At 72.8% G+C, this 57,671-nt stretch carries 45 protein-coding genes and 2 pseudogenes (2 of these 47 running past the window's edge); 18 read left to right on the top strand and 29 right to left on the bottom strand.

Going from position 1 to position 57,671, the window contains the following annotated elements; all coding sequences use genetic code 11:
- Positions 1-1,109: the 5' portion of a M48 family metalloprotease gene (locus tag KBX26_RS20445; protein ID WP_210866177.1), read on the bottom strand. The gene continues 1,099 nt to the left of window position 1, outside the view; 1,109 of the gene's 2,208 nt are visible here — the first part of the coding sequence; its start codon is at positions 1,107-1,109; its stop codon lies beyond the left edge, outside the window.
- A gap of 175 nt (positions 1,110-1,284) precedes the next feature.
- On the bottom strand, positions 1,285-2,064 hold the full coding sequence (locus tag KBX26_RS20440) for a triacylglycerol lipase (RefSeq protein ID WP_210866176.1): 780 nt from the start codon (positions 2,062-2,064) through the stop codon (positions 1,285-1,287).
- 205 nt (positions 2,065-2,269) lie between these two features.
- Between KBX26_RS20440 and KBX26_RS33035 the strand changes: the two genes are divergently transcribed.
- Entirely contained in the window at positions 2,270-3,631 is a 1,362-nt protein-coding gene (locus KBX26_RS33035; RefSeq protein ID WP_210866175.1) for a pentapeptide repeat-containing protein, read from the top strand.
- A 48-nt stretch (positions 3,632-3,679) separates the two neighbouring features.
- Here KBX26_RS33035 and KBX26_RS20430 read toward each other — a convergent pair whose 3' ends face one another.
- Positions 3,680-4,261 (bottom strand): TetR/AcrR family transcriptional regulator, encoded by a 582-nt coding sequence (locus KBX26_RS20430; RefSeq protein WP_156057719.1) that lies wholly within the window; start codon positions 4,259-4,261, stop codon positions 3,680-3,682.
- 220 nt (positions 4,262-4,481) lie between these two features.
- On the opposite strand from KBX26_RS20430, the gene KBX26_RS20425 reads away from it, so the two are divergent.
- From KBX26_RS20425 to KBX26_RS20410, 4 genes are all read left to right on the top strand, one after another.
- Positions 4,482-5,948 (top strand): MFS transporter, encoded by a 1,467-nt coding sequence (locus KBX26_RS20425; RefSeq protein ID WP_030334385.1) that lies wholly within the window; start codon positions 4,482-4,484, stop codon positions 5,946-5,948.
- A 105-nt stretch (positions 5,949-6,053) separates the two neighbouring features.
- The gene (locus KBX26_RS20420; protein WP_210866174.1) at positions 6,054-7,040 is read left to right on the top strand and encodes an SEC-C domain-containing protein; all 987 of its coding nucleotides are present in this window, start codon (positions 6,054-6,056) and stop codon (positions 7,038-7,040) included.
- Between the two features lie 66 nt (positions 7,041-7,106).
- Complete coding sequence (locus KBX26_RS20415) at positions 7,107-7,553, top strand: nitroreductase family deazaflavin-dependent oxidoreductase (protein ID WP_030334388.1); 447 nt, start codon at positions 7,107-7,109, stop codon at positions 7,551-7,553.
- A 68-nt stretch (positions 7,554-7,621) separates the two neighbouring features.
- Positions 7,622-8,032 (top strand): hypothetical protein, encoded by a 411-nt coding sequence (locus tag KBX26_RS20410; protein ID WP_210866173.1) that lies wholly within the window; start codon positions 7,622-7,624, stop codon positions 8,030-8,032.
- 27 nt (positions 8,033-8,059) lie between these two features.
- Here KBX26_RS20410 and KBX26_RS33030 read toward each other — a convergent pair whose 3' ends face one another.
- Together KBX26_RS33030 and KBX26_RS20400 are read right to left on the bottom strand one after the other, a co-directional pair.
- Entirely contained in the window at positions 8,060-8,323 is a 264-nt protein-coding gene (locus KBX26_RS33030; RefSeq protein WP_030334392.1) for a DUF6244 family protein, read from the bottom strand.
- Positions 8,324-8,523: 200 nt separating this feature from the next.
- Positions 8,524-9,051 (bottom strand): hypothetical protein, encoded by a 528-nt coding sequence (locus KBX26_RS20400; protein WP_210866172.1) that lies wholly within the window; start codon positions 9,049-9,051, stop codon positions 8,524-8,526.
- A gap of 408 nt (positions 9,052-9,459) precedes the next feature.
- On the opposite strand from KBX26_RS20400, the gene KBX26_RS20395 reads away from it, so the two are divergent.
- Positions 9,460-11,997, top strand: coding sequence for an NACHT domain-containing NTPase (locus KBX26_RS20395; RefSeq protein WP_030334396.1), 2,538 nt, complete (start codon positions 9,460-9,462; stop codon positions 11,995-11,997).
- Here KBX26_RS20395 and KBX26_RS20390 read toward each other — a convergent pair.
- The 6 genes from KBX26_RS20390 to KBX26_RS20365 form a co-directional block, all read right to left on the bottom strand.
- The gene (locus KBX26_RS20390; RefSeq protein WP_210866171.1) at positions 11,987-13,582 is read right to left on the bottom strand and encodes a hypothetical protein; all 1,596 of its coding nucleotides are present in this window, start codon (positions 13,580-13,582) and stop codon (positions 11,987-11,989) included. The genes KBX26_RS20395 and KBX26_RS20390 overlap by 11 nt on opposite strands.
- A gap of 217 nt (positions 13,583-13,799) precedes the next feature.
- On the bottom strand, positions 13,800-14,261 hold the full coding sequence (locus KBX26_RS20385) for a hypothetical protein (protein WP_307857867.1): 462 nt from the start codon (positions 14,259-14,261) through the stop codon (positions 13,800-13,802).
- Between the two features lie 93 nt (positions 14,262-14,354).
- Positions 14,355-14,720 carry a hypothetical protein gene (locus tag KBX26_RS20380; RefSeq protein ID WP_210866170.1) on the bottom strand — a complete coding sequence of 122 codons (366 nt, stop codon included), beginning with the start codon at positions 14,718-14,720 and terminating at the stop codon, positions 14,355-14,357.
- A 2-nt stretch (positions 14,721-14,722) separates the two neighbouring features.
- Entirely contained in the window at positions 14,723-17,269 is a 2,547-nt protein-coding gene (locus KBX26_RS20375) for an FtsK/SpoIIIE domain-containing protein (RefSeq protein ID WP_210866169.1), read from the bottom strand.
- Between the two features lie 87 nt (positions 17,270-17,356).
- Entirely contained in the window at positions 17,357-19,573 is a 2,217-nt protein-coding gene (locus KBX26_RS20370) for a hypothetical protein (RefSeq protein ID WP_247680870.1), read from the bottom strand.
- 622 nt (positions 19,574-20,195) lie between these two features.
- Positions 20,196-20,993: an SGNH/GDSL hydrolase family protein gene (locus KBX26_RS20365; RefSeq protein WP_030334407.1), complete on the bottom strand. Its 798-nt coding sequence runs from the start codon at positions 20,991-20,993 to the stop codon at positions 20,196-20,198.
- Positions 20,994-21,177: 184 nt separating this feature from the next.
- Between KBX26_RS20365 and KBX26_RS20360 the strand changes: the two genes are divergently transcribed.
- Entirely contained in the window at positions 21,178-22,728 is a 1,551-nt protein-coding gene (locus KBX26_RS20360) for a M1 family metallopeptidase (RefSeq protein ID WP_247680869.1), read from the top strand.
- Between the two features lie 91 nt (positions 22,729-22,819).
- Here the strand turns inward: KBX26_RS20360 and KBX26_RS20355 are convergent, their stop codons facing one another.
- From KBX26_RS20355 to gltB, 3 genes are all read right to left on the bottom strand, one after another.
- Positions 22,820-24,220 carry an MFS transporter gene (locus KBX26_RS20355; protein ID WP_210866167.1) on the bottom strand — a complete coding sequence of 467 codons (1,401 nt, stop codon included), beginning with the start codon at positions 24,218-24,220 and terminating at the stop codon, positions 22,820-22,822.
- 174 nt (positions 24,221-24,394) lie between these two features.
- Positions 24,395-25,930 carry a glutamate synthase subunit beta gene (locus KBX26_RS20350; RefSeq protein WP_030334412.1) on the bottom strand — a complete coding sequence of 512 codons (1,536 nt, stop codon included), beginning with the start codon at positions 25,928-25,930 and terminating at the stop codon, positions 24,395-24,397.
- Positions 25,923-30,635: a glutamate synthase large subunit gene (gltB, locus tag KBX26_RS20345; protein WP_210866166.1), complete on the bottom strand. Its 4,713-nt coding sequence runs from the start codon at positions 30,633-30,635 to the stop codon at positions 25,923-25,925. Before gltB ends, KBX26_RS20350 begins: the two co-directional genes overlap by 8 nt.
- 144 nt (positions 30,636-30,779) lie before the next feature.
- Here gltB and KBX26_RS20340 point away from each other — a divergent pair, with 144 nt between their 5' ends.
- Entirely contained in the window at positions 30,780-31,625 is an 846-nt protein-coding gene (locus tag KBX26_RS20340) for a GNAT family N-acetyltransferase (RefSeq protein ID WP_210857748.1), read from the top strand.
- 36 nt (positions 31,626-31,661) lie between these two features.
- Here the strand turns inward: KBX26_RS20340 and KBX26_RS20335 are convergent, their stop codons facing one another.
- Together KBX26_RS20335 and lgt are read right to left on the bottom strand one after the other, a co-directional pair.
- Positions 31,662-32,849 carry an NAD(P)/FAD-dependent oxidoreductase gene (locus tag KBX26_RS20335; protein ID WP_030334418.1) on the bottom strand — a complete coding sequence of 396 codons (1,188 nt, stop codon included), beginning with the start codon at positions 32,847-32,849 and terminating at the stop codon, positions 31,662-31,664.
- Between the two features lie 15 nt (positions 32,850-32,864).
- Positions 32,865-34,043 carry a prolipoprotein diacylglyceryl transferase gene (lgt, locus tag KBX26_RS20330; protein ID WP_210857750.1) on the bottom strand — a complete coding sequence of 393 codons (1,179 nt, stop codon included), beginning with the start codon at positions 34,041-34,043 and terminating at the stop codon, positions 32,865-32,867.
- Positions 34,044-34,145: 102 nt separating this feature from the next.
- On the opposite strand from lgt, the gene KBX26_RS20325 reads away from it, so the two are divergent.
- Positions 34,146-34,847 (top strand): NUDIX hydrolase, encoded by a 702-nt coding sequence (locus KBX26_RS20325; protein ID WP_210866165.1) that lies wholly within the window; start codon positions 34,146-34,148, stop codon positions 34,845-34,847.
- 138 nt (positions 34,848-34,985) lie between these two features.
- Here KBX26_RS20325 and trpA read toward each other — a convergent pair whose 3' ends face one another.
- From trpA to trpC, 3 genes are read right to left on the bottom strand one after another with little or no spacing between them, the layout of a single operon-like run.
- Positions 34,986-35,789 (bottom strand): tryptophan synthase subunit alpha, encoded by an 804-nt coding sequence (trpA, locus tag KBX26_RS20320; RefSeq protein ID WP_210866164.1) that lies wholly within the window; start codon positions 35,787-35,789, stop codon positions 34,986-34,988.
- Position 35,790: 1 nt separating this feature from the next.
- Positions 35,791-37,029, bottom strand: coding sequence for a tryptophan synthase subunit beta (gene trpB / locus KBX26_RS20315; protein ID WP_030334426.1), 1,239 nt, complete (start codon positions 37,027-37,029; stop codon positions 35,791-35,793).
- 38 nt (positions 37,030-37,067) lie between these two features.
- Positions 37,068-37,871: an indole-3-glycerol phosphate synthase TrpC gene (gene trpC, locus KBX26_RS20310; RefSeq protein ID WP_030334428.1), complete on the bottom strand. Its 804-nt coding sequence runs from the start codon at positions 37,869-37,871 to the stop codon at positions 37,068-37,070.
- Between the two features lie 485 nt (positions 37,872-38,356).
- Here trpC and KBX26_RS20305 point away from each other — a divergent pair, with 485 nt between their 5' ends.
- Entirely contained in the window at positions 38,357-38,626 is a 270-nt protein-coding gene (locus tag KBX26_RS20305; protein WP_030334430.1) for a hypothetical protein, read from the top strand.
- A gap of 27 nt (positions 38,627-38,653) precedes the next feature.
- On the opposite strand, the gene KBX26_RS20300 is transcribed toward KBX26_RS20305, so the two are convergent.
- The 4 genes and pseudogenes from KBX26_RS20300 to KBX26_RS32455 all read right to left on the bottom strand — a co-directional run.
- Positions 38,654-39,241, bottom strand: coding sequence for a Trp biosynthesis-associated membrane protein (locus KBX26_RS20300; protein WP_210866163.1), 588 nt, complete (start codon positions 39,239-39,241; stop codon positions 38,654-38,656).
- Between the two features lie 55 nt (positions 39,242-39,296).
- The gene (locus tag KBX26_RS20295) at positions 39,297-40,850 is read right to left on the bottom strand and encodes an anthranilate synthase component I (protein ID WP_030334434.1); all 1,554 of its coding nucleotides are present in this window, start codon (positions 40,848-40,850) and stop codon (positions 39,297-39,299) included.
- The gene (gene hisI, locus KBX26_RS32460; protein WP_030334436.1) at positions 40,847-41,281 is read right to left on the bottom strand and encodes a phosphoribosyl-AMP cyclohydrolase; all 435 of its coding nucleotides are present in this window, start codon (positions 41,279-41,281) and stop codon (positions 40,847-40,849) included. The genes KBX26_RS20295 and hisI overlap by 4 nt, the downstream gene beginning before the upstream one ends.
- A 225-nt stretch (positions 41,282-41,506) precedes the next feature.
- Positions 41,507-41,791: pseudogene (locus tag KBX26_RS32455) on the bottom strand (phosphoribosyl-AMP cyclohydrolase); the annotation flags it as partial.
- A 596-nt stretch (positions 41,792-42,387) separates the two neighbouring features.
- Here KBX26_RS32455 and KBX26_RS20285 point away from each other — a divergent pair.
- The 3 genes from KBX26_RS20285 to KBX26_RS20275 all read left to right on the top strand — a co-directional run bounded on the left by KBX26_RS20285 (position 42,388) and on the right by KBX26_RS20275 (position 44,588).
- A complete protein-coding gene (locus KBX26_RS20285; protein ID WP_030334438.1) occupies positions 42,388-43,143 on the top strand; it encodes an ABC transporter ATP-binding protein in 756 nt (251 codons plus the stop codon).
- Positions 43,140-43,895, top strand: coding sequence for an ABC transporter permease (locus tag KBX26_RS20280; protein WP_030334440.1), 756 nt, complete (start codon positions 43,140-43,142; stop codon positions 43,893-43,895). Before KBX26_RS20285 ends, KBX26_RS20280 begins: the two co-directional genes overlap by 4 nt.
- A 96-nt stretch (positions 43,896-43,991) precedes the next feature.
- The gene (locus tag KBX26_RS20275; protein WP_030334442.1) at positions 43,992-44,588 is read left to right on the top strand and encodes a TetR family transcriptional regulator; all 597 of its coding nucleotides are present in this window, start codon (positions 43,992-43,994) and stop codon (positions 44,586-44,588) included.
- A 180-nt stretch (positions 44,589-44,768) separates the two neighbouring features.
- On the opposite strand, the pseudogene KBX26_RS32450 reads toward KBX26_RS20275, so the two are convergent.
- The 3 genes and pseudogenes from KBX26_RS32450 to KBX26_RS20265 form a co-directional block, all read right to left on the bottom strand.
- Positions 44,769-45,476: pseudogene (locus tag KBX26_RS32450) on the bottom strand (DUF2470 domain-containing protein); the annotation flags it as partial.
- Positions 45,477-45,560: 84 nt separating this feature from the next.
- Positions 45,561-47,336 (bottom strand): ABC transporter ATP-binding protein, encoded by a 1,776-nt coding sequence (locus tag KBX26_RS20270; RefSeq protein ID WP_030334446.1) that lies wholly within the window; start codon positions 47,334-47,336, stop codon positions 45,561-45,563.
- A gap of 115 nt (positions 47,337-47,451) precedes the next feature.
- On the bottom strand, positions 47,452-49,335 hold the full coding sequence (locus tag KBX26_RS20265) for an ABC transporter ATP-binding protein (RefSeq protein ID WP_030334448.1): 1,884 nt from the start codon (positions 49,333-49,335) through the stop codon (positions 47,452-47,454).
- 171 nt (positions 49,336-49,506) lie between these two features.
- Between KBX26_RS20265 and KBX26_RS20260 the strand changes: the two genes are divergently transcribed.
- The 3 genes from KBX26_RS20260 to KBX26_RS20250 all read left to right on the top strand — a co-directional run bounded on the left by KBX26_RS20260 (position 49,507) and on the right by KBX26_RS20250 (position 53,175).
- Entirely contained in the window at positions 49,507-50,136 is a 630-nt protein-coding gene (locus KBX26_RS20260) for a TIGR03085 family metal-binding protein (RefSeq protein WP_030334450.1), read from the top strand.
- A 199-nt stretch (positions 50,137-50,335) separates the two neighbouring features.
- On the top strand, positions 50,336-51,211 hold the full coding sequence (locus KBX26_RS20255) for a terpene synthase (protein WP_307857866.1): 876 nt from the start codon (positions 50,336-50,338) through the stop codon (positions 51,209-51,211).
- Between the two features lie 137 nt (positions 51,212-51,348).
- Positions 51,349-53,175, top strand: coding sequence for a long-chain fatty acid--CoA ligase (locus tag KBX26_RS20250; protein WP_210866160.1), 1,827 nt, complete (start codon positions 51,349-51,351; stop codon positions 53,173-53,175).
- Between the two features lie 45 nt (positions 53,176-53,220).
- Here KBX26_RS20250 and KBX26_RS20245 read toward each other — a convergent pair whose 3' ends face one another.
- Complete coding sequence (locus tag KBX26_RS20245; protein ID WP_374224317.1) at positions 53,221-54,657, bottom strand: low temperature requirement protein A; 1,437 nt, start codon at positions 54,655-54,657, stop codon at positions 53,221-53,223.
- Complete coding sequence (locus tag KBX26_RS20240) at positions 54,614-56,068, bottom strand: PLP-dependent aminotransferase family protein (RefSeq protein WP_030334455.1); 1,455 nt, start codon at positions 56,066-56,068, stop codon at positions 54,614-54,616. Before KBX26_RS20240 ends, KBX26_RS20245 begins: the two co-directional genes overlap by 44 nt.
- A 59-nt stretch (positions 56,069-56,127) precedes the next feature.
- Here KBX26_RS20240 and KBX26_RS20235 point away from each other — a divergent pair, with 59 nt between their 5' ends.
- Positions 56,128-56,829 carry a YitT family protein gene (locus KBX26_RS20235; protein WP_030334456.1) on the top strand — a complete coding sequence of 234 codons (702 nt, stop codon included), beginning with the start codon at positions 56,128-56,130 and terminating at the stop codon, positions 56,827-56,829.
- A 101-nt stretch (positions 56,830-56,930) separates the two neighbouring features.
- Positions 56,931-57,392, top strand: a complete 462-nt coding sequence (locus KBX26_RS20230) for a hypothetical protein (protein WP_030334457.1) — start codon at positions 56,931-56,933, stop codon at positions 57,390-57,392.
- Positions 57,393-57,397: 5 nt separating this feature from the next.
- Here the strand turns inward: KBX26_RS20230 and hisF are convergent, their stop codons facing one another.
- Positions 57,398-57,671, bottom strand: the 3' portion of a protein-coding gene (gene hisF, locus KBX26_RS20225; protein WP_030334459.1) for an imidazole glycerol phosphate synthase subunit HisF. The gene runs 494 nt beyond the window's last position; only the last 274 of its 768 coding nucleotides appear in the window; its start codon lies off the right edge, out of view — the gene reads right to left on this strand; it ends in the stop codon at positions 57,398-57,400.

Raw genomic sequence — 57,671 nt, 5'->3', positions numbered from 1 at the left:
TCCCAACCGCTGCGGCCGGACTCGAAGGACAGCCGGCGCTCCAGGATGCGCCGCATCCCGTCGACGTGCCCGGTGAGCACGGCGCCGAGGTCGGCCCGGTACTCCGCGGCCCGGACGTCGCGGGCGTGCAGCGGCAGCACCACGTACCGCATGATGAGCAGCACCGGCCAGAAGAACAGGAAGACCACGAAGTTGGTGGCCGGGTGCGGGAACGTCCGCATCAGCCAGGTCGGCAGGGCGTGCGCGAGGGTGAGCGGCAGACCGACACCACGGACGAAGGCGCTGGTGATCTCGTCCCCGGTACGCCAGTGCACCAACTCGTGACTGAACAGCGCGGCGATCTCGTCGTCCGGTTCGGTCAGCACGGCGGTGGTGACCACCACGTGCCGGGCGTAGGTGCGGGCGTTGCTCAGGACCGGGTCGTCCTCCATCAGCAACCGTGGCACGCTGGGCAGGCCGAGTCGTCGGGCACAGTCGTCCAGCACGGGCCGCAGCCGCGCCGCCTCGCGGCGGCTGGGCTGGCGGGCACCGGAGACGACCAGTAGTCGCGGTTCCAGCAGCACGCGGTAGAGCGTGTAGAGGACCCCGATCAGCGCCGCCGCGGCGACGGTGCCGAGCAGGCCGGCGATCACGGGGAGCGGTCCTTCGGCACCGACCCAGGGCAGCACCAGCACGGAGATGAAGCCGCCCACGAAACCGACGGCGAAGCCGACGACGCCGCCGAGCACTCCGGCGGAGCGGCTCATGAACGTTTCCAGCAGGGAGCCGATCAGCGGCGCGTCGCGCAGCACCTGCGGCACCTGGTCGTCAGCCCCGATGCCGCCGGCGAAGAGGCCGACGACGCCGAGGCTGAGGCCGCCCCAGAACGCCAGCAGCAGCCCGATCGGCAGGTAGAACCAGGTGGCGGCGAAGGCGCCCAGCACACCGCGCCAGTCCCGCAGGATCCCGGCCCGCAACCAGACCAGCGCGCTGGGATAACCCGGTGGCCGGTCGGCGAACCCGCCGACCGACGACGGCGGGTCGGCCGCTGGCGGCTCGGCGGCCCGGACGTCGAGCTGCGGCACTGTCGGCGGGGTGTTCTCCGGCGGCACGGTGTGCGGCTCGGTCATGCGCGCTGCTCCTTCGGGAGGGTCACCCGTCCTCCGTCGCCAGTGGACAGTCGCAGCAGGTTATCGGGAACATCTGATGTCTGCCACACCCTTTTCCGGGAACGTCGGGCAACCGACACTTACCGATCCGCGTCCGTGTGCGGGTGGTCCCGGCGGGACCACCCGCACGGGCGGGTCAGAGCGCCAGGCAGTTGGGGCGCACCGGGCCGTCGACCAGGGCGCCACGCACGATGGTGTACGCCGTGCCGTCGAGCACCAGGCCGAGGTGCCCCACCACCCGCAGCGGGCAGTACGCCTGGATCAGCACGTTCGTCGCACCGTCGTTGACGGCGGCGTTGCCGGTCGGCCGGACCAGCTCGTCCTGCAGGGTGCGGATGGTGGTGTAGCGCACCGCGCCCGGGGTGTCGTCGCCGGCGTTGAGGTCGGCGAGGAACGCCGAGCCGATGGTCATCTGCTGACAGGCCACCACTCCGGCGCAGGTGCCCAGCCCCAGGAACGCCACGATGTTGGCGACGTACGTGCCGTACTGGGGTGTGCCCAGGCTGACGTACCGGCCGACGGCGGCGGTGCCACCGAGCCGCTTGAGGTAGTACCGGCTGACCAGGCCCCCTTCGGAGTGGGCGACGAGGTCGACGGTCGCCGCGCCGGTGCTGGCGCGTACCTGGTTGACGTAGGTGGCGAACGCGCGGGCCGAGGTGGGGATGTCACCGAGGCCCAGTCCGGGAAGTTGGTAGATGAAGGTGCGGTAGCCGTCGGCGCGCAGCCGGGCGGCGATCGGCTCGTACGCGACGGCGACGCCGCTGAGCCCGCCGACCACGATGACGGGGTTGGCCGCCACGGCGGCGGCGAAGGGGGTGGGGGCCGGGTCGGCGGGCGCCGCGGTCGCCGTGGCGGTGGACGCGAGCAGCGCGGCGGTGGCGAGGGCCAGCACGAGGGCGGTCTTTCGGAGCAGCATCGCTGCACCTCCGGGGGGAGGCGCCCGGCGAACCGGGCAGGTGGGTGGGGGTGTCCGGTCGACCGTGCGACGATGATGCCCGCAACAATTTGGAAACGTCAATGACTTGTTACGCGCCGGTAACCCGTTGTTCCGCCGGGGGTGTAAACGGTCATACCGCCACGCTCCATATCGGACCCCGGACGCTCACTGGCATGCTGTGGCCGTGGCTGTCGACGAACCCACCGAGCGCGAGCTGCGGGTGATGCCGTGGTGGCTGGTCCTGGTCGGCCTGCTGGCCGCCGTCGTCCTGGGCTGGCTGGTGCTGGACCTGCTGCTCACCGAGGCCGACCGGGCCAGCCAACCCGACACCCGTGCCACGCTGCGCATCGACGCGATCCGGACCGGCCTGACCGTCGTCGCCGGCACCGGCGGAGGGCTCGCGCTGCTGCTCGCCGCCCGCCGCCAGTGGATCACCGAACGCGCGCAGCGGCACCAGGAGAGCGTCGCCGCCCGCGACCAGGTGCACCGGGACCGGGTGCAGGCGCACGCCGAGGCGGTGGCCGAGGCCGCGCAGCGCCACCAGGATCGGCAGTCCGGGGCGGCCGAGCACGACGCGGCGGAACGTCGGCTGACCGAGCTCTACACCCGGGCGGTGGAGCTGCTCGGCAACGACAGCGCGGCGGTACGCCTCGGTGGCCTGCACGCGCTGGAGCGCCTCGGTCAGGACAATCCGGGGCAGCGCCCGACGATCGCGGCGGTGCTCTGCGCGTACCTGCGGATGCCGGCGCCAAACGGCGAGCCGCGCGAGACGGAGGTCCGGCGCAGCGCGCAGCGCGTGCTCACCCGGCACCTGCGCGCCGCCGACGACGACGCCTTCTGGCCGGAGTTGACGCTCGACCTGGCCGGCGCCGAGCTTGTCGACTTCGACGCCGCCGGCTGCACGCTCGTCGACGCGAACTTCACCGAGGCGGTGTTCACCGGCACGACCACCTTCGCCGCCGCGACGACGCGGGGCCGGCTGCTGCTCGGGGCGGCGACCTTCGACGACGTGCACTTCGACAACCTCGCGGCCGACGGCGAGGTGATGCTGGACGGCGTTCGCGTCAGCGGTCTGGCCACCTTCGACGGGGCCGCGTTCACCGACGGTCTGTCCTGCCGACGGTCCCGCTTCGCCGGCCCGACCTCATGTCGTCGGGTGACCTTCGGCCAACCGACCAGCTTCGACGCGACCCGCTTCGAGGACGCCACCTCGTTCCGGGAGGCCGTCTTCGACGGCGCGGTGTCGATGGAGCACACCGAGTTCGGCGGGGCGGCCGGCTTCCACTCGGTCCGCTTCACGAACATGGCGCTGTTCCGCTGGACGGTGTTCGGCGCGGAGGCGCTGTTCGACCGGGCGCACTTCCTCGACGCCGCGAACTTCGGCCGGGCCCGGTTCCACCGGATGGCCAGCTTCCGCGACACACGGTTCAGCCGGCCGCCGCAGGTCGAGCAGGCCCGGGCGGTGGCCGACCTCGGTCACCGCTGGCCGGCCGACACCACAGTGGAACGCCTCGACGACGAGTGGCTGCTGCTGGTCGACCGCTGACCGCCGGAGGCGTCGACGCGACCCGGCCGACCGGGGCGCGGCTGGCTCTCAGCGCGGGGCGGCCGGCGGGCGCAGGCCGTCCAGGGCCACGCCGAGCACCCGGTCGCGCTGCTCGGGCGACGGGAACTGGGCCATGGTGAGGCCACTGATCAGCCGCACCACGTCGTCGAAGCCGATGTCGTCACGAACCACGCCGGCGGCCTGCGCGCGACGCATCAGCGGCTCACCGGCGGAGAAGATCTCGGTGCGGCAGCTGGCGAAGATCTCCGAGTCGTGCAGCAACTGCTCGGCGAGCGCCCGCTTGGTGGCGACGTACGCGACGAAGCGGTGCAGCCAGGCGACGAGCGCGTCCCAGGGCGGCAGCTCGGCCAGGCCCTCGGCGGAGTGGCACAGCTCCCGGACCTCCTCGACGTAGACGGCCTCGAACAGGTGCCGGCGGGTCGGGAAGTTGCGGTAGAGCGTGCCGATGCCCACCCCGGCCCGGCGGGCCACGTCCTCCAGCGAGGCGGCGGCCCCGTTCTCGGCGAACGCCTCGCGCGCCGCCGTGATCAGGGCGTCGTAGTTGCGCCGCGCGTCGGCCCGCTTGGGCCGCTGGGCGAAGACCTCGGGCACCTGCCCCGCGCTGGTCATGACGTGCGTCACCTCACCCTGGTTGCATCCGGAGGCAACCCTCCACTAACTTAGTGGAGGCACCCCTCCGGAATCCCGGAGGCCTGCCTCCGGTTAGCTTACCTCGGGACCCGCCCGATCGCCGCCTGGCCACCCCGATCGCCCGGACCCCGACAAACGACCCGTCACAGACGACGGGCCACACGCCTCCATCCCGTACGTAATCAGGGAGTTATCTCTCGTGGCAGTGACCTCCCGACGCGGCTCGCGTCGGCTCACCTTCACCGTGCTCGCGGCCGGCGCCGGGTTCTTCGCGATGCTCCAATCGCTGATCACCCCCGTGCTGCCGACCATCCAGCAGGACCTGCACACCTCCCAGAACACAGTGACCTGGGTCCTGACCGCCTACCTGCTCAGCGCGTCGATCTTCACGCCGATCCTCGGACGCGTCGGCGACATGGTCGGCAAGGAGCGGATGCTGGTCGTCTCGCTCGCCGCCCTCGCCCTCGGCTGCCTACTGGCCGCCATCGCGCCGAACATCGGCGTGCTCATCATCGCCCGGGTCGTCCAGGGCATCGGCGGAGCTGTCTTCCCGCTGTCGTTCGGCATCATCCGCGACGAGTTCCCGGCCGCCCGGGTCTCCACCGCCGTGGCCGCCATCTCGGCGATCGTCGCCGTCGGCGGTGGCCTGGGCATCGTGCTCGCCGGCCCGATCGTCAGCACGCTGGACTACCGCTGGCTGTTCTGGATCCCGATGGTCGTGGTCGGGCTGACCGCCGTGGCCGCGCACCTGTTCGTGCCCGAGTCGCCGGTCCGCACCCCCGGACGCATCGACTGGCGCGCCACAGTGCTGCTCTCCGGCTGGCTGGTCGCGCTGCTGCTGCCGATCAGCCAGGGCGCGGCCTGGGGCTGGACCTCCGCCCGGGTGCTCGGCCTGCTGGCCCTCGCCGTGGTGTTGCTGGCCGGGTGGCTGGTCGCCGAGGTGCGCTCGGCCAACCCGCTCATCGACATGCGGATGATGCGCCTGCCCGGCGTCTGGACCACCAACCTGGTCGCTCTGCTCTACGGCGCGTCGATGTTCTCCGTGTACGCGTTCCTGCCCCAGTTCGTGCAGACCCCGACCGCCGCCGGCTACGGCTTCGGCGCCAGCATCAGCCAGGCCGGCCTGCTCATGCTGCCGATGCTCGTCGCGATGTTCGTCGCCGGCCTCGTCGCCGGCCGGCTCCAGGCCGTGTTCAGCGCCAAGGCGCAGCTCGCCACCGGCGCCGCGTTCAACGTGGTCGCCGCCGCGATGCTCGCCGCCGCACACGACACCCGCTGGGAGGTCGCCATCGCCGGTGGCCTGGTCGGCCTCGGCATCGGCCTGGCCTTCGCGTCGATGGCCAACCTGATCGTCGCCAGCGTGCCGGCCAGCCAGACCGGCGTGGCCACCGGCATGAACGCCAACATCCGCACCATCGGCGGGGCGATCGGCGCCGCCGTGGTCAGCGGCGTGATCACCGCCCACCCGCAGGCCAACGGCCTTCCCCGGGAGGCCGGCTTCACGATGGGGTTTCTGGTCCTCACCGCGATCGCCCTGGCCGCCGCGCTCGCGGCCCTCGCCGTCCCGTCCGCCCGGCGGGCGTCGGCCGGTCGCCGGCCGTCCGCCACGACGATCGTCGAGTCGGAGCTAGCCGGCGAGTTCGCCACCATGCCGGCGACCCGCTGACGGACCGTGGCGCAGCCCGGGCGGTTCGCCGCCCGGGCTGCGCCATGTCCCGGAGTACGCTGGCCGCTCCCCCGCCCACCGACCGTCGTCTTTCAGGATGCGCCCATGTCCGAGTTGCTGACCGCCGACCGCATCGAAGAGATCGCCGCCCTGGGCTCCGAGAGCCCGGACCCGGCCGCGCTCGTCGCCGAACTGGTGGGCGCCGTCGACGAGGGTCGGGTGGCGGACCCCGACGAGACCGGGTACGCCCTGCTGGTCGCCGCTGACATCCTGGAGCAGGCCGGTGACCTGGCCGACGCGCTCGCCCTGGCCACCCGTGCGGTCGCCGAACAGCCGGACGACAACGCGTACGCCCGAGCGGTGCGCGGCGGCCTGCTGCTGCGCCTCGGCCGCTCGGACGAGGGCCTGACCGAGCTGACCGCCCTGCGCCCGCTGCTGGAGACGGACCCCAAGTCCATGTACCTGATCGACGAGCTGGCCGAGTCCGGCCACGGCGAACTGGCACTGGAGTGGCTCACCGGGGCGCTGGACGCCATCCTGGAGCGGACCCGCACCCAGCAGCACGCGTCCGAGGACGCCCAGGACGAGGCCGCCGCCATGATCTACGGCCTGGCCCAGCAACGGCACGACCTGCGCGAAGAGGCGGGCCTACCGCACGACGAGTACGACAACCTCGCCGACCGGCTGCGCGCCGCGAGCACCCATGCGCTCGACGCCCTCGACGACGGACCAGCGACACTGCTGTTCTGGCCGCAGGCGGAGTTCACCGCGCTGCTGCTGCGCTGGCCCACCCTCGTCGACAGCTACCCCGCCACCTGGGACGAGCACCGCGCCCAGATCGAACGCGCCCTCGTGGACGCCTCCGGCATGGGCGGCGCCGACCTGGGCGTGGTCGTCGGCACCGTCGACGGACTGGCGGCGTTCGCCCAGACCGCCGGCAGCGACCCCACCAGCGAGGAAACCCTCGACGAGTACGCCGACAGCCTCGACGAGGCCGGCGTGACAGCCTGGCCGCCCGGCCGCAACGACACCTGCTGGTGCGGGTCCGGCAGCAAGTACAAGAAGTGCTGCCTGCCGCGCTCACGCGGCTGACCCTCCCCCGCCGCGTATGATCGACACCCCGCTCGACCGTCCGGGCTCGACGATGGAGGCGATGCCGTGACCACCCACGAGCAGCACGAAACGGTCGAGGACAGCCCGGTCGGCTGGGTCGCCAGCCACATCCGGCGCTACGTGCAGACCGACGGCGCGGACGGGGGCACCTTCCACGGCGTACCCTCGCTGCTGCTCACCACCCGCGGACGCCGATCGGGCACACTGCGCCGCACCGCCCTGATGTACGGGCGCGACGGTGACAACTACGTGCTGGTGGCGTCCAACGGCGGCGCGGCCAGACACCCCGCCTGGTACCTGAACCTGACCGCCGACCCGACAGTGGAGATCCAGGTCGGGGCGGAGCGGATCGCCGGGCGGGCCCGGACCGCGACCGGCGAGGAGCGCGTCCGGCTGTGGCCGGTGATGACGAAGGTCTTCCCGACGTACGCCCGCTACGCGAAGGAGACCGACCGCGAGATCCCGGTCATCGTCATCGACCGCATCGATTGATATCCGTAACTGCCGGGGCAGGCTAGGGTGACCGCAGGTAGGCACCCACTCCGGCAAGGAGGACCATCGTGCGCCGCATCATCACCGCCATCGCACTACTCGGGCTGACCCTCTCCCTCGCGCTCGCGCCAACCCCGGCGAGCGCGGCCAGCAGCGTCGAAGTCACCTCCGCGGCCCTTGTCGCACGCGGCGTCGCCGTGGACATCACCCTCACGGTGACCTGCCCAGCCGGCCTGTCCGGCGCCACCGAGCTGATCGTCCGGCAGCGGTCGGGCGACAGAGTCGCCTACGCGGGTGGCTGGGCACCCCTCAACAGCTGCACGGGCGAGCCGCAAGCAGTGACCGGGAGGGCGTGGGCGCAGCCCGACGGGCTGGTCCTGCACAAGGGCGTCGCGCTGATCAGCGGTGGTTTCGAACTCTGCAACCAGGACGTCTGCGACTACCCGACCTTCGAGCAGACGTTCCGCATCACCCGCTGAGCACGGTTGCGCTGCCCTCGCAGGTGGTCAGTTGCCGAGCGCCCGGACCTTGGCGATCGTCTCCTGGACGTGCTGCTTGGCCGGGTCGCCACCCTGGGCGGCCTGTGCCAGCGCCTGACGGTACGAGTCGATCATGCCAACCAGCGGACCAGCGGCAACGCCCTCAAGGGCACCGGCGACCAGCGCCCGCGCCTCGGCCGCGTCCTGTGCCGCCGCTGCGGTCTTGGCCTTCGCCTCGTCCAGCTTCTGCGCCGCCGCCGCCAGCCTCGCGATGATCTGTGCCGCGCTCACGCGCACCTCCCGTGCTCGACCACCAGCTCCACCGCGGAGACCACCTGGGAGCCTACGAGATCCGGGCACCCCACGCGATCGGGCGCTCGTTCCCGCCTCTCCAGGTTCGGACACGAGATCTTGGACAGTTTCCGTCACGTCCTGACGGAAACTGTCCAAGATCTCCAGCAACACCAGCCGGCAGGCCAGGCCGAGGCGGGCTACGGCGACGGCGGGCCGTTCTGGGCCCGGGTGATCAGATCGTGCAGCGGCTTGGTGCCGCTGCCGACCATCACACCGGTCACCACGGCATCGACCCAGACCGCCACCCCGTTCCAGTCGGCACCGGCGACCGCGTGCAGCACGTAGAACCCGCCGGCGCTGGACGCCACGGTGGCCAACCCGCTCGCGAGACCCCACGCGACGATGGTGCGGTTCGCCTTCGCCCGGGCGACCTTGGCCGTGGCCACGGCGATCGCCGCACGGTCGGCCTCGGTGGGGCCGTCGATCCGGCTGTTCGCGTCGGTCATCGTCTGGGACAACGCGGCCTCGGCGGCGCGTCCCGGCAGCCACCGCGAGAACGGTTCGAGGATCCGTTCGACAGCCGCGGCGAAGACCAACAGGGTGAGGAACACACCGGTGGTGTCCTCGGGCTGGATCTTCGCCGCGGAGGCGCCGCTACGCCAGATCAGCCAGCCGGCGACAGCGCCGACGCCGATCAACCCGAAGCCCGCAACCACCGCGCCCACGCCGGCCTGCTGCGACGCGGCGACGACCGACAGCGCCCGCTCCTGGTCTGAGCCGGGCGTCGTCCTCGGTGCGGCAGCATCGGCTTCAGGTGGCGAAACGGTCGTGCTCTCCCGCACCGACACCGGATCCCCGTGAGTGGACACCAGACCCTGCAATTGCCCGACCAACCTTTCGACAGCCGCTCATGAGATGCCGAGGCTGGACATTCCAGCCCCGGTCTCCCCAGCGGAACCGACAGCGCTCGGGGCGCGAGACTACGGCACCGGTGTAGGCACAGTGGAGGCGACGGCCGGGAGGCGTGGCCGGGCACGCGGGCACCGTCGACCGGACCACGCGGGTCGTTCGGCGAGTCGAGCCTCGGCCGCGACGCCAGGTAGCAGCGGTGGCGCACGATCGACGGTGTGGACATGGCGCTGGAGTGGTTGCGGATGTGGGACTGGCTGGACCGGGGTGAACTGCTGCTGAGCACCCTGCTGGCCATCGTGGTGGTCTCAAGCTGGGCGAAGCTCCGGATGCGCCAACTGCGGCGCGGGGCGCCCGAGGAGCGGTACCGCCGATGGTTCATCACCGAGCACCGGGTGTACAACCCGTACCTGGCTGCGCCGGAGACGCTACGACTCGAACGGACCCTGGTGCCGCTGTTCGTCACCGAGGATGGGCAGCCGGACCGGGCAGCCGACGCCGGCGAACGGATCGCCGACCGGGACAGCCACGTCGTCCTTCTGGGTGACGCCGGGTCCGGCAAGACGACCACACTGAAAGCGTTCGGGATCGCGGCCCTCGGCGGCGTCGACGGTCACAGTGGGGACGGGCGGAACCGTGAGGTGCCGTTCCTGGTGCCGGTACGGCTGCTCCGCGGCGTCGGACAACCGGTCACCCTGACCGACTACATCCTTGCGATGTTGCGGTCGCAGAAGGGGTTGGCGCTGACCAGGGAGGAGGCCCACCAGCTCTTCGCCCAGGTGTTGCAGCAGCGGCGCTGCGTGGTGCTGCTCGACGGGTTGGACGAGGTGACGCCGACCGTCTACGCGGCCGTCCGGGACGAGGTGTACCGCTTCCTCACCGACCACACCCCGGAGCTGCCGACCGCCAACGCCCGCATCGTGATCACCTGCCGGCGACTCACGTTCCTGCGGATCGCCGACGACTGGCAGCCCCAGCCGTTCGGTGCGCACCGCAGCTATGTGCTGGCACCACTGCGGGACACCGAGATACTCGCCTACCTGCGGGCCTTCCCGGACCGGTTCCCGGAGGTGGACGGACCGCAGCGCTTCATGCGGCAGCTACACGCATCGGGCACGCTGGGCATGCACCGCAACCCGCTGGTCCTCTCGATGTCGGTCGGCCTCTACGCGGGGCGGAAGTTCCCCGCCATCGCGCACTCGACGGCGCGGCTGTACGACGAGATGATCGACGAGATGCTCGGCCGGCACAGTTTCCGGGCCGATGACCTCACCAGCGGTGCGAACGAGTTCGATCAGGCCGACAAGCTGCGAGTTCTGCGGGAGTTCGCGCTGCGGGCGGCGCTCGGCCCGCCCGGGTTCGGACCGTTCGACCGGTTGACGCTCGTCGACTTCGTGTCGGCGACGGGAGATCGACTACGGCAGAACCTCAACGGCCGCGCCGAGGAGTTCGTCGGCGAGATCATCCATCGGTCTGGGCTGCTCAGCCGTGTCGCCGACGAGCAGTACGAGTTCGTGCACCGTTCGTTGCAGGAGCACCTGGTCGCCGCCGAACTGCTACGCCAACGCGACGACGGCCTACGACTGCTACGTGAGCGGGCGACGGAGCGCGAGTGGCGTCGAGTGGTGCTCTTCTACACCGCCACGGCGGACCAGGCCGTCGTCACCGGCTTCATCGAGGACCTGGCCGACCTTGACCCGGCCCTCGCCTGCGCTTGCCTGGCCGGGGCGGACTGCCTCAACCCGGTCGGATTCGCCGTCCTGGAGCGGATGGCCAAACCGCTGCGCGACCCGAGGCCCGCGGTGATGCTCCCGGCGCTGGCAGCGGTGCTGAGCGCCACGGCCTCGCCCCGCGCGGCGATCCGCGACACCGCGCGCGACCTGGCCTTCACCTGGCTGACGAACGTCGCCGGCGAGGCGGACGCGGCGGACGCGCTCGGCGGCACCCACGAGACGCTGCTCGAGGTGGTGACGATGCTGGTGGAACGGTTGGGGGAGAGTTCCATCAGCCGCTTGATGGTCGCCCGGTTGGTGGGCGTCGTGCCTGATGATCCACGATTCGTCGAGCCGTTGTGGCGGTGCCTACGCACCGCCGAGGGCGCGGGCACCGACGACCCCTCCCTCGTACCGCTGGTCGACCGACTGCTCCGGCTCGCCACCGACCCGGCCTGCTTCCACACGTTGCAGCGTCAACCGGCCGCGCAGCCGAGGTTCGCGACCGCGCTGCTGCGTCAGCAGGTGTATCCGTTCCGGCGCGGACTGGACCGACAATCGAACCTGGTGACCCTGCTGTGCTGGGCCAGGGAGGTCACCGCGGAGGCACCGGACGTCAACCGTTTCCTGGAAGCCAAGGCCACCGACCCGGGCCGCTGGGCCAGCCTTGAGGCGGACTGGCGGCACCGGACCGCCTCGGTCGTCGTTCCGGTCTTCCGGGCGCACCGGGTCGACCGCCACCGGGCCGAGCGGGCGACGGGCGCGACGCTGACCCTGCTCTCGGTGGCGGCGCTCGTCGCGGTCGGCTGGGATCTGGCCCGACCCAGCGGCTTGCTGGGCCCGGTCGGCGGCACCGCGGCGGTCCTGTTGGCGACGGTGGAGCTGGGGCTGGCGCTGACCATGCTGGGGCTGCAGCCCTGGATCCGGATGCGTGCCGTACGGATGTGGCGACCCAACGAGTGGATCGACACCTACGAGGATCCCCGCAGCCGACACTGGTTGGTGCCGGACGGCGGCGACGGCCGGCCGGTGGGCGGCGTCACGGCGTGAGGTACGGCGGGACGTTGGCCGGCAGTCGGGGGCCGGTCTTGCCGAGTTGCCGGTACATCACGACCTTGCCGGTGGCCCGCCCGTCGCCGTTCGCCCGGCCACCGAACGACAGGGTGCCGGACGCCCCGGCGACCTTGTGGGCCAGCGTGAGGTTGCTGAACTGGGTTTGCACGTCGGCGGCTCCGGGCAGGTTGTCTCTCCCGGTGGCCATCCGGATCGCTTTCACAGCGCTCGCGACGGCGTCGTGGTACATCACCGCGTAGCCGTCGTTCAGATTGTCGGACGGGAACTTCTCGTCGACGTGGTATGCCTTGAGGAAGTCCGCGAAGCCCGCCGGCGTACCGGGTCGCCTGCCGATCCAGGCCGGCGCGTCCGCCGAGGAGGCCCAGATCACCGAGACGTTGGCCTCGTCGAGGAGATTCACCTGCTGCGGTGAGAGCTGAAATCCGGTGGCACCGACCATGATGGTCAGTGGGTGACTGCGGCAGGTCCGCTCCCGCAGTGCGGCGGCCAGGCTCGGAAAGTCGGCGACCCGGCCGGCGTAGAACACCATTTGCAGTTTGATGGCGTCGTCGGCCACCGCGTTGCACAGGTTCGTCACCACCGGGCTGAAGACGTTCGGCATAGCTGGATTGCCGACCGTGCCGCCGGCGAAGGCCTGCGGCGGCGCTTTGAGGTAGCCCTTCAGCACACTGGTGAAGGCCTCGGTCAGCGTCAACGGATAGGGGTCCTTGTTCTGGTCGTAGACGACGATTCCGTTGCGGGGCAACGTGTCCGGGTTTTTGTCCAGCAGGTCCTTCAGCGACATCGCGTAGTCGTCGTTGCTCGGCGACACACTGTGGAACGTCGAGTATCGCTCTGCGTTCAGGCTGGTCGCGGAGGTGACCGCCCCGACCATGGGGATGCCCCGCTGGGACAACGCCGACGCGACCCCTTCGGTACCCGTGAAGCTGGAGCCGAGGCCCACGACGGCCACCACCGGATGCTCAGCGTCGCCCAGCGCCACAATCGCCGGAACGAGCGCGTCGAGGGCCGGTTGCCTGCTGCCCTGGTTGACCAGGAGCAACTGCACGGCGGGTGCGTTCTGGTCGCCGAAGGCCGACGAGGTGTTTGCCCGGCGCAAGGCCACGTAGGCGCCCTGCAAACTGAATGTGATCGGTTCGAGGGACATGGCCGAGGCTGCGGGTTTCGGGGCGATGCTCAACGGCGTCAGCAGCACCACCCGGACGTACCGTCGGGCCTGGGCACCAACCTCTCGATTGCTGACGAGGATCTTCTCGGCGACGTCCCGGATCGCGGGGTCGAGCGTGGCACTGTCGGTGACCGGGCCGAGGCATTCCTGGGTGCTGTCGTCCAGCACGCCGGCGCAACCGGCCGCGGAGGGCGTCGGGTCGCTCGTCCGCTTCTGGTCGGGCTCGCTGTCGCAGAAGGCCAGCACACCGACGAGCGCGAGCAGCGCAAGAGCGATGACCCCGGCCATCCCAATCCGTAACGCATTCGTACCCGTCGAACCCAACACCGAACTACCTCCATTTGACCAGAGCCCTGGGACGCAATTTCTGCCGGCGCGCCAGATCCGAGACATTTGCACTTCATTTCTCGGCTCGGGGGCGGCTACCGGCAGACGCGGACACCGTCTCCACCATCGGTCATGCCCAACGAATGGATGCGCTTCAGTCATCTAGCTGACTCGGCACCGCGACCAACCCCTCGGCCTACCGCTCACGACCCCCCGAGGTGGAACGACCCAGATCCTCGGCAAGCGGAATGCACACCGATAGCGCTCGGGGCGCGCACACCGATCAGCGCAGGCCGCGCACCAGCAGCAGATAGGCGCAGTAGGCCACCGGCACCAGCAGGAAACAGATCAGGAACCCCAGCGGCAGATAGCGCGGCGGGGTGCCGGCGACCATCGCGGGTCGTCCCCACCGGCCCAGCACCAGGTACCCGCCGAAGAACGCCACCGCCGGCAGCCCCGCGCAGATCCACGCGCCGAGGGTGAACCCGTCGACCAGACCGACCCCGGAGGCGAGCACCAGCATCAGCATGAGCACCCCGGCCGCCGCGCCGCAGCCGGCGTAGACGGCGACCGCCCGAGCCAGCGGCGACCACGTCGGCAGCAGCACCGGCCGCTGGGCCAGCAGCTCCGCCTGGTGCCCGTGCCGGTCGGCCTCGTCGGCCATCCGCCGGGCCAGCTCCAACTCCACCGCCGGGTCGGCAGCGGCCGCGCGTTGCGCCGGCACCCCACCGCCCGCCGGGGTCACCGCCGTCGGCAGCGCCAGCCGCGCCTCCCCCGCCGGCAGCTCGGGGTACGCCCCGACCCCCGCCCGCCCCGGGGCGCCGGCTGCCCCCGCGGATTACCCGCCCCCGGTTACGGGTGCGGTGGCGGGGCCGAACCCCGTGGCGGACGCCGAACCGGAGCCGGACGGTGGCACCGAGCCGGCAGCGGACACCGAACCGGGGCCGGACGGCGGGCCGGGCCAGCTGGTGACGTCGCCCGACGCCCCGGCCCCCGGGCCAGCGGTCGGGGATGGCTGGTCGACGCCGATCGCCCGGCCGAGCTGGTCGAGGCGCTGCCCCTGGGCGGTCAGCCGCTGCTGGAGGGAGTCGACGGCGGCGTGCAGGTCACGACGGCGCGCGGATTCGGTGGCGGCGTGTTGTTCACCGGCGCGGCGCTGCTCGGAGAGCTGCCGGGCCAGCGCCGCGTACTCCTCGAAGGACACTGTCACCGCTCCCCGTCCGGCTCGTGCCCGTCGCCGACGAACGGGACTATCAACCGGATGCGCTGGTCGTGCCGGTCGATCAGCAGCGCCCGGTCGGCGCGGGGCGTGTAGGTCAGGTCGTGTGCGCCGAGGTGCACTGCCAGCTCGGCGCCGGGCACGTTGAGCGCGACCAGGCAGGCGACGTCGTCGCGGTTCTGGGTGCCGCCGAGGTCGTCGGCGAGCCGACGCAGCCCCCGCCACCAGCCGAGCAGGTGCACCCCCTGCCCGGGGCCCTGACGCAGCACGGTACGCAGGTCGTCCAGCCCGGAGCGGAACGTGTCGGGGTCGGTGGCGCCGAGGACGGGCGCGGCGGCGTCCATCCCGAACACCACCAGGTATCCGCGGCCGGTGGGCTCGGCGGCCAGCGCGGCGATCCGGTCGCGCAGCCCGGTCGCGTCCAGGCGCTGCACCGGGTGGCCGGCGGCCCGCAGCGCGGCCTCGGTGTCGTCGGCGACCGGGTCGGCGGCGGTGACCAGGCAGGCCAGCTGGAACCGGGCGTCGCCGGGGGTGTGCTGACGGGCCAGGCTGAGCGTCGCGGCGCGCAGCACGTCCGCGCCGGTCGGTGCGGTGCCCACCACGGCGAGATGCCGGCCGGGGGTGGTGTCCATGAGGAACAGTGCGGTGGTGCCGTGCACGTCGACGGTTCGGCCGACCAGGGCCATCGGGCGTCGACCACCGGGGCGCAGCCCCGCGAAGGTGCTGTCGTCCTCGATCCGCGCGGCTTCGTACCCCTTGAAGACCGCCGGTGCCCGCGAGCCCGGCGGGCGGGCCTGCCACAGCTCGTGGCGCAACGCGGCGAGGTCGGCCGCGGCGGCGTGCGCGTCGGGAAAGCGCAGCACGGTGTCGGCGCCGACCGCGCCGGCGGCGGTGTTGACCACGGCGGAGCCGACCGGCAGGGCCGCGGCGGCGTCGTTGAGCTGGTCGAGCACCCCACCCCCGCCGGGCAGCGCCACCCGCAACGCGAACTGCCCGAAGATCGCCTCGGCCCGGCCGTAGAGGGCTTCGATGCCGGTCATGCTCTGGCTGGCGAGCACCAGGTGGATGCCGTACGAGCGGCCCTTGCGGGCCAACTCCTCCAGCAGGTCGACCGCCTCGCGGGCCAGCGCGTCGTTGCCGGCGAGCAGCACGTGGAACTCGTCGATGACGGTCACGATGCGCGGCAGCGGATTGTCCCGGGGCAGGTCGGCGAGCTTGGTGACGCCGTGCCGTTTGAGCGCGGTGGCCCGGCGCTGGGCTTCCCGGCGCAGCTCGCGCAGCACCGCGAGACCGTACTCGCGGTCGGACTCGATGCCGACGGCACGGGCGTGCGGCAGCCAGGACGGGTCCCGACCGGTGGGCACGAACTCGGTGAAGCTCACGCCCTCCTTGAAGTCGAGCAGGTAGAGCTGCAACTCGGCCGGCGAGTAGCGGGCGGCCAACCCGTAGAGGACGTCGAGGAGGAAGACGGTCTTGCCGGCACCGGTGCGCCCACCGACCAGCCAGTGCGGGGTGGCGTCGTCGAAGGCGAGCGTCAGCGCGGTGGCGAAGGCCGCCGTCGACCCGCCGCCGGCCCGGCCGATCACCGTACGCAGACCGGTGCTGGCGGACTCGGCCCAGCGCCGTTCGGGCAGCAGGTCGGTGAAGGGCAACGCGTCGGCGCGACGGGTGGCGGTGCCGAGGTGCTCGGCGAGCGCGCGGACCGAGGCGGGCGGCGGGTCGCCGTCGAGCAGGACGCGGGCGGCGAGGCCGCTGCCGTCGGCGCTGAACGGCGCGCCGGGCGGGTCGCCGACGTGTGCGTACCCCTGGTTGAGCCGCACCGCCGTGGTGCCACCCAGCGGCGGCGGAGTCTCGCCGGGCTGCCGGGACGGGTGGCCGGCGAGCAGCACGCACACGGCGGCGGCCGGGCCGGCGTGGGTGAGCGCGGCGAGCCGGGCCAGCTCGCGCGGCGGCGGCGCGGCGGTGGCGACGACCAGCAGCAGGCGGCGGGCGGTCGCCGCACCGTGCTGCGCGGCACGGGCGTGTTTCTCGGCGGCGTCCAGCAACGCGGCCACCTCGGCCTCGCTGGTGGCCGGCGGGTCGAGCACCCCGGCGTCGAGCAGCGGTCGTAGCGGGCCGAAGGTGGCGCCGAGCGTGGCGGTGTCGATGCCGACGACGCGGACCTGACCGGGTGGCGCGGTGGCGACCAGCCGCAGCACCAGCGCCCGCAGCAGCCCGGCGACCTGCGGCTCCCGGGCGTCGGCGTCCAGCGCCAGGTGGTGGCCGCCGCCGAGCGGCACCAGCACCGGGAAGCCGCCGTCCGCTGTGGACGCCGCACCGATCCGCACCGCTGCCGGCTGGTCCGTCAGCGGGGTGACACCCGGGGCGGGGTTGGCCAGCGCACCGCCGAGGCGGGCGAGGCGGACCACCACGTCGTCGCCGACCGGTGCGACGGTCGGTGCCGCCCCGAGGACACCGCGGACGGTGTCCAGGTGCGCCCGGGCCGCCCGGTGGGAGTTGACCGCCTGCCCGTACGCCGACGCGAGCCTGCCCACCCTCTGCCCCCAACGCCACGGCCGCCTGGTCCCAGGAACCCTAACGGACACCGGCGGCGCCCGGACAGTCCTGCGAGGACGTGTCGGTCAGGCCGGGCCGCACACCGCCGGGCCGGGCACGTCGGCCACCCCGCAGCGGAACACCTCCACCGGCGCCCTCGCCACATCGGGCACCTGCTCCACCCGCATCAGGGCCAGTCGCTTGTCGACCGGCTCCCCCGAGTCGGCCGTGAACCGGATCAGCCCGGCCACCCCCGGATAGCCCTGACCGGCGTTCTGCCGCAACACCTCGGCGTGCACCGCCACCGGGTTGACGGCGCTCGGCTCCCAGCGTTGCCGGGGGTCGGCGTGGTGCAGCCGGGCGGCGAGGCTCTCCACCGCCCGGATCAGCATCATCGCCGCGTCGTAGGCGAGGCTGACCCGCTCGCCGACCTGCACCTCGGCGCCCGGCCGGCAGCGCGGCGGGTCGAGCAGGTCGTCGGCCTGGATCCGGGACAGGAAACTGGCCCGCGCGTCGTCGCGCCGGTCCTGGGCGGCCCGCAGCGCGGCGCAGGTGGCCAGGGCCGCCTTCGAGACGTACGTGACGGGCAGGTTGCCGGGTGCGGCGGCGCGCAGCCCGGGGTTGGCCATGTACCGGTTGGCCGAGTCGTCGGCGACGAGATGTCGGGGCGGGTTGCCGCCGCATTCGCGCAGCGCCCGCAGGAAACCGTCGAACTCCGACCATCGGCCGGCGTAGAAGAGCAGCCCGGTGTAGCCGCACTCGTCAATCAGCCGCTGCCCGGTGTGCCACTCGTCGAGGCGGGTGATCCGGGGGCCGAACCGTTGTCGGAGCCCGTCGACGAGGGTGCCCACGTAGAGGTCCTCGGTGAGCGAACTGCCCTCCAGAGTGGTGTAGAAGACGTGCGCTTCGTTGACCTTGAGCACCTGGGTGGCGTACGCGTCGACCAGCTTCACCTGATCGGTGTTCGGCGCGGAGATCTGCAGGTAGAGGCGGGAGTTGGCGTCCATCCTGTCGGCGGAGAGAGTGGGCGCCAGCGCCGGCAGCCCGGCCTGGTTCAGCTCGCGCAGCGCGCGGGCGGTGCTGGTGCGACTCTCCACCAGCCCGACCACCCCGAGCACCGTGGGGTCGTCGCGGGCCAGCCCGGCCAGCATCGCCACGGCCCGGTCGGCGTAGATCATCTGTCGGCCGGCGTTGGCCACCACGATCCGCAGCAGCGCCGCGCCGTCGGCGCCGGCCGACTCCTTCAGCAACGCGTACTGGGCGGTGGCCATCCCTTCGAGTTCCTCGCGCTCGGAGACGTACGACTCCTCGTCCGCGCGGGTCAGGTTTCCGGTCAGGGTGCCGAGGTAGACCAGGGTGAGGAAGGGCCGACGTCGGTCGCTGCGCTGCCAGACCTCCTCGGCGGCCCGGTTCTGCGCGAAGATGCGCCGTTGGACGGTGCGCAGCCGGTCCTGGCCGGGGTCGTTGTTGAACACCTGCGCGGCGCTGTCGCTGTAGCCGACACACTCACCGCTGGGGGCCACCTCGACGGAGACCTGACCGGTGAGCGAGGGGTGACAGCCCGGCCCCCACCGGCTGGCCACCCACAGGCCGAGCGCCGCCACCAGCACCAGACAGAGCGCCGCCGGCAGGAAGCGCCGCGACCACCACGGCGGGTCGGGCGCGGAGAACGGCCGCACTCCGCCCCGCGACGGTGGGCCGGTGTCGGTCTCGTCGGGGCGCAGCGCCACCAGCCAGGTGGCCGGGCGGCGCAGCCGTCGCATCTCCGGCAGCGCCTCGGCCCACTCGTCGTACGCCTCCTCGGCCTCGGTCAGCGGGTGCGGTTCGGGCAGGTCCGGTGGGGGTTGCCCACCGGACGCGACGATCAGCAGCGGGTCGTTGCGCCCGGTCTCGGTGCGGACGTCGCCGATCAGGCGGACCAGTTCCCCGCCGACGTTGCCGGGGGCGACGTGATCGATCAGCAGCGCCGGGTACGCGGTGCGCCGCCAGTCCGACGGGCGCCACGGCCGACGCCGGTACGCCTGCCGCAGGTCCTCCAGGAAGGCGTGCAGCAGCAGCTTGTTGACCTGGTCGGGTTGCTCCCCGTCGCGCCAGCCGGCGGTGAGGCGCTCGGCGAAGCCGAGGAAGGTGACCGACTGCCGGGGCGCCAGGTACTGCTGGCGCATGAACCAGTTGTAGTGCCGGCCGAGCACCGGCACCCGACCGGAGACGGCAGCCCGGAAGACCACCCCCGGCACGGCGCGACGGACCAGCCAGAGCAGCACCTGCGAGACGATGCTGACCGCGTCACCGCCGGAGGGCAACGCCTCCGGCGTACGCGGCCCCTGCGGTCGCGCAGCCGGCGGACCAGAGCCGCGCGGCTGTCGTCGGCGTCGACGCCGAGGGTGAAGCTCTGCTGCATGAGCCAGTCGGCGAGTGGATAGTGCCGGAAGCGCAGTCGGGCGGCGCCGAAGGCCTCCAGGGAGAGCTGCCGGTGCAGCTCGCGCAGCAGCGCCGGCACGTCCCCGGCACCGGGCGGCACGTCGGCGTCCAGCACGGCGTGCGGGACCCGCCGTCGGGGGCCCTGGCCGAAAAACCGGCGCAGCGGCACCACCAGATCCGCGGTGTCGGAGCGGACCAGCCACAGCAACGGCAGCCGGCGGTCACCGCGACGGGGCCGCCGCAGCAGCCGGGCGAGCAGCGCGAAGAGCTCCAACCCGCCGGGCGGCAGTCGCTCCCGGGCCGCTGTCGACTGCCGTTGGCTGATCAACTCCCGCTTGGGCAACTCCGAGCGCCGCACGCGTCACCTCCGATCCCACTCAGTGTGACGCATCGGGTACAGACGCGACGCCGGCCGACGGCCGAGCGCCCACAGGGGACACTCGGCCGCCGGCCGGTGCGGGGGTACGAGGACGGATCCGCGTTGGATCCGGTGGCGCGGAATCGTCAGCCGGTGACCGCGTTCAGCGCCGGCAGGTACCCGTAGCGGTAGCCGTCGGCGTCCGGGTGGTAGGCCTCGATGATCCCGGAGACGTCGTTGATCCACGGGTCGCCGGCGCAGACGCCGTGCCCGGAGAAGGAGGACCGGGTGTCGGCGAAGGTGGCTCCGGCCGCTGTGGCCCGGGCAGACGTGACCGAGGCGAGCACGTCGGCGGCCTCGTTGAGGATGGTGCGCTTGTAGGTGCTCATCGCGAGCCAACCGCAGGAGTTCGTCTCGAACAGGCGCGGGTAGCCGAGGACGATCAGGCGTGCGTTGGGAGCCCGGTTGCGGATGGCGGCGTAGGTCGCGTCCAGTCGGGCGGGCAGCGTCGTCGTGGCGAAGGTCTTGGCCGTGTTGACGGCGTTGGTGCAGGACGAGGTGCTGCCGAATCGGCAGCTGGTGATGACGTTGACGAAGCCCGCGTCGTTGCCGCCGATGGTGATGGTGACCAGGGTGGTGCTGGCGCTGAGGGCGCCCACCTGGTTGTTGAGCACGTCGGCGGTGACAGCGCCGCCGCAGGCCGGGAAGCTGAAGGTGGTCACGCCGTGGGCGGCCGCCCAGAGCGGGGCGTACGACTTCTGACTGCGCAGGCAGCCGGACAGATCGTACGGACCGGCGCCGACGCCGGAGGAGTACGAGTCGCCGAGCGCGACGTAGTTGACGGCGGCGGCCTGCGCGGTGCCGGGCACGAGCACGGCGCCCAGAGCGGCGGTGAGGACGGCGACCAACGCGGCCAGCGCGCGGGCCAGCGGACGGTGGGGCATGACGGACCTCCACAGAACGGGGATGGTGGGATCCTGCGACCGCGCGCGTGGCCAGGGGCGGAACGGTTGTTACCAGGCGGTAATGCTATCGAAACATCGACATCAATGGAATAGCGCGACCACGCCGCGCGGCGGGTCGGCGACGTTCACAGTTGTCGATTAGGTTGACGAGGCGAACACCCCGATGGAGGGAGTCCACCCCGTGCGACGAGCACTCACGGCGGCCACCGCCGCCCTGACCCTCACCACCGCCGGCACCATGCTCGCCGGCACCCCCGGCCAGGCGGCCCCGACGGGCTGGGGCCGGCCGGTCGTCACCGCCGCGCCGCAACCCGGCGCGCCCGGCCTGGGCGACAGCTACTTCCCCGACTACGGCAACGGCGGCTACGACGTCGAGCACTACGACGTCCGGCTGCGCTACGACCCGGCCACCGACCTGCTCACCGGCACCACCACCATCCTCGCCACCGCCACTGAGGACCTCTCGACGTTCAATCTGGACTTCCTGCTCGACGTCGAGTCGGTCCGGGTCAACGGCTGGGCGGCGACCACCAGCACCGCGGGGGCGCACGAGCTGGTGGTCACCCCGGCCCGCACGGTGACCCGGGGTCAGCAGCTCACCATCGTGGTGCGCTACTCCGGCGTGCCGTCGGAGACGCTGGTCGGCGGCTACACCGGCTGGACGCGCACCGACGACGGCGCGCTCGCCGTCAACGAGCCCGAGTCGGCGTGGTGGTGGTTCCCGAGCAACGACCACCCACTGGACAAGGCCACCTACGACATCTCGGTGTCGGTGCCCACCGGCGTCGAGGTGATCAGCAACGGCGTGCAGCCGAGGCCCCCGGCGGCCGAGGCCGGCAACCGCACCCGGTGGATCTGGCGGACCACCACCCCCACCGCCACCTATCTGGCCTTCATGGCCATCGGCCAGTACGACATCGTCACCGACACCACACCGGGCGGCCAGTCGGTGATCAACGCGTACAGCACCTCGTTGGGGGCGCTCGGGCCGGCCGCGCGGGCCAGCATCGAGCGGACCGCCGAGATCGTCGACTGGGAGAGCGGGATCTTCGGCCCGTACCCGTTCGAGGCGCAGGGCGGCGTGGCCGGGCCGGTGGACGGCATCAGCTTCGCGTTGGAGACGCAGACCCGACCGGTGTACGGGCCGGGTTTCTGGCGACGCGGCGCCAACACCTACGTGGTGGCCCACGAGAACGCCCACCAGTGGTTCGGTGACTCGGTCTCGGTGGCCGAGTGGCGCAACATCTGGCTCAACGAGGGCTTCGCCTCGTACGCCGAGTGGCTGTGGTCGGAGGAGCAGGGCGAGGGCACCGCCCAGGAGGTCTTCGACTTCACCTACGCCAGCTACCCGGCCGACGACGAGTTCTGGCAGGTGCTGCCCGGTGACCCGGGTGCCGCCCGGGTCTTCGACAACGCCGTCTACGACCGGGGCGCGATGACCCTGCACCAGCTGCGGTTGGCCGTCGGCGACGACGCGTTCTTCGAGATCCTGCCGGCGTGGACCGCCGAGCACCGGTACGGCAACGCCACCATCGAGCAGTTCCAGGCGCTGGCCGAACGGATCTCCGGTCTGGACCTGGACGACCTGTTCACCACCTGGCTGTTCACCGCCGGCCGCCCCGACGTGGCCAGCGTCGCCCGCAAGGCCGCCGCGCCGACCGAGCCGAAGTCCTGGGCCAAGATCCGCGAGGCCCACGACCTGATGTCGCACTGAAGGTTCGACCACTGCTGAAGATCCGCGCAACTTCAGGGAGGCACCACGTTCCTGTTGTTGCGCGGATCTCGGCGTGGGGTGGACGGCGCGCTCACCGCGATGTCGGTGCCGGCCCGGCGGTGGCCAGCTCCCTGAGCTGGGTCCTGTTCGACGCGACAGCACCGGCGTCGGCGGGCGCGATGACACAGACCGCCCCGGTGGGCCGCACGATGCGGGCGGCCCGGAACGCCGCCCGGTGTACCGGATGGCGGGGCCGCGGCACGACCAGCGCGAGGGTAGCCGTGCGGGCGCGCTGCCGGTCCAGCGCGACGCTCGCCGCCACCGTGGCGATCGCGGCGGCCGATCCGGCGAGGACAAGCGTCTGACGGGGCCCGGCGTGTTCGGCGAGCCAGCCCAGCAGCGGGGCGCCGACCGCGGCGGAGACCGAGCCGGTGACCGCCAGGGCGGCGAGCACCCGCCCCCGCATCGCGCTGTCGGTGTCGAGTTGGGCGCGGGTGCCGACGGTGGTGTCGATGACCACCGCGGCGGCGGCGATCGGCAGGATCACCGCGGCGAAGCTCCAGGTGCCCGGTGCGAGACCGGCGACGATCTGCAACCCGCTGGCGAGCAGGCCGGCGACGACAAGCGTCCGGTAGCCCAGCGATCGCCGTCGGGCCGCGACGAGCGCGCCCACCACCGTGCCGACAGCGAACACCGTCGACAGCAGGCCGTACCCGGAGGCGCCGGCGTGCAGCGGGCCGTCGCTCATCGCGGCCATCGTCACCTGGTAGTTGCGGCCCAGGCTGCCGAGCACGAACGACAGGGCGAGCGCGAGGAGCAGCACCGGCTGCCCCCGCAGGTAGGTGAACCCGGCGCGGACACCGCCCCGGTTCGGCCCGGCGTCGGGCACCGCGAGTCCGGGCACGGCTCCCTGGCGTACGGCGAACAGCGCCACCACCACGGCGATGAAGCTGGCCGCGTTGATGCCGAACAGCAGGGCGGGGCCGACGGCGGCCACCACCACGGCACCGAGGCTCATGCCGAGGATGCGGCCGGCGGAGTTGGTGAGCGAACCGAGCGCCAGGGCGTTGCCCAGCGTCTCCCGGTCGACGAGGCTTGCCGCCCAGCGCCCCATCACCGGGCCTTCGACGGCCGAGACGGCACCGGTGGCCAGCGAGATCGCGAAGATCAGTGGCAGGCCGCCGACCCCGGTCAGGGCGACCGCCGCCAGTCCGGCGGCGAGCGCCGCGTGGGCGCCCTGGGCGGCGATCAGCAACGGGCGGGCGGGCAGCCGGTCGGCCAGCACGCCACCCCACACGCTGAGCAGCAACGTGGGCGCCGCCTGGAGCAGCACGGCGAAGCCCATTGACGTCGCCGAGCCGGTCTCCTTCAGCACGTACCAGTTGACCCCGAGGACCTGCATCCAGGTGCCGACGACGGAGACGAAGCCGGCGAGCGCCCAGATCCGGTAGTTGCGGTGGCGCAGCGCGGCGAAGGTGGCACCTCTGGCCACGGCGATCCTCCAGCGATCGGCAGCACGAGCATTCACACCGATCGCGGCGCGGTTCGGCAGCCGACAAGTCTTGTCGGCTTAAACCCTTTTGCCCACTTTTGTGAGCGGCTTCACCAGCGGGAATACCCGGCCGGTGCGGCAGCGGACCAGCCGCACCGGCCGGGCGCCCGCAGCTCAGCGAGCGGCGAGAGCCTGCGCGTCCGGGCCCACCGGGGCCGGCAAGGCACCGACACCACCCAGATAGCCGTGGATGGCGGCGGCCGCCGCCCGCCCCTCGGCGATCGCCCAGACGATCAGCGAGGCGCCCCGGTGCATGTCACCGGCCACGAACACCCCGTCGGCGGCGGTCTGCCAGTCGTCGCGGGCGTCGACGGCGCCCCGCGGGTTGCGGGCCACGCCGAACTGGGCCAGCAGCGGCTGCTGCTCGGTGCCCTCGAAGCCGATCGCCAACAGCACCAGATCGGCCGGCAACTCCCGCTCGGAGCCCGGCACCACCGTGACGATCCGCCGGCCGTCGCGCTTCTCCACCGTCACCTCGGCGATCCGCACCGCCCGCACCTGACCGGTGCCGTCGTCCACGAACTCCTGCACCGCCACGGCGAAGACCCGCTCGCCGCCCTCCTCGTGCGCCGGGTAGCTGCGCAGCACCCACGGCCAGGTCGGCCACGGGTCCCGTGCCTCGTCGCGCTCCTGCGGCGGCTGCGGGTACAGGTCGAGCTGGTGCACGCCCGCGGCGCCCTGGCGGTGCGCCACCCCGAGGCAGTCGGCCGCCGTGTCACCACCACCGATGATCACCACGTGCTTGCCGGCCGCGTCGATCGGGGTGCCGTCGGGCAGCACCGCCCGCCCCGGCCGCCCCTCGCCGGTCACGGCGACGCCCGGCTGGTCGGTGGTCGCGGTGGCGACCGCGCGATTCGCCGCGACCAGGTGCGCCATCGCCTGGTGTACGCCCCGAAGCGCCCGCCCGCGGGTCTCCGGGGTGTCCCGGCCCTGCAACGCCCCACACGCCAGCAGCACCGCGTCGTGCTCGGCACGCAACTGCTCGGCGGTGACGTCCACCCCGACGTTCACGCCCGTACGGAAGCGCACCCCCTCGGCGGTGAGCTGCGCCAACCGGGCGTCGATGTGCCGCTTCTCCAACTTGAAGTCGGGGATGCCGTACCGGAGCAGACCACCGATCGCGTCGTCGCGCTCGTACACCGTCACCGCGTGACCGGCGCGGGCCAGCTGCTGGGCGGCGGCGAGGCCGGCGGGCCCGGAGCCGACGACGGCGACCGACCGGCCCGACGGCGCCGGCACGGCGCGGGGGGTGAACCCACGCGCGGCGGCGGCGTCGGCGATCTCCACCTCGACCTGCTTGATGGTCACCGGTTGACCGCCGGAGATGCCGAGCACGCAGGCCGCCTCGCAGGGCGCCGGGCAGAGCCGGCCGGTGAACTCCGGGAAGTTGTTGGTGGCGTGCAGCGACTCCACAGCGGCGTCCCAGTTGCCGGTGCGCACCAGGTCGTTCCAGTCCGGGATGCGGTTGCCCAGCGGGCAGCCGTCGTGACAGAACGGGATGCCGCAGTCCATGCACCGGGTGGCCTGCTCGCGGATGAGGTCCTCGCCGGCCGGCGGGTAGACCTCCCGCCAGTCGCTGATCCGCACCGGCACCGGGCGGCGGGCCGGCAGTCGCCGGTCGTAGCGCAGGAAACCGTTCGGGTCAGGCACGTGCCACCTCCTGGGCAGCCACCCGCGGGGCGGGCGGCACCGGCATCGCCGGCACAGCGGGTGCGGTCAGTTCTGTCATGACCGCGTCGTCGACGTCGCGGCCGGCGGCTTCGGCGGCCCGCATGATCTCCAGCACCCGGCGGTAGTCGCGGGGCACCACGGCGGTGAACTCGGCGATCGCCTCCGGCCACCGCTTGAGCAGTTCCTCGGCGACCGCCGACCCGGTCTCGGCCACGTGCCGTTGGACCAGCTCGTGCAGCAGCGACTGCTCCTGCTCGCCCAGCGGCATCAGGTCGACGAGCTCCGCGTTGACGCGGGCCCGGTCCAGGTGGTGCACGAACGCCGTGCCACCGGACATGCCGGCCGCGAAGTTCCGGCCGGTCGCGCCGAGCACCACCACCGTGCCACCGGTCATGTACTCGCAGCCGTGGTCACCGACGCCCTCGACCACCGCGACAGCGCCGGAGTTGCGCACCGCGAACCGCTCCCCCACCCGGCCGCGGAGGAAGACCTCGCCCGCGGTGGCCCCGTACAGGATGGTGTTGCCGGCGATGATCTGGTCCTCCGCGCGCTGGCCGGGCGCGGCGTCCGGGTCGAGGAACGGTGCGGCGGCGTCCGGACGGACGATGAGGCGACCGCCGGAGAGGCCCTTGCCCACGTAGTCGTTGGCGTCGCCGTGCAGGCGCAGGGTCACCCCGCGCGGCAGGAACGCGCCGAACGACTGCCCGGCCGTGCCGTGCAGCACGAACTCGATGGTGTCCTCGGGCAGGCCGGCGCCGCCGAAGCGACGGGTCACCTCCCCGCCGAGCATCGCGCCGACGCTGCGGTGCTCGTTGCGCACCGCCACCTCGACCCGCACCGGCGCCCCCTCGGCCAGCGCCGGACGGGCCAGCGCGATCAGCTCGTTGTCGAGGGCGTGCCTAAGGCCGTGGTCCTGGGCGCGGACCCCGCGGCGGGCCGCACCGGCGGGCAGCTCCGGCAGGTGCAGGACGGGCGCCAGGTCCAACCCGTGTGCCTTCCAGTGCGCGACCGCCGGGGCCACGTCGAGCAGCTCGGACTGCCCGATCGCCTCCTCGATGGACCGGAAGCCCAGCTCGGCCAGGTAGCCCCGGACCTCCTCGGCGAGGAAGAGGAAGAAGTTCTCCACGAACTCCGGCTTGCCGGTGAAGCGCTCCCGCAGCACCGGGTTCTGGGTGGCGATGCCGACCGGGCAGGTGTCCAGGTGACACACCCGCATCATCACGCAGCCCTCGACGATCAAGGGCGCGGTCGCGAAGCCGAACTCCTCCGCGCCGAGCAGCGCCGCGATCAGCACGTCCCGGCCGGTCTTGAGCTGACCGTCGACCTGCACGGTGACCCGGTCACGCAGCTTGTTGAGCAGCAGCGTCTGCTGGGCCTCGGCCAGCCCCAGCTCCCACGGGGTGCCGGCGTGCTTGAGCGAGTTCAGCGGAGACGCGCCCGTGCCGCCGTCGTGCCCGGAGATGAGGATGACGTCGGCCTTCAACTTGGCCACGCCGGCAGCGACCGTGCCGACACCCACCTCGCTGACCAGCTTGACGTGCACCCGGGCGGCCGGGTTGACGCACTTCAGGTCGTGGACGAGCTGCGCCAGGTCCTCGATGGAGTAGATGTCGTGGTGCGGCGGCGGGGAGATCAGACCCACGCCGGGGGTGGCGTGCCGGGTCCGGGCGATCCATGGCCAGACCTTGTTGCCGGGCAGCTGACCACCCTCGCCCGGCTTGGCGCCCTGGGCCATCTTGATCTGGAGGTCGTCGGCGTTGACCAGGTATTCGCTGGTCACGCCGAACCGGCCGCTGGCGATCTGCTTGACCGCCGAACGGCGGGCCGGATCGTGCAGCCGATCGACGTCCTCGCCGCCCTCGCCGGTGTTGGACTTGCCGCCGAGCCGGTTCATGGCGATGGCCAGCGTCTCGTGCGCCTCCGCCGAGATCGACCCGTACGACATGGCGCCCGTGGCGAACCGCTTGACGATCTCGGAGGCCGGCTCGACCTCGTCCAGGGGCACCGCCGGGCGGACCCCGGTACGCAGGGTGAACAGCCCGCGCAGCGAACCGGCCTGCGCGGCGAGCGCGTCGACTTTCGCCGTGTACTGGCGGAACACGTCGTACTGCCGGCTGCGGGTGGCGTGCTGGAGCAGGAAGACCGTCTCCGGGTTGAACAGGTGCAGCTCACCCTCGCGGCGCCACTGGTACTCGCCGCCGACCTCCAGCCGGTCGGAAGCCGCCGCGCCGGCCGGCGGCCAGGCCAGCGCGTGCCGGGCGGCCACCTCGGTGTGCACGCCCGCGAGACCCACCCCGCCGATGCGGCTGGGGGTGCCCCGGAAGTAACGCTCGACCAGCCGGGTGTCCAGGCCGACCGCCTCGAAGACCTGCGCGCCGCAGTACGAGGAGACCGTCGAGATGCCCATCTTGGACATGATCTTCAGGACGCCCTTGCCGAGCGCCTTGGCGTAGTTGCGCACCGCGGCGGCGGGCTCGATGCCGGCCAGCGCGCCGGTGGAGATCAGATCCTCCACCGACTCGAACGCCAGGTACGGGTTGACCGCCGCCGCGCCGTAGCCGATCAGCACCGCCGCGTGGTGCACCTCCCGGCAGTCGCCGGACTCGACGATCAGCGCCGCCTGCGTACGTGTCTGCTCCCGCACCAGGTGCTGGTGCACGGCGGCGGTGAGCAGCAGCGACGGGATCGGTGCCAGGTCGGCGTTGGAGTCCCGGTCGGAGAGCACCAGGATGCGCACGCCGTCCTCGATCGCCTCGGAGACGTGCCGGCAGATCTCGGTCAGCCGTGCCTTGATCCCGGCGGCCCCCTCCCTGATCCGGTACAGCCCGGAGACCCGCACCGCCTTGAAGCCGGGCAGGTCGCCGTCCTCGTCGATGGAGAGGATCTTCGCCAGCTCGTCGTTGTCGATGATCGGATGCGGGAGCACGATCTGCCGACAGCTCGCCGCGCCCGGGTCGAGCAGGTTGCCCTCCGGCCCGATGGTCGACGCCAGGCTGGTCACCAGCTCCTCGCGGATGGCGTCCAGCGGCGGGTTGGTGACCTGGGCGAAGAGCTGGTGGAAGTAGTCGTAGAGCAGCCGCGGCCGGGTCGACAGCGGCGCGATCGGGGTGTCCGTACCCATCGAGCCGAGCGGCTCGGCGCCGGTGCGGGCCATCGGCGCGAGCAGGATCTTCAGCTCCTCCTCGGTGTAGCCGAAGGTCTGCTGCCGGCGGCGCACCGAGTCGTGCGTGTAGACGGTGTGCTCGCGGGCCGGCAGGTCGTTCAGCTCGATCAGCCCGGCGTGCAGCCACTCGCCGTACGGCTCGGCGGCGGCCAACTCGGATTTGATCTCCTCGTCGTGCACGATCCGCCCGGCCACGGTGTCGACCAGGAACATCCGGCCCGGCTGGAGCCGCCCCTTCGCGACCACGTGGGCCGGGTCGAGGTCGAGGACGCCCGCCTCTGAGCCGAGCACCACGAGCCCGTCGTCGGTCTGCCACCAGCGCCCCGGGCGCAGCCCGTTGCGGTCCAGCACCGCGCCGACGATCTCGCCGTCGGTGAACGCCACCGAGGCCGGACCGTCCCACGGCTCCATCAGGCTGGCGTGGAAGCGGTAGAAGGCACGCTTGGCCGGGTCCATCCCGGGGTCGTTCTCCCAGGCCTCCGGAATCATCATGAGCACCGCGTGCGGCAGGCTCCGCCCGGCCAGGTGCAGCAGCTCCAGGACCTCGTCGAAGTTCGCCGAGTCGGAGGCGGCGGGCGTGCAGACCGGGAAGATCCGCCGGATGTTGCCCGGCACGTTCGGCGAGCGCAGCAGCGCCTCACGGGCCTGCATCCAGTTGCGGTTGCCCCGGATCGTGTTGATCTCGCCGTTGTGGGCGATGAACCGGTACGGGTGCGCCAGCGGCCAGGACGGGAAGGTGTTGGTGGAGAAGCGGGAGTGCACCAGCGCGATGGCGCTCTCCACCCGCTCGTCGCGCAGGTCGGGATAGAACGCCGGCAACTGGTCCGGCGTGAGCATGCCCTTGTAGACCATGGTGCGGCTGGACAGCGACGGGAAGTACGCCGGAACGCCCCGCTCGGCGGTCTCCCGTTCGGCCTGCTTGCGCAGACAGAACGCCACCCGGTCCAGCTCGATGCCGCGCAGCGGGGAGCCGGCCGGCCCGCCGGGCGCGTCGGTCAGCCGGTGCGCGGCCAGGAAGATCTGCCGGACCCGGGGCATCGCCGCCAGGGCGGTCTCGCCCAGGTCACCCGCGTCGGTCGGCACGTCCCGCCAGCCGAGCAGATCGGCGCCCTCGACCAGCGCGTACTTCTCGACCACCCGCCGGGCACGCGCCTCGGCGGCATCGTCGTCGGGAAGGAACACCAGCCCGGTGGCGTACTCGCCCGCCGGGGGAAGCGCGACGTCGGCCACCGCGCGCAGGAACGCGTCGGGCACCTGGATCATGATGCCGGCGCCGTCGCCGGTGTTCGGTTCCGCGCCGCGGGCGCCCCGGTGGTCCAGCCGACAGAGCGCGCCGAGCCCGTTGGCGACGACCGAGTGGGAACGCCGGCCGTGCAGGTCCGCCACGAAGGCCACGCCGCAGGCATCGTGCTCCTGCGCTGGGTCGTAGAGGCCCTGGGCGGCCGGACGGGGGTGGGGCGTCGGGGACGCCTGCGGGCTGTGCGGGTGCGGCTGTGCTGTGTCCGCGTACGGCTGAGCCACCGGGCCTCCTGTCGTCACTCAGGTTGGATCATGATGGGGACGACGTCGGCCCGTGGGTCTATTGAGTCTACGTTAGGGCCGGGGTCGCACGGCCACCCGAGATTGATCACACCGTCCACTGGCTGGGACGTGTAGTCTCGCGCGGTGGATCCGCTACACAAGCACGTCTTCGACCGGTTGGAACGCTTCTACGACGCGGTGCCCCGCGACGCCGCCGGTGCGGAGGAGCATGGTGGGCTGGTGCTGTTCGTCCGCGATGGCGCCGGGTGGCCGTTCTACGCCCGCCCGCGCATCGACGCCACCGAGCCGCCGTCGCTCGCCGACGTGACGTCGGTCCGCGAGCGCCAGCGGAAGCTGGGTCTGCCGGAAGCCTTCGAGTGGGTGCACGAGACGACGCCCGAGCTGCTGGCGGTGGCCCGCTCGGCGGGGCTGAACGTGCTGGAGGCGCCGCTGATGGTGCTCGACCCCAGCGCGCTGCCCGACCCGGCGACGCTGTCCGACGCGGCGGTGCGGGTGCTGGCGGCGGACTCCCCCGGCTTCGCCGCCGATGTCGCCGCCCGGCGTGCGGTGGCAGCGGTGTCGTTCGCCGCCGCCGGCACCGCGCGCGGTGAGGCCGGCCCGGCCGAGCGCGACGCCGCCGTCACCGAACTCGAACTGGCCGCGCTCGACGAGGAGCGCACCCGGATCGCCGACGGCCGGCGGATCTCCGCGCTGGCCGGCACGCCGACCGAGGGCGCGCTGGCCAGCGGCATGGCGATGCGGGTGGACGACGTCGCGGAGATCGCCGGGGTGGCCACCCTGCCGTCCGCCCGGCGACGCGGGCTGGGTGCCGCGCTCACCGCCACCCTGGCCCGGGAACTGCTGGCCGCCGGCACCGACCTGGTCTTCCTCTCCGCCGGCAGCGAGGAGATCGCGCGGGTCTACCTGCGGGTCGGCTTCCGCCGCATCGGCACCGCCTGCATCGCCGAACCCGCCGCCCTCATCTCCTGACCCGCCGCGCCCGCCTGCCCTGCCCGGCGACCGAGGTCAGGTCGGTGGGCGCCACTGCGCGGCGGAGGCGGCGGCGCTGGAGAGCAGCCGCGAGTTGATCGTGCCGAGGGCGGCGTCCCGGGCGCGCAGCGCCAGCCGGCCCCGGGTCTGCAGCACCGCCGACATCCGCCGGGTCTGCCGGACCACCGTCGCGGCCCGGGGACGGCGCACCCGGTCGTACGCCACGACGGCGTCGGGCAGCCGCGCCTCCCGCAGCAGCGAGGAGAGGGTGGCGGCGTCCTCGAACGCGAGGCAGGCGCCCTGCCCGAGGTGCGGCGGCATGGCGTGCGCCGCGTCGCCGAGCAGCACCACCCCACCTGGACCGACCGGAAAGCCGTACGCCCGGGGCAGCGGGCGCAGCTCGCGAACCTCCTGCTGGACCAGGTCGGCCGGGTTGGTGGCCTCGAGCAGCGCGCCGACCGGCGCGGGCCAGTCCGCGTACCAGCGGCGCAGCAGGGCGAGCTGGGTCTCCGGTGGTTCCGGGCGTGGCGCGCCGGCGGCGGTGGCCACCCAGTAGATGCCGCCACGGCTGGACCCGCCCGAGGAACCGCGCTCACCCAGCGACGCGGCCACGAACCGGTAACCCGCGCCGAGAATCTCACCGGCCAACGGCTGGTCGTCGGGGAGTCGAGGGGCCTGGTACCAGGGGATGACGGCCCGCCAGGCGGCGCACCCGGAGCTGACCACCCGGGACTCGGGTGCGAGTTGGCGGCGGATGCCGCTGTCCGTGCCGTCGGCGGCGACCACCAGATCGGCCTCGATGGTGTGCCGCCCGTCGCTGACGCCCGGTCGCTCGCCCGGCTCGACACGGACGTGGCGCACCGTCACCCCGGTCCGCAGCTCGACCCGGTCACCGAGGCCGGCGATCAACGCGTCGTGCAGGTCCTCCCGGTGCACCACCACCGGCATCCGGTCGGCCGGGATCGGCCGGGGCTGCACCAGCCAGTGCCCGTCCGGGCGACGGACGCCACCGTCGGGCAACGGGGTGGCGATGGCGGCCAGCCCGGCGCCGAGACCGAGGGCCTGCAGCGCGCGGACACCGTTGGGCCAGAGCACCACGGCGGTCGGTTCGGGGCGAACCCGTTCGGCGCGTTCCAACACTGTGACCTGCCAGCCGGAACGGGCCAGCGCGCCGGCCACCGCGAGGCCACCGACCCCTGCGCCGACCACCACCGCGCTTCGCATCGGTGCCGCCTCCGCTCAGCTGTCCCGGTCGGCGGGACGCGCGCCAGTGGCGTCGGCCCGCTCGGTGCGCTCTGCGGACGGCTCGTCCGTCGGCTCGTCGTCGCGCGACGCGACGTCGGCGGGAACCGTGTCGCCGGACGGCTCGCCGTCGTCCGGCCGGGAGTCGTCGGCGCTCGTCGGCGGTACGACGCCGGTGTCCCGCCAGGCGGCGTACTGCTCCTCGCTCACCACCCGGTAACCCTCCGGCGCGGCGGCCCGCGCGGGGGTCTCCCGCTCGGAGAGGTCGACCTGGGAGAGGTCGGAGGTGGGGGGCGGGGTCGTCGTCGCCGCGCCCAGCGGGATCAGGTAGTCCCGAGGGCCGCGCACCCGGACGAAGTAGATCAGGGCACCGAGGAAGACCAGGGCGGCGGTCCAGACGTTGAGGCGTACGCCGAGGATCTGGTTGGCCTCGTCGGTGCGCATCAGCTCGATCCAGAACCGGCCGGCGGTGTAACCCATCACGTAGAGCGCGAACGCCCGGCCCCGGCCCAGCTTGAGCCGGCGGTCGAGGATGAGCACCAGGGCCACCACGCCGAGGTTCCACAGCGCCTCGTAGAGGAAGGTGGGCTGGTAGAGGCCCGGTTCGAGGATGGGCTGCCCGGCGTCGTCACGCAGCGCGTGGCCCGGGTTGTCCGGGTCCATCCGATGGATCTCCAGACCCCACGGCAGTGTGGTCCGGGCACCGAAGAGTTCGTTGTTGAACCAGTTGCCGACCCGGCCGACCGCCTGGGCCAGCGGCAGCCCGGGGGCCAGCGCGTCGGCCACCACGCTGAACGGAATGCCGAGTTGCCGGGCGGCGATCCACGCGCCGACCGCCCCACCGGCGACAGCACCCCAGATGCCGAGACCGCCCTCCCAGATGGCGAACGCCTTCATCGGGTCCCCACCGGCGCCGAAGTACTTCTCGGGTGAGGTGATCACGTGGTAGATCCGGGCGCCGATGATGCCCGCGGGCACCGCCCAGACGGCGATGTCGAGCACCGCGCCGGGCGCGACGCCGCGTTGCCGCAGCCGGCGCTCCGTCACCCAGCAGGCCAGCACGATGCCGGCGATGATGCAGAGCGCGTAGGCCCGGATCGGCACCGGCCCGAGCTGCCAGACCGCGGTGCTGGGACTGGGCAGGGCCGCCTGGGGAGAGAGCGAGGCGAGGGTCACGGGTGCACACGCTACCGCTGCACACCCCCGCAGCGGCACCCCGGGCGGCGGGAGCGCGCATCCCGATGACTTCTGGTTTGCACCGTCGTAGGCTCTTTGTCCATGAGCGCGCTCACCTGGGCGGTCGCCGCGGTCGTCACCGACGACACCGGTCGGGTGCTGCTCTGCCAGCAGGGCCGGGGCACCCGCCGCTACGCGTTGCCCGGCGGGCGGCTGCGTCCGGCCGAGGGCCCGGTGCGGGCCGCCCTCCGGGACATCCGCGCGGAGACCGGCTGGGACATCGAACTGGTCGACCTGGTCGGCGTCTACCACCTTGCCGGCCCGGCCGGGGTGGCCGCCGCCGGGCGCGCCGGGCCGCTGCCGGACGTCCTCGCGCACGTGTTCCGGGCCCGCGCGGCCGGGGCCCGACCTTCCTGCGACCCACCGCCGGGCTGCCGGTTGTCCTGGCACTCCCCCGACGCGCTGCCCGCGGTGGTCACCCCACTCACCCGGGCCGCCGTCACCGACGCGACCGCCGGCCGCTCCGGGGTGCTCCGCGACGTCCCCTGGGCACCCGACACCGCCGACCCCGCGTCACTCCCGGCGGCTCGGCCCGCCGAGGAGGGCCGGCCGGCAGCCGACCAGGGCACGCAGCCGCCGCGAACCAGCCAGGACAGGCAGTCGCCCGGGACCAGCCAGGACGGGCAGCGGCCCGGCACCGGCCAGGACGGGCAGCGGCCCGGCACCGGCCAGGACGGGCATCCGGGGGCGGGGCAGCCGCCGGAGCAACGCGGCGAGGCCGCGAACCCGTCCCTGCACCCCTGACAAGCAGCAACCGTTCCGAGCTTCGTCGCGTGCCCGCAGACACCTTCGCCGCCGCCTCATGCGAATGAGCGACAGGCAAAATGCCCCCACGCGGCGCGGACGGCCGCCGCGAGCGGCGAGGGGTCGTCGAGGGCGGGCTCAGCGGCTGGGGTTACGGACGCCCTCGGCCAGCTCGGCGCTGAGGGTACGCAGGGCGGCCAGCCCCTCCGCCTCGGTGGGCGCGTCGAGCAGGCACCGGATCAACGCGCTGCCCACGATCACCCCGTCGGCGTAACCGGCGACGGTGCCGGCCTGCGCGCCGGTGCCCACACCAAGGCCGACACCGACCGGCAGGTCGGTCACCGCGCGGGCCCGCGACACCAGCGTCGGGGCGGCGTCGGAGGTACGCGCCCGCGCACCGGTCACCCCCATCACGGCGGTCGCGTAGACGAAGCCGCGGCAGTGCCGCACCGTCATCGCCAGCCGGGCGTCAGTGGACGACGGCGAGATCAGGAACGTGCGGTCCAAACCGTGCGCGTCCGAGGCGGCCAGCCACTCGTCGGCCTCGTCGGGGATGAGGTCCGGGGTGATCAGGCCGGTGCCGCCGGCCGAGGCGAGGTCACGGGCGAAGACGTCCACGCCGTACCGCTCGACCGGGTTCCAGTAGGTCATGGTGACCACCGGGGCACCGGTCGCCGCCACCGCCTCGATGATGCGCATCGTGTCCGCGGTGCGTACGCCCCCGGCCAGCGCGATGTCACTGGCCCGCTGGATCACCGGACCGTCCATCACCGGGTCGGAGTAGGGGATCTCCACCTCGATGACGTCGACGCCGGCCTCGACCATGGCGGTCATCGCGGCGATGCTGCCCTCGACGGTCGGGAACCCGGCCGGCATGCAGCCGACCAGCAGTGCCCGTCCGTCGGCGCGGGCCTTGTCGAAGGCCACCCCGATCCGGCTCATCTCACCGCTCCTTGTCGAGGATGCCGAAGTAGTCGCCGGCGGTGTGCACGTCCTTGTCGCCCCGCCCGGACAGGTTGACCACGATGGTGGGCTCCCGGCCCAGCTCGGCGGCGAGCTTCGGGGCCAGCGCGACGGTGCCGGCGAGCGCGTGGGCGCTCTCGATGGCCGGGATGATGCCCTCGGTGCGGCAGAGCAGCTCGAAGGCGGCCATCGCCTCGTCGTCGGTGACCGGCAGGTAGCTCGCCCGGCCGGTGTCGTGCAGCCACGCGTGCTCCGGCCCGACACCGGGGTAGTCCAGGCCGGCGGAGATCGAATGCGACTCCAGGGTCTGCCCGTCGGCGTCCTGCAGCACGAAGGTGCGGGTGCCGTGCAGCACCCCGGCGGACCCGCCGGTGATGCTCGCCGCGTGCCGGCCGGTGGCCACCCCGTCGCCGCCGGCTTCGAAGCCGTACAGCCGCACCGCCTGATCGCCCACGAACGCGTGGAAGATGCCGAGCGCGTTGGAGCCGCCGCCGACGCAGGCGGTGACGGCGTCCGGCAGCCCACCGGTGAGGTCCAGGCACTGCTGGCGGGCCTCGTCACCGATGCCCCGGACGAAGTCGCGCACCATCGCCGGGAACGGGTGCGGGCCCGCGGCGGTGCCGATCAGGTAGTGCGTCTCGTCGACGTTGGCCACCCAGTCGCGCATCGCCTCGTTCATCGCGTCCTTGAGGGTGCGCGAACCATTGGTGACCGGAACGACCGTCGCGCCGAGCATCCGCATCCGGGCCACGTTGAGCGCCTGCCGCTCGGTGTCGACCTCGCCCATGTAGACCACGCACTCGAGGTCGAACAGGGCGGCGGCGGTCGCGGTGGCGACACCGTGCTGACCGGCACCGGTCTCCGCGATCACCCGGGTCTTGCCCATCCGCTTGGTGAGCAGCGCCTGGCCGAGCACGTTGCGCACCTTGTGCGCGCCCGTGTGGTTGAGGTCCTCGCGCTTGAGCAGCACCCGCGCGCCGACCTTCGCCGAGAACCGCCGGGCCTCGTAGAGCAGCGACGGTGTGCCGGCGTAGTCGCGCAGCAGCGCGCCGAACTCGGCCCGGAAGGACTCGTCCGCCATCGCCGTACGCCACGCCCCGTCGAGCTCGTCCAACGCGGCCACCAGGGCCTCGGGAACGAACCGGCCGCCGAAGCGGCCGAAGTGACCGGCGGAGTCGGGCTGCGGGCCGGCCACCGGGGCCAGCGCGTCGGCGCTCATCGGGAATCCTCTCGGTGGTACGTCAGGCCGGCGCGGGGTCAGCGCACCGGCCGGGGCGTTGCCGGGTGGTTGCCGGCGTTGACCAACTCGGCGACCGCCTCGCGGGGGCTCTTCTGAGTGACCAGGCCCTCGCCCACGAGGACCGCGTCGGCGCCCGCGGAGGCGTACCGGATCAGGTCGTGCGGGCCACGAACGCCGGATTCGGCGATCTTGACGACGCTGCTGGGCAGACCGGGCGCGATCCGCTCGAACACCGACCGGTCAACCTCCAGGGTACGCAGGTCACGGGCGTTGACCCCGATCACCTGCGCGCCGGCCTCCAGCGCGCGGTCGGCCTCCTCCTCGTCGTGCACCTCGACCAGAGCGGTCATGCCCAGCGACTCGATCCGCTCCAGCAGACCCATCAGGACGTTCTGCTCGAGTGCGGCGACGATCAGCAGGACCAGGTCGGCGCCGTGCGCGCGGGCCTCGTGGATCTGATAGCTGGAGACCACGAAGTCCTTGCGCAGCACCGGCACGGTGACCGCGGCACGGACCGCCGCCAGGTCGTCCAACGAACCGCCGAACCAGCGCCCCTCGGTCAGCACGCTGATCGCCCGCGCCCCACCGGCCGCGTAGTCGACGGCGAGATCGGCCGGATCGGCGATCTCGGCCAGCCGGCCCTTGGACGGCGACGAACGCTTCACCTCGGCGATCACGGCCACGCCGGGCTTACGCAGCGCCGCGTACGCGTCCATGGGCGGCGGCGCCGCCGCTGCCAGTTCACGGATCCGCTCCAGCGGAACCTGCTCCTGGCGTCGGGCGACGTCTTCACGCACGCCGGCCAGAATCTCGTCGAGCACGCTTACGGACGCTGCCTGGCCGGCCTCGTCCCCCTCCGCGTGCGCATGCTCAGCAGTCACGAACGGACTCCCCTCTCCGGGCGTCATGGGCCGATGCTAGGGGCAGCCGACCGACGCCGGACGCCGGGGGTATGGCGCTGCTCACGAAAAGGGCTGCGGCATAATGGCCGACCTGCCGTGAATGGGTTGTCACGCAGCGCCACCTCCGGTATCGACCACCGTCACGCGGTACGGAGCCTGACGGCCGCAGTCGGACCGGGCCGATCCATCGATCATGCCACCAGTTGCCGCCCGCCGCCCGACGGCAACGATATCGATCGATGCTGTGAGCAAGCTCAAGGCCGAACGGCCGGTCCCAGGTCACGACCGAGGCGGGACAGTTGACCGGGCGGTCACCCCGGCGAAACGTCGACGGGCCAGCATCGTCCTCGGGCAGACTCGATGGCGCGCCTGCCCCACGCCACAACTCCTCGTGCGAGGTGACCATGAGCATTTCCGAACCGCACCCGACCATCGGACTGACCACCATCTCGCGGACGGTCGCGTCACTCGCCGTCGGGGTCGTGCACACCGTGGAACGGGCCGTGGTGGGCGAGGCACGGATGCGGACGGCACGGGGCAACGCCTGGGAGGCGGTCTGCGCCGACCGGGCCCGCGCCGACCAGCGCGCGGAACTCAACCGCCTGGTCGCCGAACTGACCGCCGCCCGCGCCGCGAGTCGCCGCGCCGAGTGGGAGCGCCAGCCGGTCGGCTGACAGCCGCCGACCGCCGCGCCCACCGCGTCAGTCGGCCGTCGGATCCTCGCCCCGGTCCAGCGCGTCCCACACCTCGGTGGTCCGCCGCCCCGCCAACGGGGTCGACGACCCGGCCGGGTCACCCTGCGCCGACGCCGCCTGCGCAGTGGTCCGCGCCGGACGTTCGTACCGGGCGCCCATCGCCGGCCACTCACCGCCCCGCAACGCCGTCCACCAGCCGCCCACCGCGGCCAGCAGACCGCCCAGCAGGCAGAGCGCCGGCCACTGCCGGCTCACCGCGCCGCCCACGTCGGCCACCAGCCCGTACCCGCCGCCGGCCGCCACGGCCAGGCCGAGCACGCCGAGCAGCACACCCAGTGCCCGCCGCAGGCGGCCCCGGGTGGCCAGCACCGCACCACCCCCGGCCAGGGTCACCAGCGCCAACGCCGGCAGCCAGGGCAGCAGACTCGCACCGCTGCGCGTGTCGCGCACCGGCGGCAGCGGCGCCGGACGTACCGACATCTCGACCGACCAACTCCGCGTGGCCGCCCACAGCGCCAGGCCCGCGCCGGCCAGGCAGAGCAGCACGGCGTACGTCAACGCCCGCCGGCCCACGACGGCCCGCTCCCCACTCACTGAGTCTGCCTTTCGTTCGCGACTGCGGGGCTCCGCTGCGCTGCACTCCTCGCGCTCACCGAGCGGGCCGGAGGGTCTCGGCGGCCGCGATCGCGGCCAGCACGGCCGCTGCCTTGTTCCGCGTCTCCTGATCCTCGGCGGCCGGGTCCGAGTCGGCGACCACACCCGCCCCGGCCTGCACGTAGGCGCGGCCGTCGCGGATCAACGCGGTCCGGATGGCGATCGCCATGTCCAGGTCGCCGCCGAAGCCGAAATAGCCGACGGTGCCGCCGTAGAGACCACGACGGACCGGCTCCAACTCCTCGATGATCTCCATGGCCCGCACCTTCGGCGCCCCGGAGAGCGTGCCGGCCGGGAAGGTCGCCGCCAACGCGTCGAAGGCGCTCTGGTCGTCACGCAACGTGCCGGTGACGGTGGAGACGATGTGCATGACGTGGCTGTACCGCTCGATGGTCGCGAACTCGGGCACCTCCACGCTGCCGGGCTGGCAGACCCGACCCAGATCGTTGCGGCCGAGGTCGACCAGCATCACGTGCTCGGCCCGCTCCTTCGGGTCCGCGAGCAGCTCGGCGGCGAGCGCCGCGTCGGCGGCGGGGGTGCCACCTCGCGGCCGGGTGCCGGCGATCGGGTGCAGCAACGCCCGGCGCCGCCCGTCCGCGCCGCCGGTGACCTTCAGGTGCGCCTCCGGAGACGAGCCGACGATGTCGAACCCGTCGAAGCGCAACAGGTACATGTACGGGCTGGGGTTGCTGGTGCGCAGCACCCGGTAGACGTCCAGCGGGTCGGCGTGGGTCGTCCGCTCGAAACGCTGGGAGAGCACGATCTGGAAGCACTCACCGGCCCGGATCGCCTCCTTGGCCGCCTCCACCGCCTTCGGATAACCGCCCTCCGGCGTACGGCAGAGCACCTCTCCGGCCGGCGGACGCTCGACGGTGGAGATCATCGGCGGGATGGGCCGGGACAACGCCGTGGTCATCGCGTCCAACCGGCCCACCGCGTGGTGGTAGGCGGCGGCGACCTGCGGGGCGCGGTCCGGGGCGTCCAACGGCGGCAGCACCGCGTTGGCGACCAGGATCGCCGAGCCGTCGTAGTGGTCGAGCACCACCAGGTCGGTGGCGAGCATCATGCCCACCATCGGGACGCCCAGGTCGTCCTCGGTCAGCTCGGGCAACCGCTCGAACCGCCGGATCAGGTCGTAGCCGAGGTAGCCGACCATGCCCCCGGTCAACGGCGGCAGACCGTCGGACGGGTCCCCGACCGGCCCGGCCAGCGCCGCGACCGTCTCCCGCAACATCCGCACCGGGTCACCCTCGGTGGGCAGCCCGCTCGGCGGCTGACCGAGCCAGGTCGCCACGCCGTCGCGTTCGATCAGGGTGGCGCTGCTGCGCACCCCGATGAACGAGTACCGCGACCAGGCCATCCCGGCCGAACCAACGCCCTGTTCAGCCGATTCCAACAGGAACGTGCCCGGCCCACCGGCCAGCTTGCGGTAGACGCCGACCGGGGTCTCCGCGTCGGCCAACAGCCGCCGGGTCACCGGCACCACCCGCCACTCGGCGGCCAACGCGGTGAAAGTGGCCAGGTCAGGGCTGAGCGAGCCGTCGGTCATGAGTGCGCCTCCGTCCCGGTGACGGGCAGCTCGGTGAAGAAGCAGGTCCGGTGGCCGGTGTGGCAGGCCGCGCCGACCTGGTCCACGCTCACCAGCAGCGCGTCCCCGTCGCAGTCCAGGGCGACCGACCGCACGTACTGGTGGTGCCCTGAGGTGGCGCCCTTGACCCAGTATTCGCGTCGGCTGCGCGACCAGTAGGTGGCCCGGCCGGTGGTCAGGGTGCGGTGCAAGGCCTCGTCGTCCATCCAGGCGACCATCAGCACCTCACCGGAGTCGTGCGCGCGCACCACGGCGGCGACCAGACCGTCGGCGGTGCGGCGCAGCTGGGCCGCGATGGCCGGGTCGAGCCGGGAGGGGCGCGCCGGCGCGGGCGCGGCCAGCTCGTTCGGGTCGCTGGGTACGCCGGTCACCGGCGGGTCAGGTACGGGCACAGTGAGCAATTCTCCCGCACGCGGCGCGGGCGCCGCCGACCGCTCCCGCCAGGGCTGAGGCGAGGGCCCCGAGGGCCGGGTCTGCGGCGGGGACGAGGGCTGCGGCGCGGGCCCCGCCGGCCGCGCCAACTGGGCGACGTAGCGGTCCAACCGGCCGTCGACCAGGGCGGCGGCCAGGTCCGCGCCAGCCGTGTCGGCGATCTCCTCGGCGTACGGCCGGATCAACGGCAGGGTGCCGGCGACCAACCGGACGGCGGCGGCCCAGAGCTGCCCGGTAGCGCCCGGGCGCAGCCCGAGGCAGAGCAGCATGTCCGACCGGTAGCCCGGTGGGGTCACCGGCAGTTCCAGGGCCGCCGCGAAGGCCGCCCGGCGGGAGTGGACCCGCACGGACGGGTTGGCCGGGCGGAGCACCGAGGGACAGAGCCGCGCCAGGTCGGCGACGGCGAGCCGGACCCCGAGGCGGTCGTTGGCCGCGCGGGCGGCGGCGGCCTTACCCAGCGTGGCGATCATCTCTTCCAGCCGGGGCGGCTCGGCGGGCTGACACAGCACTGGCAGGTCGATCCGGGGCCGCCAGTGCGGGTCGGCCCAGAGCAGCCGCGCCGGCGCGGTGACCGGTAGCCCGAACGCCCAGTCGGCCGGTTCGCCGAGGCGGTGCACCCAGGACCGGACGTCACGGGCGGCCACCGAGACGTGGGTGAGCTGGCCTGCGGACTCGGCCAGGTAGGCCCGGCGGGCCGCGTATGGGGCGCCGCCGACCAGCACGTCCAGGTCGACGTCGCTGTGCGCGGTGGCGGCGCGGCGGGCGTGGCTGCCGCGCAACAGGATGCCGACGACCGGCCGCTCGGCGGCCTGCCGCAACCGCGCGGCCCAATCCTCGAGAAAACCGCTATCCGGTAACGGAGCGTGACCCACGGCGCCATCGTGCCGCACGTCCGATCGGTGCGCAATGCCCGTTGGCGGACTTCGTGTCCGGTCCGGAGCTTACTGCCCGTTCTCGCACTGGGCGCAACGGTCGGCGCCCAGTTGTCGATTCCGGGCCGTTGCGTGGGGCGCGGTATTTCATCTAGCGTTGAGTTCAACAGGTGATGAGTTTGTGGAGGTGTGCGATGGACGATGCGATAGCCGTCCGGGACCTGGTCGTCGACCGGGGTGGGCGGCGGGTGCTGGACGGCATCAGCTGCCGGGTGCCGCGCGGCGCGGTCACCGGGCTGCTCGGCCCCAGTGGCAGCGGCAAGACCACCTTCATGCGCGCGGTGGTCGGGGTGCAGGTGGTCGCCAGCGGGACGGTCACCGTGCTCGGCCAACCGGCGGGCACTCCCGCGCTGCGACACCGGGTGGGCTACCTGACCCAGGCGCCGAGCGTCTACGCCGACCTGACCGTCCGGGAGAACGCCCGCTACTTCGCGACCCTGTACGGGCGTGGGCGCGCCGAGGCCGATCGGGCGATCAGCGATGTCGGGCTGGCCGAGGCGGCCGGTCAGCTGGTCGGCACCCTCTCCGGCGGTCAACGCAGCCGAGCCTCGTTGGCGTGCGCCCTGGTCGGGGAGCCGGAGCTGGTCATCCTCGACGAGCCGACCGTCGGTCAGGACCCGGTGCTGCGCGCCGACCTGTGGGCCCGGTTCCACGCGATGGCCGCCGCCGGCACCACCCTGCTGGTGTCCAGCCACGTGATGGACGAGGCGGCCCGGTGCGACCGCCTGCTGCTGATCCGTCAGGGGCGGTTGATCGCCGACGACAGCCCGGCCGCGATCCGCGCCGCCGCCGGTGTGGACGACCTCGACGAGGCGTTCCTGCGGCTCATCCGGGCCGGCGAGGCCGCCTCCACCAGCACCGACGCGACCGCCGCACGGGAGACAGCATGAGCCCGCGAATCCTCGCCGCCACCACCGGCCGCATCCTTCGTCAGCTCCGGCACGACCGGCGGACCATCGCGCTGCTCGTGGTGGTGCCGGCCGTCCTGCTCACCCTGGTCTACTTCATGTACGCTGACCAGCCGACCCCGCCCGGTCAGCCGAGCACCTTCGACCGGATCGCGCTGGTGATGCTCGGCATCTTCCCCTTCGTGATCATGTTTCTGGTGACCAGCATCGCCATGCTGCGCGAACGCACCTCGGGCACGCTGGAGCGGCTGCTCACCACCCCGCTGGGCAAGCTCGACCTGCTCTTCGGGTACGGCATCGCGTTCGGGCTGGCCGCCGCCGTGCAGGCCGCCGTCGCCGCCGCCGTGGCGTACTGGATCTTCGGTCTGGAGACCGCCGGCAGCATCGGGCTGGTGATCGGGATCGCCGTGCTCGACGCGGTGCTCGGCGTCGCCCTCGGGCTGCTGTGCAGTGCCTTCGCGCGCACCGAGTTCCAGGCAGTACAGTTCCTGCCGGTCGTGGTGATCCCCCAACTGCTGCTCTGCGGGCTGTTCGTGGCCCGCGACCAGATGGCCGGCTGGCTCCAGGCGCTCAGTGACGCCTTCCCCCTGTCGTACGCCATCGAGGCTTTGCAGGAGGTCGGTGCCCACGCCGAACCGACCGGCCGGATGTGGCGGGATGTCGCGGTGGTGCTCGGCGCGGTGGTGCTGGCGCTGGTGCTCGCGGCGGCGACCCTGCGCCGACGCAGCGGCTGACCGCCGACGCCGGGGGCGGCGGCCGGCACGGCTGCTGACCCCGGCGTTGACCGGGCCGGCCCACCACGGCCCCAGGCGGACGAACGAAGGGCGGCGATGACGCGGCGAACCGGCCGGCGACCCGGCAAACCGGGCACCCGGGAGGCGATCCTCGACGCGGCGCGGGCGGCGTTCGCCGAACGGGGCTTCGACGCCGCCTCGATCCGGGCCATCGCCGGCACGGCTGAGGTCGATCCCGCGCTGGTGCACCACTACTTCGGCAGCAAGGACCAGCTCTTCCTGGCCGCGATGAACTTTCCGGTCGACCCCGGTCAGCTGGTGCCGAAAGTGCTCGCCGGTGACCGGGACGCCGTCGGCGAGCGGATGGTGCGTACGTTCCTCGGCGTCTGGGACTCCCCGGCCGGCAGCGCCGCGCAGGCACTGCTGCGTTCCGCGGTGAGCAACGAGTGGACGGCTCGACTGCTGCGGGAGTTCGTCACCACCCAGGTGCTGCGCCGGGTACTCGAAAACCTCGACGTCGATCCGGCCGAGCTGCCGCTGCGGGGCTCCCTGGTGGCCAGCCAGATGATCGGCCTGGCCATGATGCGGCACGTGGTACGCCTTGAGCCGGTCGCCTCGGCCGACCCGGAAACCCTGGCGGTCATGGTCGGCCCCACGATCCAGCGTTACCTCACCGGCCCGCTGCCGACCTGACCCCACCCCACCTAGCCCCCTCGACCCCAACCCCCTCCCGCGATCTTGCACTTTCTGCGCCGACATAAGGGATGCAACTCGCATATCGGCAACCGAAAGTGCAAGATCGGCGCGGCAGAGGGCCGGGGCCTGGGGGGGGGAGTGGGGTGGGTGGGTGGGGGCCGTGAGTCGCAGCGGGGGGAGCAGACGGGGGAGGTCGGCCGGGTCGGCCAGCGGGTTCGGGAAGGTCAGCCGGACCCGACGTCGGGCACCGGGTCGACCGAGGGCGACCAGCAGCCCGTAGCGGTCGATGCGCACCACCCGGGGAGGTCCGTCCGGGGTCTGCCCGGTCAACCCGAGCTGCTGGCACAGGTACTCGGTCACCTGGGCGCCGTGGCACTCGGCGAGGTCGGCGAGCAGACGGGCCTCGACCGGGTGCACCGGGTCCGGCTCGGCCTCGGCGTACGCCACCGGGTCGATCCGGTGCACGACGCCGGCCCGCTCCCAACGGACCTCGACCACCTCGAAGCGGAACAACCGGAACCGGGTGCCCAGGTCGAGCAGGTCCCCGGTCGGCTCGACCGCGGCGAAGTCGACAGCGCCCTGGCGGGCCTCGTCGCCGCGCAGCTCGGCCGCCCAGCCGGACACCCAGGCCCGCCCCAGGCCGGGCGCACCGGCGGCGGGCGGCAGGTCGAGCACGTCGAGCACCACCGCGACGTCACCGCTGCCGGGCGCCGGTTGCAGGGCGGCGGCCAGGTGACTGGCCACCGGCACCAGCAACAGCACCCGCCCGTCCGAGTCGGTGACGTGCCGGGCGTGGTGCGGGCCCGGCCGGTGGGCCAGGTGCACCAGACCGGGCAGGCGGCCGGCGACGAGGGTACGGACGATCTCGGCGGAGTTGGGCCGCATGGGCGCGACCTCCTTAGAAGGTTAGGCTTACCTAACCCGGAGCCTAGAGCACCCGGCCGTCGGCGTCCACCACACCGCAGCACCTCACCGGGTCTGCTCCAACCAGGAGGCGTAGAGCAGCCCGTACACCGAGTCGGCGTCGCGGACCAGCTCGTCGTGCGGGCCGCGCTGCACCACCCGACCCCGGTCCACCACGATCACCTCGTCGGCGGCCTGCGCCGTGGAGAGCCGGTGCGCGATCGCGAGGGTGGTCCGGCCCCGGGTGACCGCGTCCAGCGTGCGCTGCAACCGCACCTCCGTCGCCGGGTCCACCGCGCTGGTCGCCTCGTCGAGCACGAGCAGATCCGGGTCAGCCACGTACGCGCGGGCCAACGCGACAAGCTGACGCTCGCCGACGCTGAGCGCCTCGCCGCGCTCCCCGACGGGAGTGTCCAGGCCCGCCGGCAGACCCTCCAGCCAGTCCGACAGACCCAGCTCGGTGAAAGCGGTGCTCAGCTGCTCGTCGGTCAACTCCGGCCGAGCGAAACGGACGTTGTCCCCCACTGTCGCGTCGAACAGGAACCCGTCCTGCGGCACCATCACCACGCGCGAGCGCAGCGAATCGAACCGGACATCCGTCAACGGCACCCCGGACAGCAGCACCGCCCCGGCCGACGGGTCCATCAGCCGGGTCAGCAGCTTGGCGAACGTGGTCTTGCCGCTGCCGGTCTCACCGACCACCGCCACCCGACTCTTCGCCGCGATCTCCAGCTCGATGTCGTGCAACACCGGCGGCCCACCCGGATAGGCGAACCGCACCCCGGTGAACCGGATGTCCAGCGGCCCGCCCGGCAACTCCCGCCCCTGCTCCCCCGGGTCGGCCACGTCCGGGGCGACGTCCAGCACGTCCAACACCCGACGCCAGCCGGCAATCGCGTTCTGCGCCTCGTTGAGCACCTCGGTGGCGATCTGCACCGGCTGGATGAAGAGCGTCACCAGGAAGAGGAACGCGGTCAGCTGGCCGATCGACAGCGTGCCGTCCACCCCCAACACCACACCCAGCACCACCACGCCGGCCAGCGCCAGCCCCGCCGCCAACTCCCCGACCGAGCTGCCCACGATGCTGATCCGGATCGCCCGCTGCTGCGCCAGCCGCTGCTTGTCGATCGCCTCGTCCAGCCGCCGCTCCGTACGCCCGGCGATCCCGTACGCCCGGATCACCGGCGCGCCCACCACGCTCTCGCCGATCGCGCCGAGCAGCGTCCCGGTGCGCTGGCGCACCGTCGCGTACGCCGAGCCGAGGCGGCGTTGCAACTGCCGGATGACGAACACCGCCGGCAGGAACGCGGCCAGCACCACCAGTGTCAACTGCCAGGAGTACGCCAGCATGACGGCGGTGGTGACCACCAGCTGACCCAGGTTGACCAGCAGGATCACCCCGCCCCACTGGAGGAACTGGGTGATCTGGTCGACGTCGCTGGTCACCCGCGAGACCAACGAACCCCGCCGCTCCGACTGCTGGTGCAACATCGACAGGTCGTGCACGTGCCGGAACGCCCGCGTCCGGACATTGGCCAACGCCGTCTCGCTGACCGTGAACAGCCGGCGCATCATCAGGTAGCCGCAGATCGTGGTGATCGTCAGGATCGCCGCGGTGATCGCCACCACCGTCCAGACCACGGTCAGGTTCAGACCGCCGACGAGGCCCCGGTCGATGCCCTGCTGCACCGCCACCGGCACGGCGACCCGACCGACCATGTAGACCAACGCCAGGCCCAACGTGCCGGCCAGGCCGATCCGTAGCTCCGGCGAGAGCGCCAGGCCCCTGCGCAGGGTCTGCCAGGTCGTCTCCTCCCGCTGCCCGCGCTCCTCGACACTCACCGGGTCACGCCTTTCGTTCGCGACTGCGGGGCTCCGCTTCGCTGCACTCCTCGCGCTCACCGGGCCTGCCTTCCGTTCGCGACTGCGGGGCTCCGCTTCGCTGCACTCCTCGCGCTCACCGGTCCACCTCGATTTCCAGGCCCGACGGCAGCGGCGCCACGTCGTCGCCGTACGAACTCTCCTGCGCGCGCTCGACCTCGGCCTGCTCGTAGGCGGTGACCAGGTCGACGTACCCGGGCACGGTGGCCAACAACTCGCTGTGGGTGCCCCGGGCGACCACCCGTCCCTGCTCCACGTAGATGACCTCGTCGGCGAGCGCGATGGTGGCCCGCCGGTACGCCACCACCAGGATCGACGCGGCCGGAACGCCCGCCGCCGCGGTCGACGACCGCAGCCCCGCCAGGATGGCCGCCTCCACTCGGGGATCGACAGCGCTCGTCGCGTCGTCGAGCACCAACAGGCGCGGTCGGCCGGCCAGCGCGCGGGCCAGGGTGAGCCGTTGGCGCTGACCGCCGGAGAGCGAGGTGCCCCGCTCGCCGACCATGGTGTCCAGACCGTCGGGCAGCGCGGCGACGAACCCGTCCGCCTCGGCCAGCCGCAGCGCCGCCCAGACCACCTCGTCGTCGACGCCGGGCCGGTCGAGGGCGATGTTGGCGCGGACCGTGTCGTCGAAGATGAACGGCACCTGGGCGACCAGGGCCACCGTGCCGGCCAGCGAGGCGGAGGTCAGCTCGCGCACGTCCACGCCGTCCAGGCTCACCGTGCCGGAGTCCGGGTCGACGAGCCGCACCGCCAGCGAGGCGATGGTGGACTTGCCGGCGCCGGTGGGCCCGACCAGGGCCACCGTCCGACCGGACGGCACCGTGAAGCCGACCTCGCCGAGGACCTGCGCGCCGGGCGGGTGCGCTTCGGCGGGCGGGTAGGAGTAGTGCACGTCGTGGAAGGTGAGGGTGGCCGGCGCGGTCTCGTTCGGGTCGAGCACCCGCTGCCCGTACGGCATCTCGCCGGTGGCGTCGAGCACCCGGCGGACCCGGTCCCAGCCGGCGACGCTGCGCGGCAGCTCGGCCAGCACCCAACCGATGGCCCGCACCGGAAACGCCAGCACGGTGAAGAGGAAGGCCACGCTGACCAGCTCGGTCACGCTGATCGCGCCCTGGCGCAGCCGGAACGCCCCGACCACCAGCACGGCGAGGGTGCCGAGGCTGGGCAGGGTCTCCAACAGCGGGTCGAAGATGCCGCGCAGCCGACCGACCGCGATCAACGAATCGCGCAGCTCACCGGCTCGGCCCGCGAACCGGGCGGTCTCCTGGGCCTCGCGACCCATCGTCTTGACCACCAGGGCCCCGTCGAAGCTCTCGTGGGCGATGCCGCTGACCTCGGCACGCAGCCGCTGCGCCCGGGCCTGCCGGGGTGCCATCCGGCGGGAGTAGATGACGTTGAGCGCGAACAGCGCGGGGAAGACCGCGAGGCCGACCAGGGCGAGCGCCCAGTCGGTGGCGAAGAGCGACACGATCGCGCCGACCAGCATCACCAACGTGCCGACGGCGAACGGCAGTGGCGCGATCGGGTACCAGGCCGCCTCCACGTCGGAGTTGGCGTTGGACAGCAGGGTGCCGGTGGAGTTGCGGTGGTGCCAGGACAGCGGCAGCTCCAGGTACCGACGGGTGACCCGGCGGCGGTAGGAGGCCTGGAGGCGGTACTGCATGTAGCCGGCGCCGAGCCGGCGGCCGAAGATGCCCGCGACCCGCAGCACGCTGATCCCGAACAACGCGGTCGCGGCCAGCGCCAGGGTGCCGGCGCCCACCTCGCCGCGTTCGATGGCCGGAAGCGCCACCTCACCGACGACCGACCCGACGACCCGGGCGCTGACGATGATCATCCCGCCGAAGAGCACGCTGCCGACGACCGCCACCGAGAAGATCCGCGGCTGCTCACGGATCGCCTGTCGCAGAACCCCCAGCCCTCGACTGAGAACGTCCCGACTTGTCTTGCTCGCCACGCTCTCCCCCGCCGTAAGCCGTAATTATCTCCCTCATCCTTACCGGTCAGGGCCAGCACCGCCGACCCTGACTGGATATGTCGACCGTCACGTACCGGACGGCGGTGTCCGCGGGCGGCGACCGGCGTCCGTCGGCGCGCGCCGACGGGCCACCGGGCCTACGATCGGGCCATGCCGCGGTACGCCCGAGCCGAGCGCGAGGCGCTGGCCGATCTTCTGCTGGCCCTCGGGCCGGACGCCCCGACGATCAACGAGGGCTGGGCGACCCGTGACCTCGCCGCTCATCTGGTGCTGCGGGAGCGCCGTCCGGACGCGGCGGGTGGGATCCTGCTGCCGCCGCTGCGCGGATACGCCGAGCGGGTCCGGCAGCGCCTCGCCGCACAGGGGTACCCCGAACTGGTGGCGCAGGTACGGCGCCCGCCGCTGTGGAGCCCGGTCAGCAATCCGCTGACCGACGAACTGGCCAACACGATGGAGTTCTTCATCCACCACGAGGACGTCCGACGGGCCGGCTCCGGGTGGCAGCCGCGCGATCTGCCCACCGGTTTGCAGAGCGCACTCTGGAAACGCGTGGCCCCGATGGCCCGGCTGGCCCTGCGCCGTTTTCCGGCGGACCTCCTCGTGCAGGCGCCCGGCCACGGTGAGATCTCCGTCGGTCGCGGCGGTGAGCCGCTGCGCCTGGTGGGCTCCCCGGGGGAGTTGGTGCTGTTCCTGTCCGGCCGGCAACGGGTGGCCCGGGTCCAACTGAACGGCTCGACGGAGGTGGCGGGACGACTGCGCGACGCCAGCCTGGGAATGTGACCGTCTGTACGGAAACGGTCACTGAATAGCTGTCGGATTCCCCACACCCAGCGAAGCACGCTGATACGCCCTCCCGTACGCTTCACCGCGCCGCGCCGCGCCGGGCGGCACGGAGTGGGGGCACACTGTGCGGGACTTCGCGATTTCGGCGCTGCGGGAACCGCCGTTCCCCACGGGGCGCCATGGTGCCACGGACCAAGTGGCGAGTGAGAGCATCGAGTGGGCACGCACGTTCGGGCTGGTCGATTCCGGCCAACGTGTGTACCGGCTGGAACGGGCCGACGCCGCCGGCCTGGCCGGCCGCGCCTGCCCGGACGGCTCGGTGGAGGGGCTTCGGCTGCTCACCGACCTGATCAGCTGGCTCTTCGTGATGGATGACGCCTGCGACGAGGACGGCCTCGGCGCCGACCCGGCGCGGTTGGGACCGGCGATCAGCACCCTGCTCGACGTGCTCGACCGGTGCGGTGACCCGGACGTGGCACCGCCCGCCGTCGGGCCCCTGGGTGACGCGCTGCACGACCTCTGCCGCCGGACCCGGCTGCACGATCACGCCGGGCTGCTCCTGCGGTTCGTCAGCCAGATGCGGGAGTATCTGTTGGCGCTGCTCTGGGAGGCGGGCAACCGGGAACGTCGGCGCGTGCCCGAGATGGCGGAGTACGTCCAACTGCGCCGGCACATCGGCGGTGTGCACCCCTGCCTCACCCTGACCGACCTGGCGTCGAGGCGACCCTCCGGGCCGACCCAACGCGCCGACCCGGGCCTGGCCACCCTCGACCTACTGGCGGTGGACCTGGTCTGCTGGTGCAACGACCTCTTCTCGTACGGCAAGGAGAGTCAGGCCGACCCGGACGCACACAACCTGGTCACGGTGATCGCCCAGGACAGCGAGGCGGACGAGGCGACCGCGCTGCGGAGCGCGGCGCACCGGTTCAACCAGGGTTTGGCGACGTACCTGGACGCGGAGGAGACGCTCCGCGCCACCGGCGACGACCGGCTGCGCGACGCGTTGGTGGTCCGGCGCAACTGGGTCCGGGCCACCTACGACTGGTCAGTGGTGGCTGCCCGGTACGCCTGATCGACCGTACCGGTTGGTGGGATGGGACGGCCGGACGATCACCAGGGCTAGCCGATGCATGGCGACAGGCAATACTCTTCGGTAACCATCATGACGTGACGACCGTCACGCCACCACCCCCGAAGGCGGCTACAGCGATGGCTCTCGATGTACCGTACCGCTCCATCCCGGACATGTTTCTCAAGCGCGTGGCGGCCACCCCCGACCGAAACGCGTTCGCATCCCCGAACCCCGACGACTCGGGGCCGGTCTGGCTGACCTGGGCGCAGGTCGGTCAGCGCGCCAAGGCGGTCGCCGCCGGCCTGCACGGCCTGGGCGTCGGCCAGGAGGACCCGGTCGCGATCCTCGCCAACACCCGGCTGGAGTGGGTGATCGCCGACCTCGGCATCATGTGTGCCGGCGGCGCGACCACCACCGTCTACCCGACCACCGAGCCGACCGACGCGACGTACATCATCGCCGACTCCGGTTCCAAGGTGCTGTTCGCGGAGAACCCGGCCCAGGCGGCGAAGATCGCCGGGGCGACCCTGCCCGCGCTCACCCACGTGGTGCTCCTCGACGGTGCCGCCGACCCGACCGCGGCGATCGCGCAGCTGACGCTCGCCGAGCTGGAGGAGCGCGGCGCCCAGGCGCTGGCCGCCGAACCGGATCTGATCGACATGCTGGTGGCCGGCATCGGCCCGGACCACCTGGCCACCCTGATCTACACCTCCGGCACCACCGGGCAGCCCAAGGGCGTCGAGCTGCTGCACGGCGGCTGGTGCTGGGAGGCGGTGGCGCAGGCGGACGTGGGGCTGCTACGCGACGACGACCTGCAGTACCTGTGGCTGCCGCTGGCTCACTCGTTCGGCAAGACCCTGCTCTGCGGCGCCATCCACGTCGGCCTGCCCACCTACGTCGACGGCCGGGTGGACAAGCTGGTCGACCTGCTCTCGGTCATCCGTCCGACGCTGATGTGCGGCGCTCCCCGGGTGTTCGAGAAGGTCTACAACAAGGCGGTGACCACCGCGCAGGGTGCCGGCGGCGCGAAGGCGAAGATCTTCGGCTGGGCGGTCGGCATCGGCAAGGAGAAGGTCACCCTTGAGCAGGCCGGCAAGCCGGTGCCGGCCGGGCTGAAGCTACGCTACGGGTTGGCCGAGAAGCTGGTGTTCAGCAAGCTCCAGGCCCGCCTGGGCGGCCGGATGCGGGTGCTGGTGTCCGGCGCCGCGCCCCTCAGCCCGGAGATCGCCACCTTCTTCGCCGCCGCGAACCTGCCGATCTCCGAGGGCTACGGCCTGACCGAGACCAGCGCGGGCAACTTCGTCAACCCCCCGGCCGGGCTGCGGATCGGCACCGTGGGCCGGGCGATGGGCGACCTCGAGTGCAAGATCGACACCGACGGGGAGATCCTGGTCCGTGGTCGGCCGGTGATGCGCGGCTACCACAACCTGCCGGAGGAGACCGCCGCCGCGTTCACCGAGGACGGCTTCTTCCGCACCGGTGACATCGGCACCCTCGACGAACAGGGTTACCTGCGCATCACCGACCGTAAGAAGGACCTGGTCAAGACCTCGGGCGGCAAGTACATCGCGCCGTCGCACATCGAGGGGATGTTCAAGGCCATCTGCCCGTACACCTCGCAGGCGGTCGTCGTCGGTCAGGCCCGCAACTTCTGCACGATGCTGGTCACCCTGGACCCGGACGCGATCCGCGGCTGGACCGCCGGCGGCCCCCTCGAAGGGCGCAGCTACTCCGAGATCGTCGCCTCGGCGGAGGCCCAGACGATGGTCGAGGAGTACGTCGCCCAGCTCAACGCCAAGCTCAACCGCTGGGAGACGATCAAGAAGGTGGCGATCCTGCCGCGCGATTTGACGATCGAAGACGGCGAGATCACCCCGTCCTTGAAGATCAAGCGGCGGGGCGTGGAGAGCAACTTCGCCGCCGAAATCGACAAGATGTACGCCGGCACCCTCGCCGAGCTCTGACGCCGTCGAGGGCCCCGTGCCCGGCTCCCGGCCGGCACGGGGCCCTCACAGGTGGTGGCCCCGCCACCTCGTCTGGTCCTCCTCCACGGCGAGCTGCTCCGCCAGCGCCACCTCGCGGACCCCGCGTCGGCGCTGGGCGTCGACGATCGTCTGCGCCCCCACTGCCAGCCAGGCGGCCACGGCCAGCAGGGTCAACGCGGACAGCTCGGGCAACGACCCGACCACCGGCACCAGCACGAGCAGCAGCAGGATTCCGCCGATCGTGGGCCAGCGGGGGGCGGCGAGCATTTTCCGGCCGAGCACGATGAGCGCGAGCAGATAGAGCGCGACCCCGCCGTAGAGCGCGAGCAGGTCGAAGCCCGGCAGCGGAACCCCCCAGTTCGGCGTGCTGACGTCGGCTTCGTCGTTGATCAGCCCCTTGAGTCCGAGCGCGAACAGGATGACGCCGGCGATGACCGGCAGGTGCAGGTAGGTGTAGGCGTCGCGGGCCAGGGCGGCGCGGGCGACGGGGTCGCGGGTCCGGTGCAGAGTCTGTTCCATGCCGAGCGCCAGGGTGTCGAAGTAGGCCCACCACAGCGCTGCGGCCACCGCGATGCCGAGCACTGCGGCGATCAGCGCCGGCCAGGTCAGCGGCAGGCCGGCGCTGCCGCCGGGAGCGAACCCGAGCGCGATGATGGCCTCGCCGAGGGCGATCAGGACGATCTGGCTGTGCCGCTCCGCCCAGTGCCCGGCGGAGAGCACCGTCCACCCGGTGCCGCGCAGCGCCAGCCCGGCCCCGTACTCGACGGCCAGGGCGGCGAGCCACAGCGCCAGCCGGAACACCCCCTCGGCGGTGCCGTCGAAGAGCCGCTGCGGCACCAGGGCGGCCACGACGATGAGCGACGTGGCGAGCACCACCGGCAGGGCGAGCATCCGCCAGCGTCGACGCACGTCCCGGTCCCGACGGCCCAGCCACAGGAAGATGGACGTCTCGCCGACCCGGACCAGGAAATAGCCGGCCGCGAAGACCAGCGGGCCGGGCAGCCCACCGGGGCGGTCGGTGAACGCCTTCGGCAGGCTCAGCGCCAGCACGAAGGCGGCGGCCATGGTGGCGAAGCCGACCAGCGGGACGATGCCCTGGTCGGTACGGACCAGGTTGCCCAACACGGCGAATCCCGTCCAGCACCACCAGAGCAGCGCCAGCACCACCAGGCACCGGATCAGCCCGGCAACCGTCGGATTGCCGGCGGTGACGGTGGTGACGTTCAGAAAGGCGAAGACGAAGATCAGGTCGTAGAAGAGTTCGAGGCGGGTCGCCCGGGAGCCAGGCGCGCTCCGCTGGACCCCACGCACTCCCGCGCCCTCGACCACCAGGAGAGTGTGGCAGCCGGACCAGGTCGGATGACATATTCCCGGCATAACGGTGCCGGCGGATGCCCCTGGTGTGTTCGGTGCCGGCTCAGGCGATGACGGCCGGCTCGCGCCACCGCTGACGGGCGGCACGGTCCAGGTCGTAGCGGATCGCCGCGATCCGCCCGACGGCCTCCACGAGGTCCGCTGCGGGCAGGGTGAACGGCAGCCGCAGGAAGCGCTCCAGGGTGCCGTCCAGGCCGAACCGGGGGCCGGGCGCGAGTCGTACGCCGACCTCCTCCGCGGCCCGGGCCAGCGCGCTGGAGACCGGGCCGTCCAACTCGGCCCACAGCGTCACGCCACCGCGTGGCACGGTGACCCGCCACTCGGGCAGTTGGTGCGCCAGCGCGCCGAGCAGGGCGTCTCGCTGCACGGCCAACTGGACGCGGCGGTCGGCGACGATGGCCTCGGCGTCGGCGAGCAGGTGCACCGCGACCAGTTGGTCCAGCACCGGGCTGGCCATGTCGACCCCGACCCGCACGGCGGCCAGTCGCTGCACCTGCGGCGCGGACGCCCGCACCCAGCCGATCCGCAGGCCACCCCAGTAGGGCTTGCTCATCCCCCCGATGCTGATCACCCGACTGTGCCGGTCGTAGGTGGCGACCGGGGGTGGCGGCTCGGTGCCGTCCATCGACAGGTCCACGAACGACTCGTCGATGACCAGGTCGGTGCCGACCGCGTGCGCGGCGGCGACCACGCGCTCGCGCAGCGCGGCGGGCATCAGGTGCCCGGTCGGGTTCTGGAACTCCGGAATCAGGTACGCCAGCTTCGGCCGGGTCTGCCGCAGACTGCCCAGCAGCAGGTCGGGCTCCCAGCCGGCGTCGGCGGCCAGACCGTGGGTGGTGATCCGGGCCCGCCGGCCGGCCAGCGCGGCGAGGGCGTTGGGATAGGTCGGGGACTCGACCAGCACGGTGCCGCCCGGGGCGAGGGCGAGCCGCAGCACCAGGTCCAGTGCGTGCTGGGTGCCGCTGGTGACCATGATCTGGTCGGCCGAGGTGGGCAGACCCCGGGCGCTGTACGCGTCGGCCACGGCCTCACGCAGCTCGATGATGCCGGTCGGGTGGTAGCCGGCCCCGCTCAGGTAGCGGGGCAGGTCCTCGGCGGCGGCCCGGGCGGCCGACAGCAGCTGCGGCGGGGCGGCCAGCGCCGCGACGCCGAGGTCGAGCATCTCCCGGTCGTCCAGCGGGGTCCACAGCCCGGTGCTGGCCACCCGGTGGTTGCCGGGCAGCATCGTCCAGCTGCCGGCGCCTCGGCGGCTGGCCAGGTGCCCGCTCTCGCGTAGCTGCCGGTAGGCAGCGGTGACAGTGGTCCGGCTGATCCGCAGCGCCTCGGCCAGTTCCCGTTCGGCCGGGAGGCGGACGCCCAGCGGCAGACGGCCGTCGGCGAGCAGCCCGCGCACCGAGCCGGCCAGCGCGGCGTAGTCGGGGCTGCGTCGCCGACCCGGGAGCGCATGCCACTGCCCGAGCAGACGGGCCAATTGGACACCGCGCACCTGCCCGGTCATGGCCACTCCTCGGATATTGGCTTCTTCCTCGATGAGGATTGGCACCTAGGGTGGCATGCATGGCACTGCTTGGCAATCTGCGGCACCGGCCGGTTCGACGGCTGGTCCAGCTCTACCTCGGGCTCACGCTCTACGGCGTCAGCATGGCCCTGATGATCCGCTCCGATCTGGGCCTCGACCCGTGGGACGTGTTCCACCAGGGGCTCTCCGAGCTGACCCGGCTCTCCTTCGGGACGGTCACCATCGGCGTCGGCGCGCTGGTCCTGCTGCTCTGGATCCCGCTGCGGCAGCGGCCCGGCCTCGGCACGGTCAGCAACGTCGTGGTGATCGGTCTGGTGGTGGACGCCACGGTGGCCCTGCTGCCGGAGGGTGGCCCGCGCAGTGTCCGGATCGCGATGCTGGTCAGCGGGATCGTCGCCAACGGCGCCGCCACCGCTCTGTACCTCGGCGCCCAGTTGGGCCCCGGCCCGCGCGACGGCCTGATGACCGGGTACGTGGCCCGCCGGCCCGGCCGGTCGGTCCGGCTGGTGCGCACCGTCATCGAGGTCACCGTGCTGGCGCTGGGCTGGCTGCTCGGCGGCACGGTCGGGGTGGGCACCGTCGCGTACGCGTTGGCCATCGGTCCGTTGGCCCAGTTCTTCATCCCGCTGTTCGCCGTGCCGGAAGCTCCGGCACCCGAGAGCGCCGTGCCGGAGGGCGGCACACCCGACAGCCCCGCACCGCCACCGGGCAGTCCCGCGCCGGTCACCCCCGCCGGCTGAAACCTCACCGACCGTCCGCGAACCGGTACGTGGTGGTGGTGCTGCACACCGGTTGGCGGGTGGGTGTTCCCTTCCGCGACGCGCGCCGTCATCATCTCTGCATGGGGGAGAACGGTTGGCGCTGGACGGACGCCTGGATCTTCGTGTCGCTCGTCATCGCGAGCGGCGCCGGACGGCACCGTCGGTCGGCGACAAGCCGACGACCGGAGGGCGTTCGCCTGGCCGACGTGCTCTCCACCGCCGACCACCTCAACCACGCGATCCCGCAGCGGCACGAGGTGGAGGCCGCGGTCCAGCGGCTGGTCGGCGCCGGGCTGGTCAGCGTCGCCGACGGCTGGTTCCGGATCACCGCCGAGGGTGAGACGCTCTGGCGTACCCGCCCGCGCGCGGGTGTGGCGACCATGGTGGACACCGTGCAGGGTGTGTTGACCCGCCGGCACGCGCCCGGCAGCGCCGACTGGATCCTGGACGAGGCCGACCACGCGGCGGCTGTCCAGGAGTACGCGGTCCGTTCGATCCCCACCCCGCGTCGGTCACCGGAGGGGCACTCCGGCGAGCGCTGAGCGGCTCAGCGCACCGGGTGGCCGTCGAGGCGCAGCGCGTCCTTGACCTCGGCGACGGTCAGCTCGCCGAAGTGGAAGACGCTGGCGGCGAGCACCGCGTCCGCGCCGGCGCCGATAGCGGGCGGGAAGTGGGCCACCTCACCGGCACCCCCGCTGGCCACCACCGGCACGTCCACCACCGCCCGCACCGCGGCGATCAGCTCCAGGTCGAAGCCCGCCTTGGTGCCGTCGGCGTCCATCGAGTTGAGCAGGATCTCCCCCGCGCCCAACTCGGCGCTC

The organism is Micromonospora sp. C97 (assembly GCF_018070385.1).
GTDB lineage: Bacteria > Actinomycetota > Actinomycetes > Mycobacteriales > Micromonosporaceae > Micromonospora > Micromonospora parva.
Note: the sequence above shows the minus strand (reverse complement) of the source record. Positions and strands in the feature narration are given on the sequence as shown.

Coding starts and splice junctions, on each gene's coding strand:
- KBX26_RS20440 (WP_210866176.1), bottom strand. CDS start 2,064: ATGCTGCTCCGAAAGACCGCCCTCGTGCTGGCCCTCGCCACCGCCGCG.
- KBX26_RS20430 (WP_156057719.1), bottom strand. CDS start 4,261: ATGACCAGCGCGGGGCAGGTGCCCGAGGTCTTCGCCCAGCGGCCCAAG.
- KBX26_RS20420 (WP_210866174.1), top strand. CDS start 6,054: ATGTCCGAGTTGCTGACCGCCGACCGCATCGAAGAGATCGCCGCCCTG.
- KBX26_RS20395 (WP_030334396.1), top strand. CDS start 9,460: ATGGCGCTGGAGTGGTTGCGGATGTGGGACTGGCTGGACCGGGGTGAA.
- KBX26_RS20390 (WP_210866171.1), bottom strand. CDS start 13,582: ATGTCTCGGATCTGGCGCGCCGGCAGAAATTGCGTCCCAGGGCTCTGG.
- KBX26_RS20365 (WP_030334407.1), bottom strand. CDS start 20,993: ATGCCCCACCGTCCGCTGGCCCGCGCGCTGGCCGCGTTGGTCGCCGTC.
- KBX26_RS20360 (WP_247680869.1), top strand. CDS start 21,178: ATGGAGGGAGTCCACCCCGTGCGACGAGCACTCACGGCGGCCACCGCC.
- KBX26_RS20335 (WP_030334418.1), bottom strand. CDS start 32,849: ATGCGAAGCGCGGTGGTGGTCGGCGCAGGGGTCGGTGGCCTCGCGGTG.
- KBX26_RS20325 (WP_210866165.1), top strand. CDS start 34,146: ATGAGCGCGCTCACCTGGGCGGTCGCCGCGGTCGTCACCGACGACACC.
- trpA (WP_210866164.1), bottom strand. CDS start 35,789: ATGAGCCGGATCGGGGTGGCCTTCGACAAGGCCCGCGCCGACGGACGG.
- trpB (WP_030334426.1), bottom strand. CDS start 37,029: ATGAGCGCCGACGCGCTGGCCCCGGTGGCCGGCCCGCAGCCCGACTCC.
- KBX26_RS20305 (WP_030334430.1), top strand. CDS start 38,357: ATGAGCATTTCCGAACCGCACCCGACCATCGGACTGACCACCATCTCG.
- KBX26_RS20295 (WP_030334434.1), bottom strand. CDS start 40,850: ATGACCGACGGCTCGCTCAGCCCTGACCTGGCCACTTTCACCGCGTTG.
- KBX26_RS20285 (WP_030334438.1), top strand. CDS start 42,388: ATGGACGATGCGATAGCCGTCCGGGACCTGGTCGTCGACCGGGGTGGG.
- KBX26_RS20280 (WP_030334440.1), top strand. CDS start 43,140: ATGAGCCCGCGAATCCTCGCCGCCACCACCGGCCGCATCCTTCGTCAG.
- KBX26_RS20275 (WP_030334442.1), top strand. CDS start 43,992: ATGACGCGGCGAACCGGCCGGCGACCCGGCAAACCGGGCACCCGGGAG.
- KBX26_RS20260 (WP_030334450.1), top strand. CDS start 49,507: ATGCCGCGGTACGCCCGAGCCGAGCGCGAGGCGCTGGCCGATCTTCTG.
- KBX26_RS20250 (WP_210866160.1), top strand. CDS start 51,349: ATGGCTCTCGATGTACCGTACCGCTCCATCCCGGACATGTTTCTCAAG.
- KBX26_RS20240 (WP_030334455.1), bottom strand. CDS start 56,068: ATGACCGGGCAGGTGCGCGGTGTCCAATTGGCCCGTCTGCTCGGGCAG.
- KBX26_RS20235 (WP_030334456.1), top strand. CDS start 56,128: ATGGCACTGCTTGGCAATCTGCGGCACCGGCCGGTTCGACGGCTGGTC.
- KBX26_RS20230 (WP_030334457.1), top strand. CDS start 56,931: ATGGGGGAGAACGGTTGGCGCTGGACGGACGCCTGGATCTTCGTGTCG.